The organism is Streptomyces sp. NPDC001822, from assembly GCF_042892135.1.
GTDB lineage: Bacteria > Actinomycetota > Actinomycetes > Streptomycetales > Streptomycetaceae > Streptomyces.
The window spans coordinates 226,511-283,947 of sequence record NZ_JBIATW010000003.1; the positions used below are offsets into that span (position 1 = coordinate 226,511).

Sequence of the window (57,437 nt, forward strand, 5' to 3'; positions counted from 1 at the left end):
CGTGGGTCTCGTCTCCGGTGGCCTCGGTGCTTACTGGCCGCAGTTTCCGGGCCTGTTGGAGCAGCTGCAGGAATCCGCCGCCTTTGTCACCCGACGTCTGGAATCCATGGGGTGCGAGGTCACGGACGCGGGATTCGTCTCCGACCCGGTGGAGGCCGCCGGTGCCGCAGAGGTGCTCCGACGTGCGGACTGCGACATCATCGTCACCTTCCTCACGACCTACCTGACCTCGTCGATGGTCCTGCCGATCGCCCAGCGCAGCGGAGCGCCGGTGCTGGTCATCGATCTGCAGCCCACCGAGGCGATGGACCACTCGACGTTCGACACCGGCAAGTGGCTCGCCTACTGCGGCCAGTGCCCGCTGCCGGAGGTGGCCAACGTCTTCCGCCGCAGCGGCATCCCCTTCCGCTCGGTCTCCGGTCACCTCCACGACGAGAACGCCTGGACCCGCATCGGCCGCTGGATCAGGGCCGCCGGTGTACGCGCCGCGCTGCGCCACGGCCGCCACGGGCTGATGGGCCACCTGTACCCGGGAATGCTCGACGTGTCCACCGACATGACCCTGGTCTCCGCGCAGTTGGGCGGCCACATGGAAGTCATCGAGTTCGACGACCTGCGCGTCCGCGTGGCGGCGGTCACGGATCAGCAGACCGCCGAGCGCGTCGAGCTGGCTCGCGAGGTCTTCCACCTGGACGACTCCGTCGACGCCGAGGACTTCGACTGGGCGGCCCGTGTCTCGGTGGGGCTGGACCGGCTGGTCGAGGACTTCACCCTGAACAGTCTCGCGTACTACCACCGGGGCCTGGACGGCGAGCTGCACGAACGGCTGGGTGCCGGCATGATCCTCGGTGCCTCCCTGCTCACCGCGCGCGGACTGCCGGTAGCGGGAGAGTACGAACTGCGCACCAGTCTCGCGATGCTGGTGGCGGACACGATCGGCGCCGGGGGATCCTTCACCGAGCTCCAGGCCCTCAACTTCCGTGACGGCGTCGTCGAGATGGGGCACGACGGGCCGGCGCACCTCGCCATCAGCTCCACGGACCCGCTGCTCCGCGGGCTGGGTGTCTACCACGGCAAGCGCGGCTGGGGCGTGAGCGTTGAGTTCGACGTCACACACGGTCCGGTCACCACGTTCGGGCTGGGGCAGGAGGCCGACGGCACGTTCGTGTTCATCGCCTCCGAGGGCGAAGTGGTCCCCGGCCCGCTGCTGGCGATCGGCAACACCACCTCCCGCGTCGACTTCGGAGTCGATCCCGGCGAGTGGACCGACGCCTGGTCGGCCTCCGGGATCGGGCACCACTGGGCCCTGTGCACCGGCCATCGTGCCAAGGACCTGAGGGCCGCGGCAGACCTGCTCGGACTGCCCTTCCGTCTCGTCGACGGGACCGAGGTTCTCTGACGACGGGGCCGGCGGTCCGAGCCTCCCTGGCGGCATCCGCCGTGCTGTCACCCACTCGCCGGTCGGTGCCGGGTAGGCACCCGTTCGGCCGAAGTGCGGTTCGGGGGCGGCCGGGCGCGGGGCATGCGTACGGGGCCGGGCCCGTGTCGGCGGGCGCTCCCCGTGGATACGGGCCCGGCCTGATCCGGACGAGAGGCCCCGGCGGGACGGGTGCCGAACGGGCCGGGCGGGTATGTGATCGGTGCGCGGGCCGGGCGCGGCCCGCGCACCCAGGTCCGCGGAGCGGACCGCGGTCCCGGCGTGCGGTCGGAAATCCCGGCGCGCCTCGCTCATGAGGAGTAGCCAGTGGAGTCAGGTGCGGATACCGGTCCCGGGGACCACCAGGCACAGGTGATCGTGGTGGGTGCGGGGCCCGCCGGTTCTGCCACGGCGCTGCACCTCGCCCGGGCCGGGGTGGACGTACTACTGCTGGAGAAGGGGACGTTTCCCCGGGACAAGGTGTGCGGGGACGGCCTCACCCCCCGGGGCGTGCAGCAGCTGATTCGCATGGGGATCGACATCGAGGCTCCGGGCTGGATGCGGAACAAGGGGATGCGATGGGTGTGCGGCGGGCGCCGGGTGCACATCGACTGGCCCCGTTCCGGCAGTCACCCGGACTTCGGCCTCACCCGCACCCGGCACGACTTCGACGACATCCTCGCCCGGCAGGCCGTGGCCGCGGGAGCGCGGCTGCACCTCGACACCAAGGCCACGGGCCCGCTGACCGACCACCGTGGACGGATCGTCGGCGTGAGCACCGTCGCGGGGGGAGGCAAATGCCCCAGGGACTACCGCGCCCCCCTGGTCGTCGCAGCGGACGGGGCTTCGGCCCGTACGGCTCTGGCCATGGGTCTGGAGCGGGACCCGAGCACCCCGATGGCCACGGCAGCGCGTCGCTACTACCGGAGCGAAGCCCGTACGCACGACCCCTACCTCGAACTCTGGGCCGACCTGCTCTGCTCCCGTACCGGCCGTGACCTGCCGGGATACGGGTGGATCTTTCCGCTGGGGGACGGGCGTGTGAACGTCGGCCTGGGTGCGCTCCCGCACCGCGGCCACGGAGCGGTCGACCTCAGGGCCACCATGGACACGTGGCTGGCCCGGATGCCCGCACACTGGGAGCTGCGGGAGGACACCGCCGACTCCCCCCTGCGCAGCGCCGCACTGCCCATGGGCTTCAACCGCAGGCCGCAGTACCGGCGGGGTCTGCTCCTGGTCGGCGACAGCGGCGGCATGGTCAGCCCGTGGAGCGGCGAGGGAATCGTCCAGGCCATGGAAGCCGGTGAGGTCGCCGCGGAGACCGTGGCGCTCGCCCTGCACCGGCCCGACGGTCCGGCGCGGGAACAGGCCCTGCACCACTATCCGCGCGAAGTGAATCGCCGCTGGGGGCGCTACTACCGTCTCGGAAACGCCGCCGCCGACCTGGTGTTCGCCCGCTACGGCTACCGCCCCCTGCTCAACCGCCGTGTGATGGCCTCGCCCGCACTGGTGCGGACACTGGCACGTCTGCTCACACACGGGACGGACGCACCCGCCGACGATCTGGTCGACACCGTCGTCCACGGCCTCGTGCGGATGGTCCCCGCGCCCGGCCGCCGCCGCGTGCTGGGCCTGGACGTACGGCGTCGCTGAGGCGCAGGGGGACTGCATGGCGGCGGACCGTGCCGTCGGGGACACTGGGAACGAGATGCCCGGACGACAGATGGGGCAGAGCGGGTCCGCGGCGACCCAAGGGCGAACAGCCGAAGGACACCACGGAACCGCTCGTCGACCCCGCCCGTGCGGCCGGGCCGCCCCCGGCGGGCGGGACACGCCGGCGGCACGGGCCCGGTGGCGCGGGGAAAGTCCGGAGCAGGAGTCCCTGGGACGGTCGCGCCGATACGCCGAGGAGACGGCCATGGTGCATCACCACAAGTCCAACAAGGAAGTCGAAGGCGACCCGGACACCGGGCACAGTCGCGGGATGCCGAGGCGCCCGAACGAGCAGGAGCTCGACGAACGTCTGGCGGAGGATCGCCAGGAGATGGGTCTGCCCCGTGAGGAACGCGGCCCCGCGTAGGCGGAGTGGCACATCGGGAAGGCCTGGAATTCGGGTGGGGCGCGGCGCGCTTCGCCGCGGTTCCGTGGGCGGAATCGCGAATTGAGTGCTCGGGGCGGGGTATTTGCGCGACGGCCGCTTCCGCGGTTCGCCCGTGGCGGTGTCCGCCGCTGGCGAGCCGGTGTGGTCAGAAGCGTTTCGTGCCGCAACTGCGGGCTAATATCGGGGCGTCGTTGATGCGCTGATCGAGAAGGTGTTTGTACGCGATGGACCACGACGCGCGCTTGTTCCTGCTTCCCGACGACTACCCGCGGGTGGGCGTGGCTCTGGCGTCCGTCGGCGCCCTCGCGTGTGCGGAGACACCGGCCGTGCACGGCTGGCTGCAGGCTCACGGAGTCTCGGCCTCGTCGGAGCGGGTCAGGATTCTCCTCGCCGACGCGGAAGCGCTGGTTCCCGACGGCGCCGAAAGCCTGCCCGTACCGCTGAGCGAGGACGAGGCCCAGCGTATTCACCGTGAATCCGTTCCCCGGTCCGTCGCGGACCTGGAGGCCGAGCTCTCGGGCTTCCGGGAAATGACCGCGGGCGCGGAGGCCCTGGTGCACCGGGCGCTCACCGCCGGCATTCCCGCCCCACGCATCGCACAGCTCACGGGATTGTCGCCGCGGGAGATCAGCGGTCTGATCCAGCCGTAGCTCGGGGCCTCGGTGCGGCACCGCACCGCACCGTGCCGTGCCGTGCGCCTGAGCCCCGAGGCTTACGGGGGCGTGTCAGTACGCGAGGCGGGCGCGGATGGTCTTTCCGGTGCTCGGCCCGTAGGTGACGGTCAGCTCGCTGGCGAGGCGGCGGACCATGTGCCAGCCGAATCCGCCGCTGCCGCCGTTGAGGTCCGGTGTGCGCTCGCGTGGGGGCGAAGGGCTGGGATCGCTGACCTCTGCCGTCAGGGAGTCCGATGTGGCGGACAGTTCGAGGGTGTACCGGCCGCCTCCGTGGCGTACCGCGTTCGTCGCCAGTTCGGAGACGACCAGGACGAGCGAATCGGCTGTGGCGGGGTCCGGGGCCGGCGTGAGGCTGTCGGTGAAGGTGCGCGATGCCTCGCGCGCCTGGTGGATGCTGTCGGAGCCGTCGCCCCGCACCGTGGTCGGAGCGGAGGGTGCCGATGCGTCGTTGGTCTTCTGGCCGTTCATGCGAGTTCACCCGCCTGTTGTCCGTTGTGCCGCATTGCAGTGACAGGAAGTGTGCCCTCCGACTCGGTCCGCACACCTGCGGCATTTTCGTCCGCCCCCTCCACGCACAATGACGCGCCGGATCGTCACCCGGTAAAGGTCGGGCAGAGCAGAGGCCCGTAGGAGAATTCCCTGCATTCGCGCGGACTTTCGCATGGCCCGGGCAGCCGGGCAATCTCCCGGTGCATTTCGGCCCGGAAATTCGCGGCAGTCGCGGCAGGCTTCGTGCCTGAGATGCGTGCGGTGTTTGAGATGCCTGCGGTGCTTGAGATGCCTGCGACACTCGCGGTGTCGTCGCGCGCCGGCTCGGCCTCGCGCGGTGGGCCGCGTGGAGGCGGCCGGCATCGCAGCCAGGGTGTTTCAGCCACCGCACCCGGCGGACCCGCTGCCGCCTCTCCTTGCCAGGGCGACTGCCCGGCCCGGTCCTCCTACAGGCCTTCGAGCAGGGAGATCTGCACGCGGATGCGTTTGCCCACTGGTTCCCGGCGGATCTCGAAGCTCTGGCACACGGCGAGGACGATCTCCAGCCCGTGCTGTCCCGCGCGCGCAGGGTCGGCCTGCCGAGCCATGGGGAGGACGTCACCCGAGTCCCACATCGTGATACCCAGCATGTCGTCGATCACCTCGACGTCCAGAAGGCAGGGGCCGGGCGCGTATTTGCAGACGTTGGTCGCCAGCTCGCTCACGACCAGCTGCGCGACCTCCAGGGCTCGCGTCGGGACGGATACGCCGTGCGCGGATTCGGCATCCAGGAGAAAGTCGCGCACGAACGACCGTGCGCAGCCGATCTCCTCCGGACTCATGTCGTACGCGGTGCCGGCCGCGAGGCTGATCGCGTGGATCGCCCGGCTGCTGAGCACAGTCCTGCCACTGGTCGCAGGCTGTTCCATGTCATGTCCCCCGTCAGACCAGTCGCACCGTGCAACTGAGTCGCCACACGCGTGTACCCGCCTTCGGGCAGTGCACACCTCCGGACGGATCAGGCCCTCTGTGACCCGCCTCGCATCGACCGGTAAGGCGCGACAGACCTGCCTGTCCTAGCTCTCTGACAGTTTTCATTGTCGAAAGAACGCGAGACAGGTAATCTTGTCGCATGGTTGATGTGTCGCGTATTCCGACCCCCGACAAGAACGACGACGACTTCTGGGCGAGCGTCATGAACCTTGTGGAGCCCCCCTGGGTGGAGCCCGCCGCGGATGACGCGTTCGCCATGGACGATCATGTGCTGGACGCCGTCCGTGCGCTCGCCGAGCGGATCTCGACCCGGGCGCTGGCATACCGCGCCGCCGACAAGTCCTTCGATCCCGGGCTCATGGCCGCCCCCGATGTCCAACTGGCGCTCCTGCGGGCCCTGTACGAGGCCAAGCTGTCCGTCGAGCGGTTGGCGGAGAGTGCCGCCACCGTCGCCGGGCGGGGCGGGGCCAGCTACGTCCAGCTGGGGGCGGCCTGGGGTGGCATCAAGCGGCAGTCCGCTCGCCTCAAGTGGCCCCACGCGGTGGTCAAGAGGGCTGCGGGGGAGTCCATCCCGCTTCGCTATGCGGGAGGCGCCGCCGCCATCCACCACGATCCGAACGCCGATGCCTGGTGGTACACCGCCACCGCCTCCGACGGGCAGGAAGAGGAGTCCGCCGCAGTGCACGCCACGTCGACGGAGGCGATCGCCCGGGCCACGGAGTTCCTGCTGGTGCACGCCCAGCCCGCGCCCTGAGGGCCCGGTGGCTCGGGTGTGCGGCTCCTGGTCGTCCGGCGCGTCGGGGCCGGCCGCCGACCCGAGGGGTGACGTGCCGGCCCGAGGGGTGACGTGCGGCCCGTGTCCCGGGTCCGTCCCGGGCGGGCGGAAAGCTGTCCGCGCTGGCCCCGAGGAGCGCCTACCTGCGCCAGAAGAGGTGGTGCTTCACCCCGCTGGGGCTGGGGACGACGTCGAGGTGGAACCGGTTGAGCAGTTCGTCGGGTGACTCCCAGAGCTTCACTCCGGACCCGAGCTTCAACGGCGAGACGGTCACGTGCAGGGTGTCGACGAGGTCGGCGTCGAGGAACTCCCGGATGGTGGTGGCCCCGCCGCCGAGTCGGACGTCCTTGCCCTGCGCGGCCTCCCGTGCCTGTTCGAGGACTGCGGCGGGATCACCGTCGACGAAGTGGAACGTGGTGTCGGAGAGGGTGATCGAAGGCCGCTTGTAGTGGGTCATGACGAACACCGGGGTATGGAACGGGGGCTCGTCACCCCACCAGCCCTGCCACTCGTGGTCCTGCCAGGGCCCGCGCTGGGGGCCGAACTTGTTGCGGCCCATGATCTCGGCGCCGATGTTGCGGGGGTAGTCCCGCGTGAGGTAGTCGTCCAGGCCCCGGCTGCCGCCGGGTTCGGTGCGCATGGGCCAGCTCGCCGTGGCCCCGGCCCAGGAGAACAGCCTCTCCGGATCGACGTGACCGAACGGCCTCTCCAGGGTCTGGTCCTCACCGGCACCGATTCCGTCACTCGAGACGTTGAAGTTCTGGACTCTCAGCAGCTGAGGCACGTGTTCCTCCGGTGGTGTTGGCGACGGTGGTGTTGGCGACGGTGGTGAGACTGGCCGGGACGGGGAAACTCATCGCTGTGTCCGGACCGGTTCGGAACCGGTACCCGGGCCCCCGCCTGCGAGGTAGGGCCGGCTCCTGTGACCGGGGTGTCTGTCCTCATGTCCGCATCACATCCACATCCGCATCTGCGTCCGCGTCCACATGCACGTCCATGCCGTGTCCCCTGGCCGTGTCCGGAGTCCGGCGGGCGCCGGGCGCGAACCGGGTCGCGCCTTGAGGAGTGGCTTCCGAGGAGCATCGCCGACTTTGAACTCACAGATGACAAAGTATGGACTTCTCCAGCGGAAGTCCCCTAGCGTGACGGCGCAACCACAGGCGTTTTGCTATCTCGCGGATTCGTTCAGCCCGACCGGAGTGCCACCCCCTTCTGGAGGACCGATGCATCCACGGCTGTTCCAACGTGCCCGAATACAGCTCACCACCCTGCTCGTAGGAAGCTTTCTCGCGGGAGGCGTCTGGGCCGCCTCGCCGTCCGCCGCCGCGCCCGACGAGATCCCGCCCCAGGAACCGGGCGTCACCCTGCGCGTCTTCGACACCCAGGTCCCGCTCAGCAAGCTGTGCACGCTCAAGCCCGGTCAGACGCCCAACTACGACAAGCTGATGCCCGACGTGAACTGGTCGACGGTGGGCGACTTCGGCGGCTACGCCGACAACTTCGTTGCCGAGGCCTCCGGTTACCTCGTCGTCCCCGCCGACGGCACCTACACCTTCCGCCTCACCAGCGACGACGGATCGCGTCTCACGATCGACGACCAGGAAGTCATCGACCACGACGGTCTCCACGGTGCCGAGCCGAAGGACGGGTCCGTCCAACTCCAGGCGGGCTCGCACCCGTTCCGCGTCGACTACTTCGAGAGGGGCGGCGATCAGCAGCTGACGCTCGCCTGGAAGCCGCCGGGCAGGGACGACTTCGGTGTCATTCCGCGGGAGGCTCTCAGCACGGATGCCGGAGTCGTCCGCGTCACGGCGCCGGGACGCAAGGAATGCGAGTCGGGTGCCGACAGCCCGGGTGACGGCCTGCCGCTCGTGGATGTCCGCCCCGACCTCGACCTCACCGACCTGCGGCCGGACGGTTTCGAGCCGCAGGTCACCGGCATGGACTGGCTGCCGGACGGGCGCCTCGCCCTGTCCACCTGGGGTGGCTCCGAGGCGGTCAAGGGCGAGGTGTACCTCCTCGACCACGTCACGGGTGACACCAGCCGCGACAAGGTGACGGTGACGAAAGTCGCCGAGGGCCTGCGCGAGCCCATGGGCATCAAGTACGTCGACGGTTCGCTCTATGTCTCGCAGAAGCACGAGCTGACGCAACTCGTCGACGAGGACGGTGACTTCGTCACCGACGACTACCGCACGGTGGCCACCTGGCCGTACGGCGGCAACTTCCACGAGTTCGCCTTCGGGCTGCTCTACCGGGACGGCTACTTCTACGTGAACCTGTCCGTCGCGATCAACTACGGCGGCGCGACGACCACCCCGCAGCCGGCGCCGGGCCGGGGCACGACGTACAAGGTGAGCAAGAAGACCGGCAAGATCAAGGCGGTTGCAGGCGGCCTGCGGACTCCGAACGGGATCGGCTGGGGCCCCGGCAACGACATCTTCACCACCGACAACCAGGGAGGCTGGCTGCCGGCCTCGAAGCTTGTGCACATCAAGCAGGACCGCTTCTTCAACCACTACACCGAGCCCTCCGGTCCCTTCGACAACCGTGCCGTCAACCAGCCGGTGCTCTGGCTGCCGCAGAACGAGATCGGCAACTCCCCGAGCACGCCGCTGCACCTGACGAAGGGGCGCTTCGCCGGGCAGATGCTCATCGGGGACGTCACCTACGGCGGGCTGCAGCGCGCTTACCTGGAGAAGGTGAAGGGGGAGTACCAGGGAGCGGTGTTCCGCTACACCCAGGGACTCGAAGCCGGTGTCAACCGCATCACCATGGGGCCCGACGGCGCGATCTACGCGGGCGGTCTCGGGGCCGACGGCAACTGGGGACAGGAAGGGAAGCTGAAGTTCGGCCTGCAGAAGCTCACGCCCAACGGGGGCAACACGTTCGACGTCCAGGAGATGCGCGCCGTGCCCGGTGGCTTCGACCTGGAATACACCCAGCCGCTGTCCGAGGCCACGGCCGCTGAGCTGGCGGGCCGTTATCAGGCCGAACAGTGGCGCTACACGCCGACGGCCGACTACGGCGGCCCGAAGATCGCGGAGGAGCAGCTCGGCATCACCTCGGCAACCCTCGCCGAGGACGGCCGGACCGTGCGCCTGCGGCTCGACGGGCTCAAGCCCGGCCGCGTCGTGCACCTCCGCTCGCCGCGCCCCTTCGCCTCGGCGTCCGGGGAGAAGCTCTGGAGCACGGAGGCCTGGTACACGCTGAACGCCCTGCCGGGCAAGCAGCCGCCGCCGGCCACCCTGTACGAGGCCGAGGAGGCCCGGCTCACCGGTACGGCCGGCATCAACACCGACCACCCCGGCTTCTCGGGCAGCGGGTTCGTCGACCGCTACAACACGGAGAACAAGGGTGCCACCACCTTCGACGTCACCGTGCCCAAGGTCGGCGACTACGACGTGAACCTGCGCTACTCCAACGGTCCCAATCCCTACCAGGGCACCAAGTTGCTCTCCCTCTACGTCAACGGAAAGAAGCTGAAGCAGACGAAACTCGCCTCGACCGGCACCTGGGACGCCTGGTCGACGCAGACCGAGCGGATCCGCCTGCACGCGGGACCCAACACCCTCTCGTACCGCTTCGACACCGGTGACGCGGGCCATGTGAACCTCGACCTGATCACCGTGCGTGCCCACGGAGCGCCCGTCCCCCTCTTCGACGGCACCGCCGCTTCCCAGGAGCAGTGGCAGCACACGGACGGCCGGAAGGTCGAGTGGCCGCTGGCAGCCGAGGGAGCCATGGAGGTGTGCTGCGGGGACATCCGCACCAAGGACGCCTACCAGGACTTCAGGCTGCAACTGGAATTCCGGGTCCCGCTGCTGCCGGACGACGTGACCGGCCAGAACCGCGGCAACAGCGGCATCTACCTCCAGGACCGGTACGAGTTGCAGGTCCTCGACTCGTTCGGTGACACCACCCTCGACAACAACGAGGCCGGGGCCATCTACCAGAAGAAGGCGCCGGACATCAACGCGGCCACCGCACCGGAGACGTGGCAGAAGTACGACGTCACGTTCCGCGCCGCCCGCTTCGACGACAACGGCCGCAAGACCGCCGACGCGAGGGTCACGGTCGTGTGGAACGGCAAGAAGGTCCACGACGACGTCGCGATCGACGGACCGACCGGTGCCGGTATCCCCGAGGGGGCCTCGGCCGGAGCGATCCGGCTCCAGGACCACGGCAACAAGGTGCGCTTCCGTAACATCCGCATCGAACCGCTCGGCTGAGACCCGGCGCGGCAACCGACGCGGGGCACCTGTGGAAGCAGGTGCCCCGCACCGCTCTTCCCGCGCTCACCCCGGCCGGCCGAGTGGGCCGCCGGGGTGAGCGCCGGCGTCAGCCCGGCGGAGCCTCCGTCGCACTCCATGCGGACGACAGACCCGTGAGCCACGCCGGTGGCAGCTCGGCGTGCTCCCACTCCGCGCGCAACGCGGACGGAGTGACGGTGAGGCGCTCCAGTACGGCGATGCTGGTGGGGGAGTGGAGGAGGGAGTAGCGGCCGTGAAGAGTGATGTGGCTGTTCGGCCCGTATCGCGCGTACAACCGGGCCAGCCGCTCCCGCTCGGTGCCGGCGAACTGCTCCAGCTGTCCGGCGTACCCGACACGGCCCACGACGCTCATGGTGCCGAGCACCGCGGTGAGGACTTCGTCCGACACCTCCGGGTCGAGGTCCGAGCTGCCGCTGAAGGTGAGATAGACGGGTGCCACGGCGACCTTGGCGCGTTCCACGTCCACCTTCCCCACGGGGTGGTGGCTTTGCGACGCGTTCTCCTCGGCTCCGGTCGCGGCCGGGCCGATGGCCCGCTCCAGGGCACGCTCGCCGATGCCGACGAGGACGTCGGCGGCCGCACGGGCGCCGGCGTGCCAGCCCCTGCCGTACGGCTCCCCGCTGTCACCCGGGGCGGCGTCGGCCCTGGAGAGTTCGCTGTGCGCGTCCGCGATCGCCCCGGCCTGCACGAGCGCGATGAGCTCCTCGGCCTCGCTCCGGGGGACACCCGCGCGGCCCAGGAGCTCGAAGAGGGTCTCCTTCGCATTCACGACGCTGGCGGAGTCCAGCGGGTACGGGCCCGCATCGGCGGTGTCGATCGTGTCCTCCTCGTCTGCCCGGTCCGCTGCCGGAGCGGGACGTAGCGCCTGTGCCCGCACCGGCCGTGCTCCGGCCGTGCGACGCCTCGCGGGCGACGGACGCCGCCCTTGTCCCCAAGTCTCCACGACGCGCCCGCCGACGCGGCACCCGGACACACACCCGGGCCCCTCGGTCGCAGTGGAACGACGGCGACGGCCGGCCGAGTGGTCAGGGCCGCCGGTCACGCCGAGCAGAAAGAGGTCGGCGAAGACACCTTGTGCGGCCTCGACCGCGGTCGCGCCGCAGGCCACCGCCGAGTGCTTCCCGCCGGGGGAGACACCGTGACGGGAGGGATAGCGACGACGGCGGGCGAGAAGGACGGCGTACGCCGCCTACGGCGGTGTGCCCCCGCGCCCCCGGATCGTTCGCGCGGAGCCGCGCGCGACCGGGGCGGGCGGCGCGAGGGTCGACGCTCACCCCTGGCCGCGCGAATGGGCTGTACCCGGTGCAACGCGCGGGCGGCGCCGCCGAGTCCGCGCGACTGGTCGCGGTCCGCCCGGTGGATGTCAGCCGTTGACAGGTGGAAACGGGATGAAGACATCTATACCAGCAACTTTCGTTCACGGGCATCACGCACGGGGCTCTCTCCCGGCGCCTGCCCGCGCAGCCGCTGTTCAAGGGCTCCCGTCGGCCACGGCCCTCCCGTGCCCGATGTCCGATGCGGGGATACGCCCGCCACTCCGAGTCAGAGCAGGCCGGGCCCGGCTTCCGGATCGCGGTCCGACTTCGGCCACACGTACGGCAAGTCGTCCTCCACGTCCGGGAAGCGCCTGCGGTAGTAGGCCGGATCCTTGCGGAGCAGTGCCGACTGGTGGCTGCGGTGGAAGTCCAGCCGCCCGAGCCAGTCGGGGAGGTCTCCGTCCGCCCCGAGCGTGGCCTGGGGGCGGACCGTCGCGCCCGGCTTCCAGGCCGTGAAGTCGTGGAGCAGGGTGACCGCACAGGTGTCGGCGTGCCCGTCCTGTGTCCACACCTCGCAGATGTCCAACCCGTACCGGACCAGGGCCTCCTCGTGGCCCGCCCACATGCGGACCGCGGGGTGTCTGCGCCATCCGTAACCCGGCACGGTCAGGCCTCGGAGCACCTGCATGGCCTCGACGCGCTGCTTGCCCAGCCTCTTGGGGTCCAGGGCGACGGCGGATGCCGTGAAGTCCGGGAACGGAAGAAAGGTCTGCATGCGCCGTGTGTACCCGTGCGGGCGCGCGTCGCGCCCCGGATGCGGTGGGCGCATGACATTTCACCGATCCGTGTGCCGGGCATCCGGCCGGAGCGTGCGATTCGGCCCCCATGGGCAGGCGTGCTGCGCCGGGGGACTGGGAACGGTGGCCGGCAGAGGCTCTCCGCCGGGCGGCGCCCGCGTCCGCGCTCCCCGATCCGGGCCCGGTCCGAAGGTGTGGGCCGGGCGAATAGGGTGACCCGCATGTCTGACACGTTGAGCTCGACCAAGACCCGCGCGGCTCTCCGCGTCTCGGCGCGGGTCTCCGGAGAGATGCTGGTGGTCCTTGTCATGGCCGCGGCGGCAGTGTGGCTGCTGGGCCGCATGTGGTCGGTCGTCTGGCCGCTGATAGTCGCTCTGTTGCTCACCACGCTGACGTGGCCCGTCACGCGCCACCTGCGTCGGCGCGGGTGGCCACCGGCCCTCGCGGCCTCCATGGTGACGGTGGTGTTCCTCCTGGTGGCCGCGGGGGTCGCGGCGCTCATCGCGGTGCCGGTGGCCTCGCAGTCCGGTGAACTCGCCGACGGCGTGGTCGAAGGCATCCAACGGCTGAGGGAGTGGGCCTCCGGGCCTCCGCTGAACATCGGCGACGATCAGATCACCGGCGCGTTCGATTCGGCGACGAGTCGCATCCAGGACAGCATCGGAAGCATGGTCACCACCGTCGTCACCGGGGTGAGTACCGTGGTCAACGGTGTGGTGACCGCCGTCCTGGCGGTCTTCCTGATGTTCTTCATGCTCAAGGACGGCCCCCGCTTCCTCCCCTGGCTCGCCCGTCAGCTGCCCGGGCGGCTCGCCGCGGACGTGCCGGCCGTCGCGGCACGCGGCTGGGCGACCCTGGGTGAATTCGTCCGCTCCCAGGCATACGTCGGTCTGCTCGACGCGGTTCTCATCGGCCTCGGCCTGTGGATCGTCGGGGTGCCGCTCGTGCTCCCCCTGGCGGTGCTCACCTTCGTCTCCGCGTTCGTGCCGATCGTGGGTGCGCTGTTCGCGGGCTTCGTCGCGGTGCTCATCGCCCTGGTGTCGAACGGACTGACCGACGCCCTGATCGTGCTGGCGGTCATCGTGGTGGTGCAGCAGCTGGAGGGCAACGTGTTCCAGCCCATGATCCAGAGCCGGGGACTCGGCCTGCACGCCGCGGTGGTCCTGCTGGCGGTGACGTTGGGCGGAAGCCTGGCCGGCATCGTGGGCAGCCTGCTCGCCGTGCCCGTCGCCGCACTGATCGCCGTCGTCTGGAACTACCTGCGCGAGCAGCTCGCCGAGCCGGCGCAGGACCCGGAGGTCCAGGCCTCACCGGCCGGCTCTTCGGCGTAGGGTGCGCGGCCACTGAGCACGCGCGCGTTCCCGGTCCCTGCGGCGGCCGGGAACGCGCGCGGTCGTCCTCGGGGAGCGGCCGGTGAGGGCGATGTCGCGGCGTGAATCGACACGGGGTCATATCGGGGCCGTACACGGGCACTAGCAGAAGCACCAGGTCCGACGGTGCGACGTGACGAGCCGTCGTGTCCGACCCGACACGAAGAGGGGAAACCACGCCGTGACTCTGCCCCATCTGACAGCCGAGGCCCGCAGGAGTGCGCTGAAGAGGGCCATCGCCGTACGCCAGGAGCGTGCCGAGCTCCTGGCCGAGCTCAAGGCAGGCAGGATCTCCCTCCAGGACGTGTTCAGACGCGACGACCCGGTCGTGGCCAGGACATCCGTCCGACGCCTCCTGGAATCACTTCCCCGCATCGGCAAGATCCGGGCAGGACAGATCCTCCGGGAGTACGGAATCTCCGAGACGCGTCGCGTCCGGGGTCTCGGCGAGCACCAGAAGAACCGTCTCCTGACGCTTTTTCCCGCTCAGGGCTGACCGGTACGCCGACGGGGGCAGCGCGCAACCGTCTGCGCACCGCGCGAATACCACGGGTGACCCTCGATCACCGTTCATCCGCTTGCGCGCTCGACGATTCGCCCGGAACGGACTGCGGGGGAGGCGGGTGAGAATCCGCTGACGGCACAGGCGGACCGGACTCCAGGAGCGCAGTACTTGGGGCGGGCCGCGACGCACATGGTCGCGGCCCGCTCCCGTGTGTCCGCCGCTCGGGGACTTCGTCGGCCCCGAGGCAAGGAAAACGCGCGATGAAAGCGCTGGCGGTCGTATTTCGGGGCACCCGGAACATGAGACCGGCCGCCGTCTCCGGAAATGCGCGCCCTCGCTATTTCCGCATCGGGCGGCATTTATTCAGTGTGCGATGTGTGAGGCTCCGAACCGAGGGCACGCGGATTCCTGAGAGTGAATCGCCGGTTTCCTTCGCGGTCGCTCGATCCGATTCCACCGATGAAGCGATGGGCAATCGAGAAATCGGTGGACATTCGAATTCCCATAGGGAGCACCTTATGACCGACAACATCTGGGGTTACCAGCCGACCGCCGGTCACACCGCCGGCGACGACCTGATCGGCTACAAGGTCGAAGCCACCGACGGCACCATCGGCAAGGTCGACAAGCACTCCGACGAGGTGAACTCCGCCTACCTCGTGGTCGACACCGGAGTCTGGATCTTCGGGAAGCACGTGCTGCTCCCCGCGGGCACCGTGCGTACCGTGGACCAGGCCGAGCGGAAGGTCTTCGTCGACCTCACCAAGGACCAGATCAAGGACTCACCCGAGTTCGACAAGGACAAGCACGTCGGCGACGCCGGGTACCACGACCGGGTCGGCGGCTACTACACGGGCCACCGCCGCGTCTGACCGCACAGTGCTGCCCGGAAAGGGGCCGGCCGAAGTCTCTTCGGCCGGCCCCTTTCCGGTTTCCGGCCTCATTTTGAGGTAACCCGCCCTCGTGGCCCTCGGCAGGGCCGGCCGGCTACCCAGGGAGGGGTTCCTCGATGAATGCGAAGACTGCGACCGTCATGGCCGCGGCACTGTGCGCGGGCGCGGCGGCCATCACGGGATGCGGCGACGAGGGGGGTGCTGAGCGGGCGTTCGACGGGAAGAGCGCGGACCGGATCGCCGCGGACGCCGTGCGGGCCACCCAGGGAGCGCAGTCCTTGCGGGTGAAGGGCATCAGCCGCCAGTCGGGCGGGGACGAGGTCGCAGTGGACTTCCGGGTCGACCTGCAGGACCACTGCAGAGGGTCCTTGGAGGGTCGGCACGCGCAGGCGGACATCGTCCGGGCCGGGCGCGACCTCTACGTGAAGGGTGACCGTGCCTTCTGGGAGAACTCCCTGCGAGGCCGCCCGGGCACGGACAGAGTCATGCGCGAGCTGCAGGGGAAATGGATGAAGTCACCGGCGGGGCGTGCCGGTGCCCAGGGCATGTGCGACAAGCAGTCGTTCCTCGCCGCCCTGGACAGTGACACATCCGAACGCACAGGCATGACCAGGGGCGCCGTGACCACTGTCGGAGGCAAGCGGGCCCTGACGCTGGAGAAGAGGCAGCGAGACGGCGAGAAGGTCACCATGTACGTGGCCACGGACGGCGAGCCGTACATCCTCAAGACGGTCACCGAGGGTGGGGAGGAGCCGGGGGAAGCCGTGTTCAGCGACTACAACCAGAAGGTCGACGCCCAGGAGCCGCCCGTCGACGACATCGTCGACCCGGCGGTCCTGGAGAAGGGGTGACGTCCGGCCGGGTCGGCCCACCACCGAGTTTCGGTCGGCGGGACCCGGGCACGCGGCCCTCATGGACAAAAGCGAAGAGCTTGTGGAGACACGCGGCAATGAGCACCACATGGTTCTGGCGGCCGACGCCAACGGCGACGGCAAGCCCGACGTCTGGATGACGGACACCACCGGCGACGGCAAGCCCGACCTGTATCAGTTCGACACCACCGGCGACGGCGAGGTCGACGTCACGATGGTCGAGCGTTCCGCCGAGGCGGGCGAGGACCGCGTCGTCGTCGAGGGCGACGGCGGCCACCCCGTGGAGGGCTGAGCGCGCACCCGTCGGAGCGCCTTCGTCATCGGTGTCCGGGACTCTCCGGGAGTCCCGGACACTTCTGCGACCGCCCGGCGACGACAATCCTCCGGGCTCCGCAACTCCGTGTCTGGCGAGTCCCGTTCAGGGTAGACGGCGCACATGGCATCGATGAAGCGTCTGGCCCTCGCCCCCCGTGCACTGCGACAGTTGCGGCGCGTGCGCTCCGTCTACCTGGTGGGTGCTTCGCTCTCCCTGCTGGGTCTGCTCACCCAGGGGCGGGCCGGAGCGGCGAGCGGCGGACAACTGGAGATCGCGGGGCTCCTCCTGGTGGTGTTCACCCTGCTGCTCGTGGTGACACTGGTGCAACTCCGGCGACACCGGCGCAGGGTGCACTGCAGCACCGCGCAGAAGCTCACGCCGTCCGCTCTGCGGAACTGACGCACGCCCTTCCGGGAGCGTCAGTACGCCGGGAACGCCGCATCGCGGCGCGGCATCGGTCAACGCCGTACGCCGGCAGTCGTCAGCAGTCGTTTCACGGTGTGCCGCGATTGGTCCACGGGCCACCGGAGCCGAAGATCACCTTGCACGGTCTTCGGCAACACCGTTGCATTTGGCCCCTGAGCTGTACGTCAAGCCCTTCTGAACAGCGCAACGGGACCACCTGATAGATCAACGATCGGCGAAGAAAGTCGATCAAGGTCAGGGGTCCCGTTGCAGCAGAAGTCTGTCATCACGTCGACGATCGAGACAGCCCGGGGTGTGTTCGCGCCGGGTCATCTGGGGGGAGTCGACCCAGATCGTGGACTTCGCGCTGGTGGACGCGATGCTGGAGGAGACCGGTCGGCGCGAGAAGCGTCTGCGGTTGCTGCCTTCGCGGGTGGTGGTGTACTTCGTGCTCGCTCTCGCGCTGTTCGAGCAGTGTTCGTACCGCACTGTGTGGTCCAAGCTGACCGCAGCCCTGACGCCTGGGTGTGGACACAGGGGCTCATGCCGCGATTGAGAGTTTAGCTGCTCGCAGATGCTGCTGTTCGAACTCCACCGGTGAGAGGTAGTTGAGGGCACTGTGGCGTCTGCGGGCGTTGTCGTAGGTCAACCACTGGAAGATTTCCAGCCTCGCCTGACGCATCGTCGAGAACAGCCTCTGGTGAATCGTCTCCCTCTTGAGTCCCTGCCAGACGACTCGGCGAGGGCGTTGTGGCAACTCGACCCCACGCGGCCCATGCTCCTGCGGATCCCGAAGCCGTCGCAGACCTGTGCGAACGCGGCAGCGGTGTAATGCGAGCCCCTGTCGGCATGAAAGATCACGCCGTCCACGTGGCCGCCGCGGGCCGCCACCGCCATCTTGAGGGCTTCGATGACCAGCTCGGCCCGCATGTGCGTGGCCGTCGAGTAGCCGAGCACCCGGCGTGAGCAGATGTCCAGGACGCAGGCGAGATACAGCCACGACCCGCCGACCTGAAACATACGTGATGTCACCGCACCACTTCTCGTCCAGCTGCCCGGCGGAGAAGTCACGTTGGACGAGGTCCGGGGCAGGGGGTGCGAAGCGGTCCGGAACCGTGGTGCGTCTACGGCCCGCAGATGGAGGCCCTCCAGCCCGTGCTCGCGCATGAGCCGCTCGACGCGCTTACGGTTCCCGCGGCCCGCCTGCTCATCGGCCTCGCGTACCCAACTGCGCAGCGTCTCGCCGGTTACCCCAACATCCGCCGCCACCGCCGCATACGTGCGCTTCCCACCCGCCGCGCGATACAGCGCGACGGCATCGTTCCTGAACTCCGCCGGATACGGAGACTTCCGTCCCACCAGGACACTCTTCCTCGGATCTGCAAGATCCATTGTCAGAGTGTCCACACCACCGGGGTCGCCTCACGGCCTCGCCGCCACCCTCTGCTGCTACAAACGGCTCGTCCGCGTCACCACATAGGACACGGTCTTAGGGCGGCGGCGGTATGGCCCGCGTTGCGGGTACTTGGGGAGGAGACCCACGGCGGGCTCATGCCGGCCACTGGTCTCGGCCACTGGGTGCAGTAGTGGTGCAGGCGGGGGCACGGGCTGTGGGGAGAGGCCGGTTGGACCGGCGCTGAGGTGGGACGGGCCCCGTGTGCTTGAGGGCCGTCCCGATGGAGCGTGACTACCGGGTGCGGGTGATCGACTTGTGCTCGACGTAGCCGGTCAGGCCGACCTTGCCGTACTCACGGCCGAGACCGCTCGCCTTGTATCCGCCGAAAGGTCCGTCGAAGCTGATTGGTGATCCGTTCAGCGTGACCGTGCCGGTGCGCAGGCGTCGGGCGATGTCCAGGGCGCGGTCGGGATCAGAAGTCCAGATGCCGCCGGACAGTCCGTACTCGGAGTCGTTGGCGATGCGGACAGCGTCGTCCTCGTCGTCGTAGGCGATGACGACCAGAACCGGGCCGAAGATCTCCTCCTGCGCGATGCGCATGCTGTTGTCGACGTCGGCGAAGACGGTCGGGGTGACGTAGTTGCCCTTTTCGAGCCCCTTGGGGACCTGCGGTCCGCCGGTCACCAGCCGCGCGCCATCCTCGATGCCGATGTTGATGTAGTCGATGACACGCTGCTGCTGGTCGCGGCGGATCATCGGGCCGATGAAGGTGTCGGGTGCGGCGGGGTCGCCGACCTTCAGTGACTCGACCATGTCCTTGACGGCTGCCACGACCTCTTCGTAGCGGCTGCGGGGGGCCAGGATGCGGGTCTGCAAGATGCATGCCTCACCGTTGTTACCGAGCGAGCCGAATCGTAGACCTTGCATCGCGGCGGTGAGGTCCGCGTCGTCCAGGATCAGGGCAGCGGACTTGCCGCCCAGTTCCAGGCCTACGCGCTTGAGCTGCTCACCTGCGATGGACGCGATTCGCCGGCCGGCTCGCGTCGAGCCGGTGAAGGAGATCTTGTCCACCCCGGCGTGCGAGACGAGGTACTCACTGGTCTCACGGTCCGCCGGAAGGACACTGAGCACGCCCTGGGGCAGGCCGGCTTCGTGCCAGAGGTCCGCCAGCAAGGCCATACTCAGCGAGTTCTCCGGGGAGACCTTCAACACGACGGTGTTGCCGGCCAGGAGAGCCGGGATCAGCTTGGCAGTGGCCGCGGAGAAAGGCGAGTTCCAGGGGATCACTGCGGCAACCACGCCGATCGCCTCGCGGCGCACGATGGTGTCAAAGGCCACCGACGGGTCGGAGGGTGCGACGAGCTCTTCCCAGCCGAACTCCTCAGCTGCCTTGAGGTAGGCATTGACCTGGCGGGTCAGGAAGGGCTGCCCGACCTTGGTGAACCAGCCGGCGGAACCGTTTTCCGCGGAGATGGCCGCAGAAATTTCGTCTGCGCGGGCGGTACGCAGGGCGTCGTAGCGGCGGACGACCTCCTGGCGTTCCTCCGGCGTGGTGTGGGGCCACGGGCCGTGGTCGAAGGCGGCGCGGGCCGCGACGACAGCCTTGTCAACGTCGGCCGGTGCGGCCTGCGCCACACGGCCGAGGACCGATTGGTCGTGGGGGGAGAGGATCTCGAGGGTCAAGCCTGGGTCACTGGGAGCGATCCAGGAACCACCGATGTACAGCTTGTTACGCACAGTCATGTCTGTCGTTCCTTCGCGTGCATAAGGGGGGAGGAGATGGGGAGATCAGGGCATACGCGCGCTGATGGGTCTCGATCGGGTCTTGTGCGACGTGCTGCGGAGGCAAGCCGGACCGGCTCTGGGGCCTGCTGTAACGGCGCGTCGAAGGTCGCAGTGGTGGTGGTGCCAGCCGTTCTGCGGGAGCGAATGCCGTTGGGCGGCACGCCTGGCTGGCAGTCCAGCTGTGGTCAGTTCCTCGTGGGCGGGCGGACCATTCGGGCGACTGCTGAGTCGGCGAAGTCTCCGAGTCCGTCGCGGTCGGTGGAGGCGCTGACCTCGCGCCAGGCGGCGTCCTCGGCGGCGCGTGCCTCGGCGATCTGCGGGGCGAGCCAGGCAGCGTCGGAGCCCAGCAGCAGCCGCGTCGGAGGCGCCGGCTCCTCGGTAAGGCGCAGGATCACGGCGGCCATCTTGACCGGGTCACCACGCTGCACGTCAGGGTTGTTGTTGTAGGTGCGGGCGAAGACGCCGACTGTTTCCTCGTACTCCTCGTGGATGTCCGGCACGGGCATGGGGGCTGCTGCCCAGGGGGTTCGGATGCCGCCCGGTTCCAGGAGTGTGACGCGGATCCCGACGGGGGCGACCTCACGCGCGAGGATCTCGGTAAATCCGCCCAGTGCCCACTTCGACGACTGGTAGGCGCCTAGACCGGGCTGGTTGCGGCGGCCGCCGATGGTGGAGAGGTTGATGATGCTGCCCGAACGACGCGGGCGCATCACCGGAAGTACGGCGCGCACCGTGTTGACGGCGCCGAAGAAGTTGACGTTCACATCGCTGTGAAACTCATCCTCGGACATGTCCTCGATGGAGCCGACGCTTCGGGCGCCGGCGCTGTTCACGAGGACGTCGATGGCGCCGAACTCGGCAACCGCGTGGGCGACGGCGCCACGGGCGGAGGCCGGATCGGTAACGTCCATGGCGCGTATACGCAGTCGCTCGCGGTGCTCGTCGGGGACGGGCACGGCGTCGGGTGACAGGTCAGTTGCCATCACGTTGTGGCCGGCGGCGAGCGCCGCCTCGACAATGCGGCCGCCTAGGCCCCCCGCGGCACCGGCTATCAGAAAGGTCTTGCTCACTGCTTCTCACCTCTGCAGGAATCGGTGGTCTGCTCGAGGGGCGGACCGTTGCTGGGGTCGATGCGGCGGGCACGGCGCGGGTTTCGACCGGCGCGCGCCCTTTGCCCGCGGCGCTCTCAGGCAGAGGGGTAGTCCGTGGAACGGCTGACCTCGGCCCACTTGTTGGCCTCGGCGAGGCGGCCTTCTTCCGAGGCGATGGCGATGCCAAGGGCGTCGCTGCCGAGTAGCAGGCGGCGCGGGGGCTCCTCGGCGTCCACGGCTCCGATGATCGCGCGGGCCATGCGGTCAGGGTCACCGGGCTCGTTGCCGGCGTACTCCGCGAACCGGGCCAGCCACTGACCCACGGTCTCCTCGTAGTCAGGGGTGATGGGGCCCGAAGGCTCCGCAGCACCCGCGGCCCAGCCGGTACGGATGCCACCCGGCTCGACAATGGTGACCTCGATCCCGAACGGTGCCACCTCGTTCGCCAGGGCTTCGGAGAATCCCTCGACGGCAAACTTGGCGGTCTGGTAGGCGCTCAGCCCCGGCGTTCCGCCCACGCGTCCGCCGATGGAAGAGATCTGCACGATGTGTCCGGACCGCTGGCGGCGCATGACCGGCAGGACAGCCCTGGTCACGTTGACCACGCCGTACAGGTTGACGTCGATCTGCGCGCGGAACTCGTCCTCGGGGAAGTCCTCGATCGAGCCGCTGGTTGCGTAGCCGGCGTTGTTCACCACGACGTCCACGGAACCGAACCGGTCTACCGCAGTGGCCACAACGTCCCGGGACTGGGACGCGGAGGTGACGTCCAGCACCACCGTCTGAAGGTGTTCGGGGTTCTCGGCCTTCAGAGAAGCCGGCGTCTCAGGCTTGCGGGAGGTCACCACGACGTTGTCGCCGGCCTCCAGGGCCGCGAGCACGAGAGACTTGCCCAGGCCCTGCGAACCCCCAGTGATCAGCCAAGTCCGTGCCATTGAATGTTCCTCGTTTCGTCTCGTTCAGCACCTCGAGTAGGTCAGCAACTTAACCGTAGATGAAACGGACACAAATGCAACAGCAGAGATGCAGAACAGTAGCGTGTTGCATCTCACGGTGGGACGATATCGATTTAAGTGACCCGAAGGGATAGGATCGCCGGACCATGAGAGCTGACGCCGCACGCAATCTGACCGCGGTCCTCCATGCCGGAGCTCGGCTCCTGGCCGAGGACCCGGGCACCTCCATGTCGGCCATCGCCGCCGCCGCCGGAGTCGACCGAACCACCGTCCACCGGCGCTTCGCGAACCGTGAAGCCCTGCTCAGCGCCGTCTTCCAGGCCAAGCTCGATTCCTCCGAGCGTGTCCTGGATGAGGCCCGCCTAGTGGAGGCACCCCTGCCGGTCGCCCTCCACCGCTACCTGGAGGGGATCATCCCCGTCAGTCGCGAATGGCCTCTCGACACTCGCCGCTTGATGCAGAACGATCCCTCTGCCCGTACCCGTCGGCTGGAGCAGAGCGCACGCCTCGACTCCTTCATCCGCCGCGCGCTGGACGAGGGATACCTGCGCGCCGACGTCGAGGCGGTCTGGGCGCGGAGCCTTCTCGACCAGCTCGTCGACACTGTCGCCCACCGGTTCCCCGACCTGGACCCTCCGCAGGCGGCGGACCTCGTCGCCTCCACACTCCTGAACGGCCTCGGCACGGCCTGACCCCCCTGAGCGGAACGAAGACGCCTCGCCACACCAGGCCGAGACGTACCCGATGCCCCGAATGCCGAAGAACGCCGTCACCAGACGCTCCTTGCACGCCCCCGCTCCTCGCAGCAGCGCGAGCCAGGCGGTCAGCGGCCGGATCAGCAGGTGGAGCAGCAGACCGGTAGCGGCACCCTGCCACGTGAGGTGGGTCAGCGCGCCCGTCGCGATGAAGGCCCCCGTCGCGAACAGGAGCACCGTCATCAGCAGCCTCTCTATCTGCTCGATGAACTCGTGCAGGACCTGGTGGTAGTCGTGACCCCGCTCGCACCTGCGCAGGGTGCACGCGGCGGCAAAGACGGCGAGGAAGCCGTAACCGTGGAGCGATTCGGCGAGGCCGTACGAGGTGAGGGTCGCCGCGAGAGCCACGAATCCCTCACCGTGCTCGGCGAGCCGAAGCGGTGCCGCGCCGGCGTGGAAGAGGACGCGTCCGAGAAGCAGTCCCGTGCCGACCCCCACGGCCACGCCCATCACGAGTCGTACGAGCACGTCGCTCCAGGCCCACTGCACGATCCAGTCCGCCGACCAGGTCCGGCCCGAGGCTCCCACCGCGAGGGCGGCGAGGACGAACGGGAAAGCGAGCCCGTCGTTGAGCCCCGCCTCGCTCGTGAGGGCGAAGCGCACCTCGTCCTCGTCATCGGTCGGCTCACCCACGCGTACCTCGGAGGCGAGCACGGGGTCGGTCGGTGCCAGCACCGCCGCGACGAGGAGGGCGACATACGGCGGCCAACCAGCAGCCACCAGGCGGCGAGAGCGGTGACGGCGATGGTGAGCGGCATCGCGATGCCGAGCAGACGCCAGGCGGTGACCCAGGGCCGACGGCCGAAGGGCCTGTTGATCGCGAGTCCCGCGCCCATCAGCGAGGCGATGACGCAGAGTTCGGTCGGGTGCTCCACCCAGGTCCCGTGCCTCGTCGCCCGGACGACTCCCCCCGGGGTGGTGTCCGGCACTCCGGTCAGCCGGCCACGTTGTCGATGCGAAGCCGCACCTGCTCCTCCAGCCGTTCGAGACTGCCGTCGAGCGCGGCGTGGACGGCCTGCTCCCCGGGGTCGTGACTCCCGTCGGTGAACGACAGGTGGACGGTCACCTCGCTGACTCCGGAGCCGGTATCGGTGACCTGGAGCCAACCCGTGTAGCCCCCCTCGTCACGTGAGCCCCATTCGAGCCTCATCCGCTCGGAGTGGACGTGCAGGATGGCGGGGACGTCCCGGTGCGTCGCGCCTTCCTGCACGGTGACGGACGGCAGTTCGCCCGTCTCCAGGTTCAGACCCTGTGGCAGCCAGGCGTTCAGCTCGTCCACGTCGGCAGCCTGGTCGAAGGTGTGCTCGGGCAGGGCGGGCATCGTCCGCGCCCGTTCGTACTCGGTCATCGCGTCAGTGTCCACCGGCTGGACGCACACGGCCCACACCATGCCCGGTGCCCGCCGAAACCAGGGCTTCGGCAGGCCGGATTCCACCCGTTCGCCCGAGCACAACCTCCTGGGGTCCCGGCGCACGGCGATCCGCCGGCGCGTCACGGTGCACCCCTGGTCATACGCCAGTCCTCGGCCGACTGGGCGTCGCACTTTCCGAGACATCGCGTGCGACCGTACGCCACCCGGTTCCGGACGGTGTCCGGGGCGGCGGTCCGGCGACCGACCTTGTGCTCCAGCACTCCGGGGTGCAGGCGCCGCCCCCGCAACTGCGCTTGCGGGGGCGGTACATGGGGGCGCCTCACGGTGCGGGCGGCGGCTGCGCTTAACTGTGACCTTCCGTTCACACCCGAAAACCCTGGAGGTGATCCCGCGGTGAAGTCATGGTTCTCGCGTGCCGCGTTGGCAGGCGGCGCGGCGTTCGCGTTGGTGATGGGAACATCCGGTTCCGCCAGTGCGGCCGACATCACGCTGTTCCTGTCCGACATCGACGGCCATTCACTCGGCACGATGACGCACCTGGATCCGGACCCCGACACGTTCAGGGTCTGCGACACGCGCGCCGACGGGCACGGCGTGACGGGAAAGCTGTACGTCTACATCGGCGGCTGGCAGCTCAAGGAGACGAAGGCGGACGGCGGTGACGCCGGTTGCGGGTACTTCGACTACAACGTCGTCCCCTACGCGGCCAAGTACCTGATGAAGATCTGCTGGAACGGTCCCGGCGAGATCTGCGCCAAGAGGGAATTCACCGAGGACTGACCGCCCCGGCGTCGCGTTCGTCCCGGGCGCGCGGAGCTCGAATGGGCTGCCGGGTGCCCGGGGCCGGCTGCCGTGGGGGACGGGCACGCGGTGTGCGGCGGCCGCGTCGTACGGCCTCGGACGGCCCGGGGCCGGGAACTACCGCACGGCTGCGGAACGACCCGCTGCTCGGGCCCACAGGTACAGGGGGATCTGCAGGGGGAGCCGCCCGAAGGCCAGTGCTCGCGCCGGTGCCGGACGGTCGCGCCAGTCGTACGCCATCTGCACGTTGGCGGGGAAGACGCCGACGAAGAAGAGTGCGGTCGCCCGGGCGCTGAGACTCCGGGTGCGGGGCACGGCGAGCCCCGCCGCCAGCGTCAGCTCCACGACGCCGCTGACCCTGGTCCAGACCCTGGGGCTGCCGGGGAGGGCGCGCGGCACGATCGAGTCGAACGGCCGCGGGACGGCGAAGTGCGCGACCCCGGCCGCGGCCAGGACGCCTGCGAGCGCGAGGGGTGAACCGGTGGTGCGGCGGACGACGCGTGCCATGGGGGACTCCTGGGGCTGGGTCGGCGGTCCGGGTCCCAAAGGCTACCCCGCGGTAAGGAGTGCTCTGGGCGGCATCCGTGCCCCGTCTCCGCGCCCTTCCGTCAGGACGGTCCCGGTCTCCGGCCGCGGGTGGTGGCGCGTACGGCGCATCACGACCCCGAGGCGGAGGCGGAGGCGGCGCAGCGGCGAAGGGTGTGCCATCAGGCGTCGTACGGGCGCCTCGTCGACGTATGACCGCACCGCCGTCCTTGCCCGAGGCTGACCGGTGAATCATCCCGAAACGCCCGGAATATTCTCACCGAATGCTGAGTTGTCCGTGGGATGAGTGATTCGTCGAGCCTCGGATCCCCCTCACCGATGGGTCCCGAGCACGTGCGTGCCCGTCTGGCGGCCGAGCGTGCTGACACGCTTGGGCGCATCGCCTCCCTGAGCCGCGAGTACGACGGGATCGTGGAGGCGAACGCCCTGGTGGCCATCGATGACGAGCATGACCCGGAGGGGGCGAACACGGCCTTCGAGCGTTCCCACATCGCGTCGCTGCGGACACAGGCCCTCAGTCACCTGGACGATCTGGACCGGGCGGCGCAGCGGCTGGACGAGGGCGTGTACGGGCTGTGCGAGGACTGCTGCGGGCCGATCCCCGAAGAACGCCTGCTGGTACGCCCGGCGGCGAGCACCTGCGTACGCTGCGCCGCGTCCGGTCGCCGCTGACCGGGCGGCTCGCGCGTCGCACCTGACTTCGGACCGGGCGGGTTTCCGGGGCCGATGGCCGACCGTTCGTGGCCGAGGCGACACACATCGCCCCCGGACCTGCCCGGCGGGCGACACCGCCGGGTCCCGCGAGGGCGCCGGCCCGGCGTCTACGCGGCGGCCCATTCGTGCGGCCTGCCGCCGCGCCACCTGACCCACGCGGGGTCGTCGAGCAACAGGTCGGGGTCCTCGATCCCCGCACGGCGCAGGAACTCGACGACATCGCGGTCGCTGTACGCGATGCCGAGGATGTGGGTGTCGGCGGAACTCCGCACGGAAACGCGGCGGCCGCCGTCCGGGCTCAGGTGGTGAACGGTGACGGGCGGGTTCATCCATCCACGGTGCCTCCGGGAGCGGGCCGTGCGCCACCGCTGGGCCGGGGCACCTCGGGCGACCCACCCGCGATCCGCCGGGCCGGGTGTGATCAGACGACGAAAACGATGCGCGCCCGCCGCGTCGCCCCGGATATCCTTCGGCGTCCTGTACAGGCCAGGAAGGGTCCCCAGCATGAGCAGCATCACGTCGTCCCTGCCCGAACGGCTCGAACTCCAGGGTGAGGGTCTCCTTCTCCGCGACTGGTCGGAGGGGGACCTGACGGCGATGCCCGCGCTATTCGACGACCCGGACACCGCGTACTGGACCCCGATCGTCTCCCCCTTCGACGACACCGCGGCCCGCAATCGCCTTGGGCGGGCGCGGCAGCTGCGCGAGGAGGGCACGACGATCCTCCTCGCCATCACCGTCGACGGCGGGGCCCCGCTCGGCGAGGTGATGCTGCGTCGCGCCCCCGAGGGAACGGAGATCGGGTACACGGTCGGTCCCGCACACCGCGGTCAAGGGCTCGCGGCACGGGCGGTGCGCGTGATGGCCGCCTACGCCTTCGAGCAGCTGGGCGTGGATCAGGTCATCCTGGAACTGGAGGCCGACAACACCGCCAGCGTCGCCGTCGCCCGCAAGGCGGGCTTCGCACTGCTCGACCTGCCGCTGATCGAGGGCTCGGAGAAGGAACGGGCGTTCGTGCTGCAGACCTGGGGTCTGGACCGTCCCCGGCCCTGATCGGCGGGGAGTGCGCGGTGCGGTCAGTGGCTGCCGACTACGCGGGGGCGGGACCGGGTTCGGTTCCGCCCGACCGGCCTTCGGGGGCGCACGCCTCAGCCAGCGACGCGCGGACCCGCCGCAGGAGCTGCTCCTGCGCGCTGCGCAGGAAGAAGTGGTCGCCCGGCAACTCGTGGTGGCTGAAGGCGGCCGATGTGTGTTCTCCCCAGAGGCGCACCCGGGCGGCCGGCACATCCCGGTCCTCCGTTCCGGAGAAGGCGACCACCGGGCATGCGAGCGGGAGACCCGGACGGTAGGCGTACGTGTCGATGAGCTCGAAGTCCGCCCGGATCGTCGGCAGCAGGAGTTCCATGAGTTCCCTCTCCGCGAGGATCTCCTCGGAGATCCCGCCCAGTGAACGCATCCTGTCGATCACGACCGCGTCCTCCCGGTCGTGGACCCGGGGCCGTGCCTGTCGCGACTGCGGGGCGGGGCCGCCGGACACGAAGAGGACCTGTGGCCCGGTGATACCCCGACGGCGCAGCTCACGTGCCAGCTCGAACGCCACCAGCGATCCCATGCTGTGTCCGAAGAGGGCGTAGGGCAGACCGAGTTCGGGTTCGATCGCCGAGGCCAGGGCGTCGACCAGCGTCCCCATCCGGGTATAGGGCTGTTCGCCGAAACGTGACTGACGCCCGGGGAGTTCTATGCCGCAGACCTCCACCTCGCCGCCGAAGGAGGCGGGCCACCGGGCGTAGGCGGAGGCGGCGCCCCCGGCGTAAGGGAGACAGAAGAGCCGCACGGCCGGTGCGGTCCCGCGCTGCGGAGCGGTGATCCAGCCGTCGGCCCGTCGCGGTGGTGGCGTCGCGCTTCGATTCACGTGTGCGTCTTCCTCATCTGTCGGTACGCCTGGGCCGAAGCGTACGGCGCTGCTTCGTCGGACATACCCTGCACCCCGGCCGGTCAGTGGTCTCCGACCACACGGCCGCAGGTGCGTGCGAGCCGCAGGACGGGGACGGACGACATCTGGAGGGGAGACGGGCTTCACCCTGCGGTCACGGGCACGTCAGTGGGCCGCACCAAGATCGGCAGCGCTAGTGAATCCGAGCCAGGAGGCCCCCATGTTCCGCCGGACCCTGTCCGTTCTCGCCGCTGCCGTAGCTCTCGCCACCACCGGAGCGGTCGGCCAGGCCTCGGCCGCCGACGACGCCTCGGTCACCCGCGTCCCCGGGCCGCGCGTGCTGGACGTCATGTCCTTCAACATCCACCATGCCCAGGGCTCCGACGACGCGCTCGACCTCGAGAGGATCGCCTCCGTCGTCCGGCGGAGCGGCGCCGACGTGGTGGGTCTGCAGGAAGTCGACAACCACTACTCGGCACGCAGCGAGTGGGCCGACCAGCCCGCCGAACTCGCCGCGATGCTGGGCTACCACGTCGTGTTCGGTGCCAACATCGACAACGCCCCGCCGGCCACCGGCGGACATCGCGTCCAGTACGGAACCGCGATCCTGTCCCGGTACCCCATCACCGCGTCGGACAACACCTGGCTCTACAAGACGCCCGGCCAGGAGCAGCGCGGTCTGCTGCACGCCACCGTCGACGTCCGGGGCAAGAAGGTGGAGTTCTACAACACCCACCTGTCCGCCAGTTCGCAGACCGACCGCCTGCAGCAGACCGCGCAGGTCGTCGACCTGATCGGGACGAAGAAGCCCGGGATCCTCGTCGGCGACTTCAACGCCCTGCCGACCGCGCCGGAGTCGCAGCCGCTGCAGAAGGCCTACACCGACGCCTGGGCCACGTCCCTGCACGGGCGCGGCGACGGCGCCACGTACCCGGCCGAGGCCCCGACCGAGCGGATCGACGTCATCTACACGACCCGTGGCGTCACGCCCCTCGTCACACGTGTCGTGGGTGCCGAGCCGGCCGCCTCCGACCACCTGCCGCTGCTCAGCAAGGTGCTCGTCACGTCCTGACCGCTGACGGGGCTGTCCGTGAGTCCGCCGTCCGCCCACCGCACGCCTTCGTCCACCGCGTGTCGGGCGGGCGGGAGCGGCGGTGCCTCGGCCCCGCGTGGCGTCCGTCGTGGGCGCGGCGCAGACTGACTGGGTGAACGGAAGTCCGGAGAAGCCGCAGGCGCTGGGCGACTACGTGGACCTGCCCGGTGTCAGGACGTGGTACGAGACCGAGGGAGCCGGTGATCCGCTCCTCCTGCTGCACGGAGGGTTCTGCACCAACGAGACCTGGGGAGCGCAGCGCGCCGACCTTGCGGCCGCGTACCGGCTCTACCTTCCCGAGCGGCGCGCGCACGGCCACACCCCTGATGTCGCGGGGCCGCTCTCCTACCAGGCGATGGCCGACGACACGGTGGCCTTCCTGGAGACGGTCGTGGAGGGCCCGGCGCACCTGGTGGGCTGGAGCGACGGCGGTGTCGTCGCGCTGCTCGTGGCCATCGCGCGGCCCGACCTGGTCCGCAAGGTCGTGGCGATCGGGGCCAACGTCCGACCGGCCGCGGAGAGCTTCGCCGAACCGGCCATGCTCGACGCGATGACTCCCGATGGAGACGACCTCGGGTTCTTCCGGGAGATGTACGCGCCCGTCACGCCTGACGGCCCGGACCACTGGCCGGTGGTGGCGGCGAAGATGATCGACATGTGGCGCACCCAGCCGACGCTCACCGCCGACGACCTCGCCCGGATCGAGGCATCCGTCCTGGTCATGGTCGGCGACGACGACATGATGACTCTGGAGCACACGATCGCCCTCTACCGGGCGATCGCGGAGTCACAGCTGGCAGTGGTGCCCGGCGCCTCTCATCTGGTGCCGCTGGAGAAGCCGGCCCTGGTCAACCGGCTGATCCTGGACCATCTCGCCCAGGGCGGGGTGGAGACGATGCTGCCCATCAGGCGTGCGGTGCGACCGGGTGAGGCCGGAGGCCCGCGGGCTGACCGTGCGGACGCTTGTCGACGGCGCCCGAGCAGGCGTGCCGCCCTCTGCCGGGTTGCACGCCCGCGCGGGCCTGCAACCCGGCAGAGGGCGCGACTGCGTCGCGCCGGACGCAGCGGGTACGCGAGGGGCGACACCGGCCCGCGGAGGAGCGGCCGCGCATCGACAGGAGGCACGACATGACCGACCGCAGGCCCGCCGGAATCGCGTACACGGGGGCCGAGGCCAGCCCGCCGCCGGTCCCCGCCGACATGCCCGACCAGCAGGCCCAGGAGGGCGAGGACGCCCTCGACGTCATCCTCCCGCCGGGCATCGAGCGCCCCCGTGCGGAGACGGGTTCCGGGTCCGAGGCCGACGGCGGCGCTCCGGACACGGGCGACCCCGACGAGGCCGGCGCGGGCCGTGACACCGCCCGCAATGCCGGAGTGCACCCGGAGCAGCCGACTCCGGACGAGTCGACGGGCTGAATCCCCGCCACCGTCCGCTCCGGATGCCTGTCGGGCCGGAGTGGTCCGGGTCACTGTCCGGAGGGCGAAGAGGCTGGAACAACGCCGCGTGGTTGATGGTTCATCCGTATGTGGGTACGGAGGGGACAGTGTCCCCGGGCCTCACCTATAGCCCATGGAGACGATCGTTCGGCTGAAGCCCCATGGAGCCCTCCGCCGAGAGGCGACCACCCTCCGGACCCGCACCCCTCGTCCGCCCCGGCCGATCCGCCGGGGCTACGCCGTACGTTCGCACCGCAGGCGTTCGGGTGAGTGCGCACCCGGAACACATGCTTTCCCTCGTCCGGAATTCTCGTGGTTTATCCCGAGAGCCTCAGGTCAGACGGTGGGCGACGATGTTCTCGAGTACGACGGGATGTGTGTTTCGTGGCTGCCGACGAAAAGACCCGGGCAAAGGGTGAGCAGGCCGAGGGAAAGGTCAAGAAGACTGTCGGCGGGGCCGTGGGCAACGAGTCCCTGACGGCCGAAGGCCGTGCGGAAGAGGCCAAGGGTGATCTCCGCGAGGCCAAGGAGAAGGCGAAGGACGCATTCAAGTCCAAGTGAATCCGTCTTCACCGATCCCGGCGGCCGAACCTTTCCTCGGCCGCCGGGATCAGCTCTGTCCCGCTCGAACGGCAGATATTCCTCCCAGCCCGAGCCGCACGCGGAGCCCGTCGAGCGGAGCCACATGCAGCGGGTCCACGCGGAGGGGCGGTGCGGCCTATCCCTCGCCGTCGCCGGGGACGTCGGCCTCGACGGTGCTCCCGCCGTCCACGGAGGTGCCGGACTCCGGTGAGCCGGACGCATCCCGCGTCGGATCGGCGGCCGCGGGTTCCCCATCGGTGACCCCCGGCGCCACGCGCTCCTCCTGGGTGGTGAGCGGAAGCGACGGCGCTGTCGAATCGCCGCCGAAGAGGGAGAGCACTATGGAGGCCGCGAAGGCCGTGCAGACGACGGCGATGAGCCATCCCACCTTGCGCAGCGTCTTCCCCCGGCGACCGCTCTCGTCGACGAACACCGGGTTGTCCTGCCCGTCCGCGGAGCGCGCGTGACCGGCCAGACCGGAGAGCTGACGCAGAACGCCATGCAGCTGCATGGTCACCTCATGGCGTTCATGGCTGTGTCCGGTCCGGGTGTCTTCCTGCCTGTTCTCCACGGCTGTACGCACATCCCCCAACGGACTGGAACCGGAGCGCACGCACGGACGGCCCCAGCGGAATCGGTGATCCGAGAGCCGAACTACGTCCCCACCCGTGGTCTTCGCTCCGGAGAATGAATGTAGCGCACGAAGTTGACGGCAGGATCCGCCGTCCCCTGAGTTCCGCAGGTCACGTGTCCCTCGACGCCCAGCGGCTGTGCGGCCGCCCCGGCGCGGCCCGGCGTACCGGCGTCCGTATGGGCCGGACAAAGGCTGGAATTCGTGACAGTCGCACATCGGCGAAACCTGACGCGTGACAAGAGGAGGCGCGCGACAAGAGGAAGCGCGACAAGAGGAAGCGCGACGATAAGACGCGCGACAAGAGGAGGCGCGAACCTCGGAATACCGCCGAGCCCAGACCTGAACGACTGCGTCACGCGCGTCAGCGGGACATGGAGCTCGAACTCGAACTCATCGTGAACCCCGTCGACCGCGGGACCGACGTGGGGTGCGCGAGAGGCGTCTCGGGTCCGGTGCCGCCCCACCGCCCGGGCGACGACCCGCCCCTGGCGCACGTGCTGTTGCCGTCCGGCGCCGGTTGTCGTCAGGAGGGGCGATGACCGGGTGGAACGCGTGAAGCAACCGTGAATACCCTGTGGACGCGTTGTCGGTGGTGACGCTTATGCTGCACCCCGATGATCACGCTGGACCAGGGGAGGGCGCGGCATGTTCGGCAAGCTGTTCGACAGGACCGGGGAGAGACCCCCGACGGATCCGCACGCCCTTCCCGTCCCTCGCAGGCAGAAGAACGGGATGTACACGCTGCGCGCACTCGGCGACGCGCGGGTGCTCGCCCTGCTGGAGGCGGCCGACGAGCGTGACTGGGAGGCGGTCAAGGCCGCACTGGCCCCGTTCGACATCGGGCATGACCAGCCGGTCCTGGGCGAACTCGCCAACTGGGACGGGCTGCAGGAGTGGATCGTGCGTGCCGCCGACGAGGACAAGGAACACCGCGCGGTGGCCCTCCTCATATCCGGGGCACGCCATGTCGCCTGGGGATGGGAGGCGCGCACGGCCGCCCGCGCCGTGAATGTCACGCGGGAACAGTGGCGTGTCTTCCACGAGCGTCTCCACATCGCCGAACAGCATCTGTTCGAGGCCGCGGAACTGCGCCCGGACTGGGTGACACCGTGGCGCCATCTGCTCACCTCCGGCCGTGGCATGTCGCTGGGCCTCGCGGTCAACGAGACCCGGCTCGACGCCGCGATGCGCCGCGACCCGCTGAACCTGGACATCCACGTGGAATGGCTGCAGCAGTTGCAGCCGCGCTGGGGCGGCGAGCCGGGCCAGGGCATGGAGTTCGCCCGAGACGCGCTCGCCCGGACTCCGCAGGGCCACCGGCTGGGCTGCGTGATCGCCATGGCGCACATCGAGGACTGGGTGGAGTCGGACACCCAGGAGTGCCTGGAGACCTCCGGAATCCAGGCGGAGCTGCGGGAAGCGGCCGAGCACAGCATCCTCCACCCCGACTACGAGCGGCGCCCCGGCTGGCAGCAGGACTTCAACATGTTCGCCATGGCCCTGTCGCTCGCCGACGAACGCCACGCGGCCAAGCGGGTCTTCCGGGCGCTCGACGGCGCGTACACCCGATGGCCCTGGACGTACATGGCGGAGGCCGAGCAGCAGTTCGCACGGCACTCCCGCCGCCGCGGCTGAGCGGACTCCGCTCGCATCCCGCCCCGCCCACCGGCCCCCTGCCACCTCTCCCACTCCGGACTGCCCGATGACTCTGCCCCACACCGCCACGAACCCGGCCGGCGCCGACCACACCTTCCAGGTGGACCTGCGCGGCCTCGTCGATCTCCTCTCCCACCACCTCTACTCCAGCCCGCGGGTCTATCTCCGCGAACTCCTGCAGAACGCGGTCGACGCACTGACCGCACGGCACGGCATCGAACCCGACGCCCCCGCGGACGCATTCGGAATCCGTATGTACGCCGACGGATCGGTGGTCCGTGTCGAGGACGACGGCGTCGGTCTCACCGAAGCCGACGTGCACACCTTCCTCGCCACGATCGGCCGCAGCAGCAAGCGGGCCGAACGGATCGCGGAACAGCGTGGCGACTTCATCGGCCAGTTCGGGATCGGTCTGCTCTCGTGCTTCCTGGTCGCGGACGAGATCCACGTCGTGAGCCGCTCCGCCCGCACCCCCGGCGCACCCGCCGTGGAGTGGCGGGGACGGGGCGACGGAAGCTACACCATCCGGACCCTGCCCGCGTCCGCCCGCCCCCGGCCCGGCACCACGGTCACGCTGACGCCGCGCGCCGACGCGGCCGAGTGGACCCGGCCCGCGAAGGTGCACGCACTGGCCCGGCACTTCGGGGCCCTGCTGCGCCACCCCGTGACCTTCGACGACGGCACGGGTGGCCCCGGCGCCTCGGTCAACCCCGAGCCCGCCCCCTGGGCACGTACGTACCCGACGCCGGGGACCCGTTCGCGCGCGCTCGCCGCCTACGGCGAGGAGGTCTTCGGCTTCACGCCGCTGGACACCATCGATCTGGATCTGCCCGCGGTCGGCCTCAAGGGCATCGCCTGCGTTCTGCCCGAGGCGGTGCCGGCGGGGCGGCGGCACGGTCACCGCGTGCACGTCAAAGGCATGCTGCTCTCCGAACAGGCCGAGGAGATCCTGCCCGAGTGGGCGTTCTTCGTCCGGTGTGTCGTCGATGCCGAGAGCCTGCGCCCGACGGCGTCCCGCGAGTCCCTGTACGAGGACGACACACTCGCCGCCGTGCGCGACGCGCTGGCCGAGCGGCTCCGTGCCTGGATCGCCCGGGCTGCCGCCAGTGACCCGGATCTGCTCACCCGTTTCCTCCAGGCCCACCATCTGGCCGTCAAGTCGCTCGCGGTCCACGACAACGAGATCATGCGGATGCTGCTGCCGTGGCTGCCGTTCGAGACCACGGACGGACACACCACGCTCGACGCGTTCGCACGGGCCCACCGCACCGTACTCGTGACGTCGAGCGTCGAGGAGTTCCGGCAGGTCGCGGCGATCGCCTCGGCCGCCGGTCTCGGCGTCGTCAACGGCGGCTACACGTACGACCGCGAACTGGTCCACCGCCTCCCCGAGATCAGGCCGGAGGTCAGTGTCGCGGACCTCGATCCGGCGACCCTCACGGCCCACCTCGACCCGGTGGACCGGGAGACGGAGCTGGCTGCCGCGGCCTACCTCGCCCTGGCCCGCGAGGCGCTCGCCGTGTTCGACTGCGACGTCGCGTTGCGCACCTTCCAGCCCGCGTCCGCCCCCGCCCTCCTCATGGACAGCAGGGAAGCCCGGCACGAGCGGACACGCTCGCAGCTCGCCCGTGAGCAGGACGGCGGCCTGTGGGGCGACATCCTCGGTGCCCTGCGCCAGGAGGCCCCGAGAGCCCAGCTGATCCTCAACCAGCTCAACCCCCTGGTCCGCACGGCCGTGGCCATCGACGCGCCCGAGCTGGCACGTACCAGCGCGGAAGCGCTCTACGGGCAGGCCGCGCTGCTGTCCCGGCGCCCGCTGAGACCCTCCGAATCGAGCCTCATCAACCGCTCCTTCCTCGACCTTCTCGCCCACGCCCTCCGCAAGGACAGCTGACGATGCCGACCGCACCCCAGACCACCGACGAGCTGTACCGGGCCCTCCAGGACAACGACCGGCTCCCCTACGGCCGCACGCGCACCGTCACCGCCGAGGAACTCGTCGACGCCGCAGAGCAGTTCGGCGAGCCGGTGCCGCTCGTACAGGCGCTGTTCGAGCTCCAGGAGGCGTACACCTATGGCTCCGAGCCCCGGAAGTCGCCCGTCGTCTTCGCCCGTCTGCTCACCCTGTTCGACGAGCAGCCCGACGTCTTCGACGAACGCCTGCGCCACACGCTGTTCTGGCGGTTCAAGTGGGTGGCGAACGCCCTGCGCCAGCTCCCCGAGGTTCCGCTGGTCAGTCTGCGCCAGTGGCTGACGGAGATGGGCGAGCGGTACGAGAAGCAGGGCTTCGGCCTCCAGCCCTACTACGGGCAGGCCTACCAGCTCGCCGCCCACGCGGGTCAGGACACCACCCTCGCCTACGAGCTGTGGGCGGGCCGGGCCCGCACCCCGCTCAGCGACTGCGAGGCGTGCGAGATCTGCGAGCGGGCCCGCTTCCACCTCGCCGCCGGTGACGACGAGCGGGCCCTGCGGACCTGGGAACCCGTCCTGGCGGGCAAGGAATCCTGCCAGGAGGAGCCCGCCCGCTCCGTCTCGTACGCACTGCTTCCCCTGCTGCGCACCGGCGGGACCGACCGGGCCCGTGAACTGCACCTCGCCGGCTACCGCCGCTGCCGCCGCAACCCCTCGATGGCCGGCGAGGTCGGCCGTCACCTGGAGTTCTGCGCGCTGACGGGCAACGAGGCGCGCGGTCTGGAACTGCTGGCCGAGAACCGGAACCTCCTCGACGACGTCGACTCACCGCTCGACCTGTGCGACTTCCTCACCGGTGTGGAAGTCCTCCTCCAGCGCGTCGAGCACCTCGGCCACGGCGGCCTGCCCGCCGCCGGGTTCGCGGGCCGCACCTGGACCGTGGCCGGCCTGCGCGCCGAAGTGGGCGGCCGTGCCGACGCCCTCGCCGCCCGGTTCGACGCCCGCAACGAGACGTCGGCGCACGCCGACCGGCGGAGGGTCCGCCTCGACCGCGCCCCGCTCACGGACGCACTGGAACTCACCCTGCGCACCCGCGGCCTCGACGAGGCCGCGGCCGAGGCGCCCGCTGCCGAGCCCGCCGCACGGACGGCCGCCGTCCTTCCCGAGGCGCTGCCCGAACTGATCGCCCGGGCGAGGGCGCTGGACGAGCAGGGCCACCCGGAGGCGCAGGCGTGCTGGGCGCGACTGCGCACGCTCACCGCCTCCCGGGACTACACCCACCCCGACGATCCGGCCGTCGGCCCCCTCGTACGTCTGCGCGCCGACCTGCTGGCCGACGAGGCGACCCGGGCGGGGGAGAGGGACGAGTACGCCGAATCCGCGGACCTGCACGCCGAGGCCGCGGGCCTCTACGAGGATGCCGGGATGCCCGGTGAGGCAGCCGTCGCCCACGCCTGCTCGCTGCTCTCCGCGGCAGAGGTCCCCTCGGAGGGAGCCGACGGCGCAGAGGCCAAGGTCGCCGCGCTGACCGCCGTCCACGAAGGCGTCGTCCGTCTGCAGGAGGAGACGCAGGGCCTCGCGCCCCACCAGGAGGCACGCCTGCTGCGGCTGCGGGCGACGGCGCTCGGCCTGCGCCTCCAGACGTCGGGGAGCGACGAGCACGTCGCGCCCGTGTTCGCGGAAGCGGACCTGCTCCACGCGTTCGCCACCCGGCACGACCTCATCACGCAGATCTCCGGCGCCCTGATGCTGCGGGCCAGCGCACACGCCATATCCGGCGCGCTGCCTGCCGCGGTGGCCGAGATCGACGCCCTGCAGAACCGGCTGAAGACGCACGGGCCCGCGTGGCACCTGCCCCGCACGCTCGGACTGCGCGGCCGTCTGCAGCTCGGTCTCCGCGACGCCCGCGCGGCGCAGGCGGACCTTTCCGAGGGGTTGCGACTGGCCGCCGACTGGCCGGCCGACGTCATCGACACCGCCCGTCTCCACGCCGATCTCGCGGAGACCTGCATGCACCTCGGGCGCCCCGAGGAGGCGCTGCGCCACCTCACACGGTCGGCGGAGGCGGAACTGCGCCGCGGCAGCCGTACCGACGCGTACTGCGCGTACAGCAACGCAGCGCAGCTCAGTCTCGACCTGGGGCGTGTCGAGGACTGCATCGCCCTGCTCGACTCCCTCCTGACCGAGCCGGACGTCGTCGCCGGCGAGTTGGACGACCGGCTCGTCGCCCAGCTGCGCCTGACCCGCGCCCGTGCGCTGCACTCGGGAGAGGACCTCAAGGCGGCCGTCGTGGAATTCGTCGCCCTGGCCGCCGAGTCGGCAGGCTGGGACGACGACCCGGGGAGCCACGCCATGATCGCGGCGGAGACGGCCGTGCTCCTCGCCGAGTCCGGCGAGTTCGACCGCGCCGCGGAGGCCGCGGCGCAGGCCCTCGCCGCCCACGCCCGGGCACCGCGCTACGAACAGGTCAGCAACAGCCTGCGGGAACTCGCGAGGCTCCAGGCCCAGCAGCAGGGCCCCGACGGCCTGGAACAGGCTCTCGAACGTCTCGCCGACGCCGGCATGATCGCCGACGAGGCCCGCGCCGCCGAGTACGAGGCGCACGGCCGCTCCCTGGACACCGCCCTGGCCTACGAACACGGGCGGGTCTACGCCTACGTGGGCGAGTACGAGAACGCCCTGGTCGCGCTGGAGAAGGCGCTGGGGCTGATCGGCGATCCCGGTGCGGAAGGGGACCGTGCGGGCGAGTGGGCCGAGTGCGTCCGTCTCGCGGGCGCCGTGGAGGGCATCTACCTGAAACGGACCGCCCCCGCGCTCACCCGCCTCGACGCGGCCGTCTCCCGGCTGAACGCCCTGGGGCACACCGGGGAAACCGAGCCCCTGACCGCCTTGGCGGCCCGCCTGCGCGACGAGCAGTGACGGGGTGCGCGGTGCCGGACCGGGCCCTCGCCCGCCCCGGCACCGCGCGGCGCTTTCCGGCCGTCCGGGCCACCGTCCCCGGCCGCCCCCGAGGCGCCACACTAGGTTGGACGGATGACGACGACCACCGCATCGCAGGAAGCCTTCCTGCGGGCCTTTCACTCCGAGCAACCGGCCGTCACCGCCGAGGCGTTCGCCCGTGGCCGCGCCCCGAACGGGAAGTCCAGCTACGAGATCCTGCGTGATCGGGTCGCCGGCAGCAGGCGCGTGCTGGACCTCGGCTGCGGGGACGGGCTTCTGCTGGAGTACCTGGCCGCGAGCGAGGGGCGGCAGCTCGCGGGGGTGGACCTGTCTCCGGAGTCGGTGGCGCTGGCACGACGCAGGCCCGCCCTCACCGGAGCGAGGCTGGAAGAGGGGCGGGCTCAGGAACTGCCCTTCCCCGACGACGGTTTCGACGCCTGTGTCTCGCACATGGCGCTGATGCTCATGGCCGACATCGAGCAGGTGGCCGCGGATGTCGCCCGAGTGCTGGCGCCCGGCGGAGTGCTGGCCTGTGTGCTGGGCGGCGGCGCCGCCGGGGGCGAGGCTCACGAGCGGTTCGGCGGGATGCTGCGCTCCGCGCTCGACGAGGCGCCCGCGGCCCGACGCGTCCCGGCACTGGGCGACAGAAGGACACGCACCCGTGAAGGACTCGACGAGATCCTCGGGACCGCGGGCTTCGGAGCGGCGGACTGGGAGACCGTGACCATCGACCTGAGCGGTTCCGCCGAGGAGGTGTGGGGCTCCCTGTCAGGCATGTACGACCTCGCTCCGCTGGATCACGCCACCGTGACGGCCCTGCGGGAGAGCTTCCTCGCCGGCACGGCGGAATCGGCCGGCCGGGACGGGCACGTCGCCTGTGCCTTCAGAATCCACGTGGCGACGGCCCGCCTGCGCTGACGCGGCGCGGCAGCTGCGGCCGGGGACGGGACCGGGCCGCCCCGGCAGGTCCGCGCCGGACCACGGGACCGCTGGGGACGGCCCCGGCCGCCGTCAGTGACCCGGCCACGACCGCCCCCGCCGCGCCCCCGTCAGCCGCGCTCGCACTCCAGGGACGCCGGAGCCACCGAGTCGGCCATGGCCTGCATGCCCTTGTCGTTGGGATGCAGGTGGTCGCCGCCGTCGAACGTCGGCAGGATCCGCTGCGCGTCGTACGGGCTGCGCAGCACCTTGTCGAAGTCGGCCACGGCGTCCGCCTCTCCGCTCGTGCGGATCCACTCGTTCACCTGGGTGCGCACCGCCTCACCCTGCGGATCCCACTCCGACCAGCCCTTGAACGGCAGGACGGTGGCACCGACGACGCACAGGCCCGCCGCGTGGGACCGGTCGATGACCTCGCGGTACCCCTCGATGAGCGCGGCCGCCGTGACCCCGCTGTGCGACTTGAGGTCGTTGACGCCCTCGAACAGCACGACGGTCCGCACACCCGGCAGCGACAGCACGTCACGGTCGAGCCGCTTGAGCGCGCTCTGCGCGGCACCGTCGGCCAGCACCTTGTTGCCCGAGATGCCCGCGTTCGCCACACCCTTCACCGTGCCGTCCGCGGAGGCGTGCAGCCGTCGGGCCAGATAGTCGGGCCAGCGCAGGTTCCTGTCGCTGCTCGACTGCCAGCCGTCCGTGATGGAGTCCCCGAGCGTCACCACGCCGCCGGTGTCCCGGTCCGCGTCCACGGTGACCGCGTCGAGGTAGAACCACGACCCCAGCCGTTCCGTGTACGCCCCGCCGTCCTCCTCCGCCGTGTGCTCGCCACTCGTCGCGTACGACGTCTGCATGGCCATCCCGTGCCCGCTCGCCGGGCCGCCCGTGTCGCGCACGTACAGGCTCACGGCCAGATCGCTCATCGCCGCGACCTTGCCGGGCACCGGATCGCTGTAGCGGATCTCGCCGGGAGCCAGGGTCACCGAGGTCTCACCGCCGAAGGTGAGTCTCTTGTTGCTGCCGCGCCGCAGCAGGGCGCCGCTGTCGCGGAGCCCCGCGTACGCGCTGCCGATGACGAGAGGGCGGTCGCCGAAGGCGTTGGACACCCGGATCCGCAGCCCCTTGCCGCCGACGCTCGTCCGCAGGACGAGACGGTAGCTCCGGTCGCCGGGAGCGTCCCCGAGCCGGTCGGCGCTCGCCGCCCAGGTGACCACGGACTTCGCGGGAGGGGAAGGCACGGCGGCGGGCGCTGCCGCGTCGGCCGACGGGAGGTGGGCCGGTCCCAGGAGTGTCGCCGCGAGGGTGAGTGCGCTGATCAGCCCGAGGCGCACGGCGCGGCGTGCGGGCGCGCTCACGCGAAGTCCCGCAGCGTGACGGCCGCGCCGGGCCGGAGGTCCACGTCGCGAGCACGGCCGCCGCCCGCCGAGACCTTCGTCGTGCGTCCGCCGACACTGCGGATCCTCGCCTCACGCACCTTTCCGTCCCGCCAGCTCAGGTCCACGACGAACCCGCCGCGTGCGCCGATGCCGGTGACCGAGCCGGACCGGGCCCACGCGTCCGGCAGCGCGGGAAGCAGCTCGATGTGGCCGGGCCGTGAGTACAGCAGCATCTCGATCATCGCGGCCGGGGTGCCGAAGTTCGACTCGATCTGGAAGATCCCCCGGCCCTTCTCCACCTCGTAGATGTCGAAGAGGTTCATCGAGCTGCCGTTGGTGCCGTCGACGGAGGGCCGCAGGTTGTTGACGACCAGCGCGTACGCGTTGTCCGCGTGCTTCAGGCGCGCCCAGCACAGGGCGCGCCAGGCGTTCGCCCAGCCGAAGCTCTCCATGCCACGGGCGGTGAGCAGTTCGGTGGCACCCTTGACCAGCGCCGCGGGTGAGGCGCCGGGGCGGATGCGGTCACCGGGGAACAACCCGATCAGCGGCGAGAGGTGGCGGTGAGTGGTCTCGCCGAGGTTGTCGGGGGACATCCATTCCTGGAGCCAGCCGGTCTTCGGGCTGACCTCCGGCATGTACAGCCGTTCCTGGAGCCCCGCCACGGTCCCGGCGAACGCGGCGTCCCTGCCGAGGAGCCGGCTGGCCTCGCGGTAGTTGGCGAACAGCTGGCGGACCACCTCCTGCGCGTACGTGATGCCCTTCGCGTCCTGGGGGCCGTGCTCGGGCGACCAGTCCTTGTCGGCGACGAGGACCTCGCGCGTCCCGCCGGTCTCCGCGTCCGTGACCGTCATGGTCACCAGCCGGGTCTCCCAGAACTCGCACGCGCCCTTGAGCAGGGGGTAGATCTTCCTCACGTGTGCGAGATCCCGCGTGTACTCGTAGTGCTCCCAGAGCGAGTTGCAGAGCCACGCGTTGCCCGGCGGGTGCCACCACCAGCCGAGCCCGCCGTGGATGTTGGTGGAGTACGCCACCGTCCAGCCGGCGACCTTCCCCGAGGAGTTGCGGAACCGGTTGCGCGGGTCGTTGAAGTTCTTCCGGGTGAGCTCCGACCACACCGGAAGCTGCGCGAGACAGTAGTCGGTGAAGGCGTCGAAGTTGCGCGAGAGGCCCGTCCGGTCGGCCATCCAGTAGTTCATCTGGATGTTGACGTCGGTGTGGTAGTCACCCATCCAGTCCGGATCGTTGCCGTCCAGCCACGGACCCTGGAGGGCCACCGGAAGACCGTCCCGTGAACTGGCGACCATCAGGTAGCGCCCGAACTGAAGGTACAGAGCTTCCAGTTCGGGGTCGGGTACGTCCTGCTGTGTACGGAACTTGAGCCGTTCCCAGGTGTCGAGCGCACGCTGATCCGCGGTCGAGGTGCCCAGCGAGACGCTCATCCCTCCGAACTGGTCCCGGTGGTCCGCGACATGCGTGTGCAGGAGGGTGGTGGGGGAGTGGCCCACGGCGTCCAGCACCTTCGTCACGGCGAGCGCCGCCGGATCGAGGCCCGGGTCGCGGAAGCCGGCGGTGGAGTCGGGGGCGTAGTTCGATCCACCGCTGATGACCACGGTCAGGTCGGCGCACCGGGTGAACTCGATGTGTGAGCCGCTCGTGGTGACCGAGCCGCTCCTGCTGCGGGCGGTGACGGCGGCGCCGTAGCGCAGCCCGTTCGCGAACTGCGAGCCGAAGAAGAGGCTGTCCTTCTTCGCGTCCACCGACGTCTTCTCGCCGTGCGTGCCGTCGAGCGAGATCGTTCCAGTGTAGTGGCCGCCGCCGCGCTGCGAGAAGTGGACGACGATCACGTCGTCGGGGTGGCTGGCGAAGACACGGCGCTCGTAGGTGACGCCCGCCCGGGTGTATCCGGAGAGGACCAGGCCCTGCTCGACGTCCAGCTCGCGACGGAAGCCGTTGACCGACCCGAGATCATGGTCAGGGATCTCCACCGTCACATGGGCCAGCTGGGTGAGGCTGCCGAAGTCCGCCCGGCCGTATGGGAACTGACCGTCCGACTCCAGCTCGTCGTTGATCCCGCCGGTCCACAGCGTGGCGTCCGAGACGAAGAGGAGCTCATGGCCGGGGTCGTTGCCGACGAGCGCGCCGAGCCGGCCGTTGCCGACGGGCAGGGCCCGTTCGAGCATCGTCGTCGCACCCGCGGGGGCGCGGTACCACATGCGGGTCGTGGAGCCCTCCCCGTCGGCGAGCATGGGGGAGACCGCCGGACGCTGCGGGGGAGCGGTCGCCGCGAACGCGGGCAGGCCGCCGAGCGCGGTGAGCGCGCCGACACCGGCCGCGAGGGAGAGCACACGGCGCCGGGAGGGGTCCGGGCTGTCGCCGGGACCGTTCTGCGCTGGTCTGTTCTGCTGCTGGTCGTACACGGGGAACTCCATTCCTGCGGACATGCGGGTACGCGGACGGGAGGGCACGGGAGGGGGGAGCGGGTCGTGAACGGCACGGAGCGTTGTCCCCGGTGCCGGGCGGGGGAAAGGGGCCGGGGGCGCGCCGCGATCGGTGCGCCCCCGGGACGTGCTCCTGTGCTGCGGGGTCAGACGCGCGGCACGTCGATCTTGTCGATGTCCGGCGCGTACCCGTCACCGCTGTCGAAGACGACGGTGTTGCTGCCGGCCTTCAGCGTGACCGGCACGCTGATCGAGTCGACCGCGGACCAGCCGCCCGTGGCGGGGAAGGCGGTGGCGACGGGTGCCGTGCCGTTGGCGGAGACACCGACCGACCGCGGATCGCCCGAGGTGTAGGCGACCTTGACCATGTAGCGGCCGGCCTTGGCGACGACGACATCGGTGAACTGGACCTTGCCGCCGACGTAGAGGTTGCCGACCTTCTTGCCGCCCGAGCACTCGTCACAGCCGGCGAGCGACGCGTTGCCGGACAGCACGTTGGCAGGGGACTCGGCCTCGTACGCCGTGGTCTGCAGCTTCGGACCCTGCGGGGTCACGGTGAACAGCCGCGAGCCGTGCGCGGGAACGGCCTGGGTGATGCCGTCCTTGTACCGGCCGAGGGACTCGCGGTTCCACACGTCGCGCACGGAGGCCTGGCCGGTGAAGCCGAGCGCCTGCCAGTCCGCCGTCACGGGCGAGGGCGAGCCGCCCTGGTTGAACAGGGCGACGGTGTAGCTGCCGTCGGGGTTCTGGGAGGCCCAGACCTGCTCGTCGCCGACCGAGGTCACCGGCTTCGCGGGCCGGCCCGGCTGCTGGTTGATCGCCAGCACGTCGCGGTTGGTCATCAGCGACAGGCCGTAGTCGTCCAGCTTGGTCAGGTCGTCGCCGCTGTACAGAGGGGACTTGGCGATCGCCCAGAGCGTCATGTAGCTCTGCCGCTCGGCCTTGGTCAGACCGCTCATCGCGGCGTTGCCGACGTTGATGGAGTCCAGGTCGTTCCAGCCGCCGGGACCGGCGTACCGGGTCCACCCGGGCGTGTCACGCCAGCGGTCCTCGACCGAGTTCTCCCACGAGACCAGCGTGTTGCAGTAGCACTCGACGTCCGTGTCGACACGCCACCCGTTGGACGTGGCCTGCCAGTCCTTGGCGTGGCCGATGTCCAGCGACCACGAGATCTCCAGGTGGACCGGTCGCCCGGCGCTCTTGATCGCCTTCTGCCAGGCGGCGACGTCGGCGCGGTTGTCGTAGTTGTCACCGCTCTTGAACGAGCCGGGGCCCACACCGTCGAGCTTGAGGAAGTCGTAGCCCCAGTCCGCGATGAGCTGCGCCTGCGAGTCGACGTACTTCTGAGCGCACGGCTTCGAGAAGTCGATCTTGTACGAGCTGTCCCAGCCGTTGGTCGTCCGCAGGTCGCTGTAGACGATGTCCCCGGTGGTGCAGTCGTCGGTGTTCCAGATCCGCAGCTTGCCCTCGCCGTAGCCCTCCTTCTCCAGGCCGACGGGGAGGTAGATGCCGGCCTTGAGGCCCTTGCCGTGGATCCGGTCCGCGACGGCCTTCATCCCGCTCGGGAACCGCTCCGCGTCCGCCTTCTGGCGTCCGAACTTGTCGAACTCCGGAGTCCAGTCCCAGCCGCGCCACCAGCCGGCGTCGATGTTGACGTACTCGTAGCCGAACTTCTTCAGCTTGGACGCCAGGGCGTCCGTCTGCTTGTTCACGTTCTCTTCGGTGAGATAGCTGTAGTCGCCCTTGCTGTTCACCCCCGGGTACTTGGTGGTCTGGAGGCTCCAGCTGCTCCAGCCCATGTACGGCTTCTCGGCGACGGCCGTCGTGCCGGTGGCGGCTTCCTTGACCGCGGGCACCTGGCTGTCGGTGTCTCCTCGGCCCTGGGCCGACGCAGGCGCGGCGACGGCCAGGCCTGCGGTGACGGCGAGGACGAGCGCTGCGCGCACGGTTCTCGCGGCGGTGCGGGTGGATGGGCGCATGGGGAAATGGCCTCCTGCTGTCCGGTGAAGAGGGGAGGTGCGGGTGGGGAACGCGGCTACTTGCCCGAACCGATCGTCAGGCCGCTGATGAACTGGCGCTGCAGTGCGAAGTACACGATCAGCGTGGGGATGGCGGTCATCAGCGCGCCGGCCGCGATGAGGTTGGGATTGGTGAAGTACTCGCCCTGCAGGCTCGCGAGTGCCGAGGTGACGGGACGCTTGTCGCCGGTCTCGATCAGTACGAGCGGCCAGAAGAAGTCGTTGTAGATCCAGATCGACTCCAGCGTCGCAAGGGCTGCGAACGCCGGCCGGCACAGGGGCAGCACGATCTGGAAGAACTGACGCCATACGGGGGCGCCGTCCACCAGTGCGGCCTCGGTGATCTCCTTGGGGATCGTCTTCATGTAGTTGCTCAGCACGAAGGTGCAGAAGCCGCACTGATAGGCGATGTGGATCGCGATGATGCCCCAGTAGGAGTTGTAGAGCAGATACGAGTCGCTCAGGAACCAGGGCAGGTTCCACTGGAGGTACAGCCGGTACAGCGGGGTGATGAGCACCTGGGCGGGGAGCAGGTTGCCCGCGGTGAACAGCATCAGCAGCGCGATGTTCCAGCGGAAGTCGAAGCGCGAGACGTAGAAGGCCACCGCGGCGGAGAAGAACAGCGTGCCGAGGACGGCCGGCACGGTGACCAGCACCGAGTTCCAGAAGAAGTGCACGAGGCCCGACTGCGCCCAGGCGTCGGTGAAGTTCTGCAGGCTGAGGCTGCGGGGCCAGGACAGATAGCCGTTCGCGGCGGTGTCCTCGTACGGTCGCAGCGAGGTGTACATCGCCCACAGCAGCGGGATCAGCCAGAGCAGGGAGACACCGGCGAGGAAGAGATGCCTGCCGGTCTGCCGGCGGGGGCGTGACCGCTTCGCGTCGGGTGTGCCGTGCGGTGCCCGGGGCGGGGCGGCCGGAGGTGTGGCGGTCGCGGTCACTCCTCCTCCTTGTCCTTGCGGAAGTTCTGTACGAGGAAGGTGCAGATGGCGGTCAGCGAGACCAGGAGCATGATCACCGCGATGGCCGAGCCGTAGCCGATGTGGCTGGTCTCGCCGACGATGTTGTCGGTGATCAGGAGCGAGAGCAGCTCCATGCCGGGCTTGCTGCCGATGCCGCCGCCCAGGACGTACACGATGTCGAAGGCGCGCAGCGACTCCATGGCCGTGACGACGAGGATGACGATGTTGACCGGCTTCAGTGCGGGGAAGACCACGCGCAGGAACGTCTGACGGCCGTTGGCGCCGTCCAGAGCGGCGGCTTCCTTGAGCGCGGGGTCGAAGCCCTTGAGCCCGGCCAGGTAGAGGATCATGATGTAGCCGGTGTGACGCCAGGCGGACGCGACGAGCACCGCCCACAGGTTGAGGTCGGGATCGGACAGCCAGTCGATGTGGGTGCCCGGGGAGACGGCGCCGATGATCCCGTTCAGCAGACCGTTGTCCGGGTTGTAGATGATCTCCCAGATGAGTCCGACCACCGCCAGCGACAGCACCATGGGCAGGAAGATCGCGGTCTGGTAGATCCGGGTGAACCTGATCTTCCGGTCCAGCTGGTACGCGAGGAATATGCCGAACGGTGTCGGCAGCAGCGCGGTGAACAGCAGCCAGATCACGTTGTGCTGGACGGCCGGCCAGAACGGCGGGTAGTTGGTGAAGATCTCACCGTAGTTCTCCCAGCCGATCCAGTCGATGTCGGACAGCGCGATGCCGTCCCAGCTGGTGAAGGAGAGTGCGAAGGAGGCGAGCGCGGGCAGCCAGACGAAGATCAGCAGGGCCAGCAGCGGCACACCGACGATGACGCCGAGGAACAGCCTGTCGCGCAGACTCAGCCTGCGCGGCCTGCCCGGTCGGGCCGGCACCCGGTGAGCGGCCGGCGTGACCGGCTCCTCCGGTGCTTCGAGTGTGGAAGTCATGGGGTTTGGGCGTCCCTCGGCGGGTCGACGGGGTGGCGGTTCGGGTATCGGGAGCGGATCAGCCGGAGAAGAAGCGGGCGCGCTGGGACTCGATCTTCTTCAGCGTCGCCGTCCCGTCGTCGGGGTGGCTGAGCCACTGCGTCAGCCCCGGCAGCACGACGGTGGAGATGAACCCCGGGTCGCTGTCGCGGTCGCTGAACTGGGTGATGTGCTTGGCCGCGCCGATCAGTTCGGCCGACTTCTTCTGCAGCGCGTTGTACTTGCTGGTGTCGGCCTTGCTGTGGACGGCGACGTTGCTCGGGTCCACACCCATGTAGATGTTCTCCGCCTCGGGGCTGCCGAGGAACTCGAGGAACTTGCGCGCCCCTTCGGGGTTCTTCGGGTCGCGGCTGAGCATGAAGCCGTCGGTGGGGGCCTCGACGCTGTCCATGCCGTGTGCCGGGTCGATCTCCGGGAACGGGAAGAAGTCGATGTCGTCGCGCAGCGCCGGGTCCGTGACCTGCTGGCCCAGGAAGAGGCCGATGACGGCCATGCCGGACTTCTTCTCCAGGAGCGACTGCGCCGCGTCCTGCCACGAGCGCCCACCGGCGCCCGGCTGGTAGTACGGGGCGATCTCACGCCACAGGTCCAGGACCCTGCTCATGCGCTTGTCGCTCCAGGCGACACTGCCGTGCATCAGGTCCATGTGGAAGTCGTAGCCGTTGGCGCGCAGGTTCAGGTAGTCGAAGGCGCCGAGGATGGACCAGCTGTCGCCGCCGCCGTAGCCGGACGCGATGGGCGAGAGCCCGTCCTTCTTCATCTGCTTAGCCAGCGCGACGAACTGCGACCAGGTGGCCGGCGCCGTGTAACCGCGCTCCTTGAAGACGCTCTTGCGGTAGAAGACGGCCCACGGGTAGTTGTACAGCGGGACGAAGTAGTACTTGCCGTCGGTGCCCTTGGAGAGCTGCTTGGCCGCCTCGCTGTACCCGGACCCGATGGTCTCCCACACGTCGTCGACGGGGCCGGCCAGCTTCTTCTCCGCGAAGTACTGCATGCGGTAGCCGGCGAACCAGGTGAACGTGTCGTCCGGGGTGCCCTGCAGGTAACTCGAGATGCTCTTCTGGAAGGTGTCGTGATCGACCGTGTTGGTCTTGACCTTCAGCTCGGTCTTCCCGGTGAAGGCCTTGGTCACCGCGGCGTAGGCCTTCTTGGGTGTGGCGTCGGCACCGTTGGACCCGAACGTCACGCTCTTCGTGTCACCGGCGGGAGGACCGCCGCAGGCCGCGAGGGCGGGCCCGGCGAGGGCGGCTGCTCCCACTCCCATCATCCCGTTGACGACGCTGCGTCGTCTCGGACCGCCGGCGGCGGGTATGCGGCTCTGCTGCGTCATCGCTTCTCCTGGATGGTGTCTGACCCTGTGAAGGTCTGGATCGCGGTGGCCGCGGCCCCGCGCGCCCACTCCTCGAACGGCAGCGGACGTGTGACCACGTCGCACTGATCGGCTGTACTGAAAGCGGTCGCGGAGAACGCTTCCTTGATCTGGGCGGCGAACAGGTCGTACGCCGCGAGTCCTTCGCCCGAGATGATCACGCGCTCCGGGCCCAGCAGGTTGACCACCGTGCCGATCGCCCGGCCGATCGCCGCGCCGGCGTCCGCGTACGCCGCACGGGCCTCGGGATTGCCGCCGTGCGCCAGTTCGAGCGCCTGCGCCGGACCGGTGACCGGCTCGCCCGTGTCGTTTCTGATGCGCTGCACGATGGCCCGGTCGGAGGCGATCGCCTCGACGCAGCCCTGGTTGCCGCAGTGGCACAGCGGCCCCCGGGGATCGATGGGCAGATGCCCGATCTCCCCGGCGATGCCGTGCGCCCCCGAGACGACCCGGCCGTTGACCACCAGGCCGCAGCCGATGCCGGCGCCGACGGTGACCAGGGCGAAGTCGGACAGCCCCACTCCGGCGCCGAACCACTGCTCGGCGACCGTCAGCGCGCGTACGTCGTTGTCGACCGTGGTGGGCAGCCCGGTGGCCGCCGCCGCGAGGTCGGCGAGCGCGATGTCACGCCAGTCCAGGAAGGGCGAGTAGCGGACGACTCCCGCAGACCGGTCCACATCCCCGGACATGGCGATCGCGAGCCCCTGGACGGACACGCCGAAACCCTCGGCCTCCGTCCGCAGCTCCGCCGTCAGTTCCGTGATCACGGCGATCACCGACTCGGGCTCCCGGCCGGTGAGCGGCACATGGCGTGCCAGCCGGATACGGCAGCACAGGTCCGCCAGGACCGCGATCACCTCGTCGGCCGTCACCTTCACACCGATGAACAGCGCCCTGCCGCCGTCCACACGGACCGGATTGGCCGGCCGTCCGACCGCCGGCGGAGCGCTGTCGTCGACGGCCTCGACGAAGTAGCCCGCTGCCATGAGCGGGCGTACGGCCTTGGTGACCGCGGCCGAGGAGAGGCCGGTGCGCCGGGAGAGCTCCACACGGGAGAGCGGACCCTGCGAGAGCACGGTGGTGAAGATCAGGGACGCGGCGGGAGTAGCCGCCGGAAACGCCTCCACCTGGTCGGTCGTTGACATGGCCGGAAACGTAGGTGACTTAATTTCCTCTGTCAATAAAGAAAGCAGGAGTCCTGCGAAACAGGAGTTGATCAGCCCTGTTTCGAGCAAAAGTTGCTCGTGAGCTGACACTTGACAACGGATCGAAGGCCGGATTGGCTACCAGCCGTCACAGTGCTGCCCCCGAACGTGAGGACGTCCATGCCCCAGATCTCCTACGCCCCGGACGTCCGCCTGTGGTTGCTCAACACCCCGCACACCTCGTACGCGGTGCGGATCGACGGCACGGGCGCACCCTGCCACGTGGCCTGGGGCGGCAGGCTGACCCTGGACGAGGCGCGGGAGATCGCCGCCCGGCCGCAGGCGCTCGACCGCGAGGTCAGCAGCTTCGAGGGCCGCCCGCCGGTCGGCGAGGAACTGCCCGTCGCCGGCGGAGCGCGCTACGGAGTGCCGTCACTGCAGGTCCGGTTCGCCGACGGCACACGCGCGGTCGAGTGGATGCCCGTCCGCCACGACATCCGCGAAAATCCTGACGGGTCAGCGGAGTTGGACCTCGTCTTCCGCGACCGCCATTACCGGTTCGGCATCGTGCTGCACTACCGGGTGCACGGGGACAGCGACGTGATCGAGCGCTGGACCTCCCTGCTCAACACCGGCACGGACGACATCGTCCTGCTGCGCGCCGACTCGGCCGCATGGACCCTGCCGCCGCGCGACGACCACCGCATCAGCCACGTCACGGGCGCGTGGGCCGCGGAGACCCAACTCCGGCGCGAGAACCTGCCGTTCGGCGAGACCGTCCTGACCAGCCGACGCGGGATCACCAGCCACCACACGAACCCGTGGGTCATGCTGGACGGCGGCGACGCGAGTGAGGACCACGGCGAGGTGTGGAGCGCCGCCCTCGCCTGGAGCGGCAGCTGGCGCATCACGGCCCAGCGCACCTCCGACGGCCGGGCAGGCTTCACCGGAGGCGCGGGACACGACTCGACGGCCCTGCGTCTGGCACCCGGCGAGACCCACACCACTCCCCGCTTCGCGGGGCTCCGCACCGAGGGCGGCTTCGGTGCCGCGAGCCGCGCGTGGCACGCCTACACCCGTGCACACGTCGTGCCGCACCCGGACGAGACGCGTCCCGTGCTCTACAACTCCTGGGAAGCCACCGGCTTCGACATCGACGAGAAGCGCCAGATGGCCCTCGCGGCACGGGCTGCCGAACTGGGCGCCGAACTCTACGTCATGGACGACGGCTGGTTCGGCGCCCGGCGCAGCGACCGGGCCGGCCTCGGCGACTGGACCCCGTCCCCCGAGCGCTTTCCGAACGGCCTCGGCCCGCTGGTCGACGAGGTGCACCGCCTCGGCATGCTCTTCGGCCTCTGGGTCGAACCGGAGATGGTCAACGCCGACAGCGACCTCTACCGTGCCCACCCCGACTGGGTCCTGCACTTCCCGCACCGCACCCGGACCGAGCTGCGCAACCAGCTCGTGCTCAACTTCGCCCGGGACGACGTCGCCGACTGGGCGTACACGTGGCTCACGGCGCTGGTCGCCGACCACGGCATCGACTTCCTCAAGTGGGACATGAACCGGGCGTTCAGCGAGGCGGGCCCGTCCGGCCCCGACGGCGACGACCGCCTGTGGAGCGCATACGTCCACAACCTCTACGGCGTCATCGACCGGCTGCGCGCCGACCACCCGCGGCTCCGCATCGAGGCGTGTAGCGGCGGTGGCGGCCGGGTGGACCTCGGGATCCTCTCCCGCACCGATCAGGTGTGGCCCTCGGACAACACCGACGCGGCCGACCGCATCGGGATCCAGCACGGCTACAGCCAGCTCTATCCCGCGTCGACCATGGCCGCGTGGGTCACCGACGTACCCAACGAGCTCACGGCGCGCACGGTGCCACTGGCGTTCCGGTTCCACGTGGCGACCGCCGGGCTCCTCGCCGTCGGCGGTGACCTCACCCGGTGGTCGGACGAGGAGATCGCCGAAGGCGCCGGATTCGTCCGCGCCTACAAGCAGGTCCGTCATCTGGTGCAGCACGGCGTCCAGCACAGGCTGCGGACCCCCCTGGACGACGGGTCCACGGTGGTGCAGTACTCCTCGCCCGACCGTGCGGAGGCCCTGGTGCTCGCGTGGCAGCGGACGCCGCGCCGGGGCCGGCCCGAATTCCCCGTGCATCTCGCCGGTCTCGACCCGGCGGCGGTCTACCGGGACGTGGCCACCGGAGTGACGCACCACGCGACGGTGCTGATGGAGCACGGGCTGCCGCTCGAACTGCCGGCGGGGGACTGGACGAGCACGGCGATCCACCTGATGCGCGTGTCCCCCTGACGGGCGTCCGCCCGGGGCGCATCCCTGCCCCGGGCGGACGGACCCGGAGAGGCCCGCCCGTCGGCCGCGGGAGGCCCGTCCCGTCAGCCGCGGATGTCCCGACGCGGTGCGAGCGCCGCACGGCCCCGGCGGACCGCCTCCCCGGCCGTCAGCCGGGTGCCGCGGTCGAACGCCTCGGTGTACGGGGCGGCGCCGAGCGCGGCCCGTGCCGAAGCGGTGATCCGGTCGACGTCGGCGCGTTCGGCGGGCGGCAGAGGGGCACCGGCCCGCCGTCGGGCGGTCGCCGCCGCGCCCAGGAGGAGGGCGGCGCAGCCGGGGGCGGACCCGGGGCCGGGCAGGGCCGCCGCACCGGCGAGACCCTCCAGGGAGAGCGCCAGGGCGCGGGGTTCGGCCAGGACACGGGCGATCTCCAGCCCCGCCAGATGGTGATTGGCCGCGCCGCGCGCGTCGCCCCGCAGCTCGGCGAGGAATCCGAGCTCGGCCAGGAGCAGATGGTCGCCCGCCCGGGACGACACCTCGGCGTAGCCGTCGCGGATGTCCGAGAGGTGGGCCTCGGCCGCGTCGAGATCGCCGGAGCGGCGCGCGCCGAGCGCGAGGCCCATTCCGGAGTGGATCTCGCCGTACTTGTAGCCCTGTTCCGCCGCGATCCGCCGCGCCTGTTCGTGCAGGTCACGTGCGCGGTCCCAGTCGCGGGCGAGCAGTGCGAGCCGGCCGAGACCGGAGAGCCGCGCGGACACCTCCGCTTCCAGGCCGAGCTCCCGTGCCATCCGCAGCCCTTCGTGCTGGCGGCGCTCCGCGTCCTCGTACGCACCCTTGATCTCGGCGAGCGCTGCGAGCGGGGAGACTGTCTGCAACTCGCCCCATCGGTCGCCCAGTTCGCGGAAGAGCCGGGCGCTGCGCAGCCCGTCGTGGCCGAGCCCGTCGAGGTCGCCGCAGACCAGCGCGAGGGTCGCGCGCAGGCCGAGGGCGGCGGCGGTGCCCCACTGATCATGTGCGGTGGCGAACAGCGAGAGGGCGTGGGCGTTCAGCTCGTCGCCCTCGGCCGTGTCACCCGCGCTGAACAGGCCGTACGCGCAGAGCCACACCGCACGGGCACGGCGCACCGGATCGGGGACGCCGTCCCCGACGGCCCTGACGCGACTTCCCGCGGTGCGGCCCTCCGCCCCGGCGCACACGCCCGCGGCCGCGTGATCTCCCGTGAGCAGCGCGAAAGCGGTGTGCAGAAGGACGAGTTCGGCGGGGGCGTCCACGCCGGAGACCGCGGTACGCACCGAATCAAGGCTGCGGCGGGCCTCGGTGAGACGGCCCCGCAGCAGCCACCACCACGCCAGCGCGGTGACCAGCCGTACCGCCTCCTCCGGGTCGCCCGCCCCCGCGCGCCGCACCGCCTCGTCGAGCGCCGTACGCAGGTTGCCGGCCTCGGCGTCCAGCCGGGCCAGCCACGGTCGTTGCCCGGCTCCGCGCAACCGCGGTTCGGCGTGTTCGGCCAGTGCCCGGTAGTGGCGCAGATGCCTGTCCCGGACGGCGGTGAAGTCCTCCATCTCGTGGAGCTGCTCCGTCGCGTACGCGGCGACGGACTCCAGGAGTCGGTAGCGCGGACCGGCGGGACCGTCCACGACGACCACCAGGGACCGGTCGACCAGCCGGGTGACGAGGTCGAGCACCTCCTCCCGGGTGACGCCGTCGCCCGCGCAGACCGCCTCGGCAGCGTCCAGGTCGCAGCCGTCGCTGTGCGCGGCCAGCCGGCGCAGGACGATGCGTTCGGGTGCGGTGAGCAGCTCCCAGCTCCAGTCGATCACCGCCCGCAGCGTCTGCTGACGCACCGGTGCGCCGCGCTGCCCGAAGGTCAGCACCCGGAAGCGGTCGTTGAGCCGTGCGGCGAGCCCTCGCACCCCCAGCGCCCGCACCCGGGTGGCGGCGAGTTCCAGGGCGAGCGGGATGCCGTCGAGGCGGCGGCAGATCTCGGCGACGGCGGTGCGCTCCGACTCGTCCGGTGCCTCCGGGTCGCGCGGGAAACCGGGGGCCGCCGCGGCCGCGCGCTCCATGAACATCCGGACGGCGTCCGCGGGCGGCAGCGGCTCGACGAGGAACACCGCCTCACCCGCCAGACCGAGCGGCTGCTGCCCGGTGGCCAGGACGCGCAGGCCTGGGGCGGTCCGCAGGAGCAGATCGGTGAGTCCGGCGGCGGCGTCGACGACGTGCTCGCAGTTGTCCAGGACGAGGAGGGTGCGTCGGTCTCGCAGGGCTGCGGCGAGGCGATGCGGCAGGGAGGGCACGGGGGTCCCGGTGCCCGGCAGCGAGCGCGGGGTGTCGTCCCGGATGCCCAGCGCGGCGGCGACGACCTGAGCCAGGTCGGCGGGGGTGCCGGAGCGGACGCCGGAGAACTCCACGAGCCATGTCCCGTCCGCCAGTTCACCGTCACGGGCGCCGTCCCGTCCGTCGGTGGCCGCCGCCACGGCCAGCCGGGTCTTGCCGACGCCGCCGGGGCCCGTGAGGGTCACCAGCCGTCTCTCCGCGAGCAGCCGCGAGAGCTGGTCGAGGGCCTGCCGGCGGCCGATGAGGGGGGTGAGCGGAACCGGCAGGTTCGACCGGGAGCCGGGCCCGGGCCCGTGGTCCGGGCCACCCGTCGCCGGGGTGTCGGATCCCGTCGGGTCACCGGGGGCGCCCGGGATGCCGGAGGCGGTCGCGGCGCCGATGCCCGCCGTGGTGCGGAGGGCACCGTCGCCCACGGTGCTGACGACGTCCACCGCCGGTGCACGGCCCGGTGACACCGTCCCGGAGACCGAGCTCAGCTCCGGGTCCTGCCGGAGTACCGCCGCGTGCAGAGCCGCCAGTTCGGGGCTGGGATCGATCCCCAGCTCCTCGACGAGCCGGGACCGCAGATCGTCGTACGACGCGAGCGCCTCGTTCTGGCGGCCCGTCGCGTACAGGGCCTTCATCTGGACGGCGCGCAGGCGTTCCCGCAACGGGTGGCGCGCCACGAGGTCGGCGAGTTCCCCGGCGAGCAGCGTGTGGTCCCGCGCCTCCAGGCGCGCCTCCGCCTGGTCCTCCCGCACGGAAACCCGCTGTTCGGCGAGGCGCTGCGCGGCGCCCCGCACGAGTCCGCCGTCCGCGAAGTCCGCGTACGCCGGCCCGCGCCACAGCTCCAGTGCCTCGGTGAGCAGCACGGCCCTGGTCCGGGGGTCCCGCACGACGCGCGCCTCGGTCGCCAGGGCGCGGAACCGTACGGCGTCCACCTCGTCGTCGCCGTCGAGCCGCAGCCGGTAGCCGGGCGGCTGCCGCACCACCCGGTCCCTGCCGATGACGCGGCGCAACTGGGAGACCTTGGCCTGCAACGCGGCCCTGGGGTTCCCGGGAGACGCGTCGTCCCACAGGTCCTGGATCAGACGGTCGGCGGAGACCGGCCCCTCGTCGTTCGCGAGGAGGTCCGCCAACAGGGCCCGGACCTTGGCCTCGGGGACTCTGACTTCCCGCCCGTCGCCGTCCCACACCATCAGTGGCCCGAGCACCCCAAACCGCATGGGGCCACCGTACATGTCCGGGGATGCGCCGCCCGGCCGCTCCTTCGCAGGTCTTCGGCGCGGGAGACAGCGCAGTCGCCCGGCCGGCCGGGGACCCGAAGTTTTCCGGAAGGTTCCCCGAAGCGCGCGGGCGCAGAGTCGTCGTGTGGGGGGCACCGCCCACCTGCGAGAACGGGCACCCCGGAGGGAGCGGCATCCATGACCAAGTACGCGCGCAGGAACGCCGTCGTCGTCGAGGGCGCGACCGGCATCGGCCTGGCCATCGCCAAGCGTCTCGTGGAGGGCGGGGCCGCGGTCGTGCTCACGGCCCGTACCGCGCACGGGCGCGCCCACGCGGTGGCCGAACTGGGCCCGTCCGCCCGGGTCGTGGCTCCGTCCGAGGTCGAATCCGCCCTCGCCGCACAGGCGCGCACCGGCCCCGGAGACACGGTGGAGGGCGGCGTCGACCTCCTCTTCTCCGACGCCGTTCCCACGGCCCGGCGTCTGCTGCCGCACCTCAGGGACGGCAGCGCGATCGTGCTGACCGCCCCCACCCCGTGCCCGGACGCGGTGAAGGCGTTCGCCGCCGAACTCGTCTCCCGGGGCATCCGTGTCAACGCGGTGGCCCCGGGCTGTATCGAGGCACCGGGCGCCGGCGCCGCACCCCTGCCTCCGCTGGGCCGCCTCGGCGCCGCGGAGGAGGTGGCCCGTGCCGCGCTCTTCCTGGCCACGGAGGCGACCTTCACCACGGGGGTCCGTCTCCCGGTCGACGGGGGCCTCGGCTCCCCGTGAACCGGCCGGCGCGGACGCCTCGCCGACGAGCCGCCGCACGCCTCCCGCACCGTCCCCACACCCTCGACGCCCCACCCGTCCCTTCCGGAAGACCTGGAGCACACGCCATGAGCACCGCACCCGACACGGCGCCCGCCGCCGCGACGGCACCGGACCCGACGAGCGGAGGCGAGGCACGGCAGAGGCTGCCGCTGTTCGCCCTGCTGGCCTTGGCCACCGCCGTTTTCATCACCAGCCTCACCGAGACCCTTCCCGCCGGTCTGCTCCCCGCGATGAGCCAGGACCTGCGGGTGAGCGAGTCCGCGACCGGACAGACCGTCACGGTCTACGCGATCGGCACCGCCCTGACCGCGATCCCGCTGACCGCGGCCACCGCGGGCTGGCGGCGCAAGAAGCTGCTGCTCACCGCGATGGGCGGCTTCGCCGTCGCCAACACCGTGACGGCCGTGTCGACCGTGTACGAGCTCACGATGGCGGCGCGCTTCGTCGCGGGTGTCGCGGCCGGCCTCGCGTGGGCCCTGCTCGCCGGCTACGCGCGGCGCATGGCGCCCGCCCACCTCCAGGGCAAGGCGATGGCCATCGCCATGGCGGGCATCCCCGTCGCGCTCTCCCTCGGCGTGCCCGCCGGCACCTTCCTCGGCGACTGGCTCGGCTGGAGCGTGGCCTTCCTGGCGATGACGGCCCTCACCGTGCTGCTCCTCGTGTGGATCGCCGCGGCCGTACCGGACTTCCCCGGACAGGGGCGCGGCGAACGGCCGAAGATGCTGCCCACCCTGCGGGTGCCGGGAGTGACCCCGGTCCTCTTCGTCACGCTCGTGTTCGTCCTGGCGCACACCATCCTGTACGCGTACATCGCCACGTATCTCGACGACATCGGCCTCGGC

At 70.5% G+C, this 57,437-nt stretch carries 47 protein-coding genes and 4 pseudogenes (2 of these 51 running past the window's edge); 28 read left to right on the plus strand and 23 right to left on the minus strand.

Annotation, left to right across the window (positions count from 1 at the left end; all coding sequences use genetic code 11):
- The 4 genes from ACFYY2_RS09045 to ACFYY2_RS09060 form a co-directional block, all read left to right on the plus strand.
- On the plus strand, nt 1-1,399 hold the 3' portion of the coding sequence (locus tag ACFYY2_RS09045) for an arabinose isomerase (RefSeq protein ID WP_388739138.1). Its footprint begins 65 nt before the window's first position; the window shows 1,399 of its 1,464 coding nt (coding positions 66-1,464); its start codon lies beyond the left edge, outside the window; it ends in the stop codon at nt 1,397-1,399.
- Nucleotides 1,400-1,744: 345 nt separating this feature from the next.
- Nucleotides 1,745-3,070, plus strand: coding sequence for a geranylgeranyl reductase family protein (locus ACFYY2_RS09050; protein WP_388739140.1), 1,326 nt, complete (start codon nt 1,745-1,747; stop codon nt 3,068-3,070).
- Between the two features lie 265 nt (nt 3,071-3,335).
- Nucleotides 3,336-3,497 (plus strand): hypothetical protein, encoded by a 162-nt coding sequence (locus ACFYY2_RS09055; protein WP_388739143.1) that lies wholly within the window; start codon nt 3,336-3,338, stop codon nt 3,495-3,497.
- 245 nt (nt 3,498-3,742) lie between these two features.
- Complete coding sequence (locus ACFYY2_RS09060; RefSeq protein ID WP_388739146.1) at nt 3,743-4,168, plus strand: DUF6003 family protein; 426 nt, start codon at nt 3,743-3,745, stop codon at nt 4,166-4,168.
- 75 nt (nt 4,169-4,243) lie between these two features.
- Here ACFYY2_RS09060 and ACFYY2_RS09065 read toward each other — a convergent pair whose 3' ends face one another.
- Nucleotides 4,244-4,660 (minus strand): ATP-binding protein, encoded by a 417-nt coding sequence (locus tag ACFYY2_RS09065; RefSeq protein ID WP_388739148.1) that lies wholly within the window; start codon nt 4,658-4,660, stop codon nt 4,244-4,246.
- Between the two features lie 467 nt (nt 4,661-5,127).
- The gene (locus ACFYY2_RS09070; protein WP_388739150.1) at nt 5,128-5,589 is read right to left on the minus strand and encodes an ATP-binding protein; all 462 of its coding nucleotides are present in this window, start codon (nt 5,587-5,589) and stop codon (nt 5,128-5,130) included.
- Between the two features lie 203 nt (nt 5,590-5,792).
- On the opposite strand from ACFYY2_RS09070, the gene ACFYY2_RS09075 reads away from it, so the two are divergent.
- On the plus strand, nt 5,793-6,407 hold the full coding sequence (locus ACFYY2_RS09075) for a hypothetical protein (protein ID WP_388739153.1): 615 nt from the start codon (nt 5,793-5,795) through the stop codon (nt 6,405-6,407).
- Between the two features lie 160 nt (nt 6,408-6,567).
- Here the strand turns inward: ACFYY2_RS09075 and ACFYY2_RS09080 are convergent, their stop codons facing one another.
- A complete protein-coding gene (locus ACFYY2_RS09080) occupies nt 6,568-7,212 on the minus strand; it encodes a dihydrofolate reductase family protein (protein WP_388739156.1) in 645 nt (214 codons plus the stop codon).
- Nucleotides 7,213-7,651: 439 nt separating this feature from the next.
- Here ACFYY2_RS09080 and ACFYY2_RS09085 point away from each other — a divergent pair, with 439 nt between their 5' ends.
- Nucleotides 7,652-10,660, plus strand: coding sequence for a family 16 glycoside hydrolase (locus ACFYY2_RS09085; protein WP_388739159.1), 3,009 nt, complete (start codon nt 7,652-7,654; stop codon nt 10,658-10,660).
- Between the two features lie 109 nt (nt 10,661-10,769).
- Here the strand turns inward: ACFYY2_RS09085 and ACFYY2_RS09090 are convergent, their stop codons facing one another.
- Complete coding sequence (locus ACFYY2_RS09090) at nt 10,770-11,579, minus strand: hypothetical protein (RefSeq protein ID WP_388739162.1); 810 nt, start codon at nt 11,577-11,579, stop codon at nt 10,770-10,772.
- Nucleotides 11,580-12,244: 665 nt separating this feature from the next.
- Nucleotides 12,245-12,733: an MSMEG_6728 family protein gene (locus ACFYY2_RS09095; RefSeq protein ID WP_388739164.1), complete on the minus strand. Its 489-nt coding sequence runs from the start codon at nt 12,731-12,733 to the stop codon at nt 12,245-12,247.
- Nucleotides 12,734-12,976: 243 nt separating this feature from the next.
- Here ACFYY2_RS09095 and ACFYY2_RS09100 point away from each other — a divergent pair, with 243 nt between their 5' ends.
- From ACFYY2_RS09100 to ACFYY2_RS09130, 7 genes and pseudogenes are all read left to right on the plus strand, one after another.
- Nucleotides 12,977-14,086: an AI-2E family transporter gene (locus ACFYY2_RS09100; protein ID WP_388739167.1), complete on the plus strand. Its 1,110-nt coding sequence runs from the start codon at nt 12,977-12,979 to the stop codon at nt 14,084-14,086.
- Between the two features lie 220 nt (nt 14,087-14,306).
- Nucleotides 14,307-14,621, plus strand: a complete 315-nt coding sequence (gene mihF / locus ACFYY2_RS09105; RefSeq protein ID WP_388739170.1) for an integration host factor, actinobacterial type — start codon at nt 14,307-14,309, stop codon at nt 14,619-14,621.
- A 527-nt stretch (nt 14,622-15,148) separates the two neighbouring features.
- Complete coding sequence (locus tag ACFYY2_RS09110; RefSeq protein ID WP_388739173.1) at nt 15,149-15,502, plus strand: PRC-barrel domain-containing protein; 354 nt, start codon at nt 15,149-15,151, stop codon at nt 15,500-15,502.
- A 137-nt stretch (nt 15,503-15,639) separates the two neighbouring features.
- Nucleotides 15,640-16,374 carry a hypothetical protein gene (locus ACFYY2_RS09115; protein WP_388739176.1) on the plus strand — a complete coding sequence of 245 codons (735 nt, stop codon included), beginning with the start codon at nt 15,640-15,642 and terminating at the stop codon, nt 16,372-16,374.
- 61 nt (nt 16,375-16,435) lie between these two features.
- A complete protein-coding gene (locus ACFYY2_RS09120; RefSeq protein WP_388739178.1) occupies nt 16,436-16,687 on the plus strand; it encodes a hypothetical protein in 252 nt (83 codons plus the stop codon).
- Between the two features lie 144 nt (nt 16,688-16,831).
- Nucleotides 16,832-17,110 carry a hypothetical protein gene (locus tag ACFYY2_RS09125; protein ID WP_388739180.1) on the plus strand — a complete coding sequence of 93 codons (279 nt, stop codon included), beginning with the start codon at nt 16,832-16,834 and terminating at the stop codon, nt 17,108-17,110.
- A gap of 237 nt (nt 17,111-17,347) precedes the next feature.
- Nucleotides 17,348-17,654, plus strand: a pseudogene (locus tag ACFYY2_RS09130) (transposase domain-containing protein); the annotation flags it as partial.
- Between the two features lie 3 nt (nt 17,655-17,657).
- On the opposite strand, the pseudogene ACFYY2_RS09135 reads toward ACFYY2_RS09130, so the two are convergent.
- The 4 genes and pseudogenes from ACFYY2_RS09135 to ACFYY2_RS09150 form a co-directional block, all read right to left on the minus strand.
- Nucleotides 17,658-18,475, minus strand: a pseudogene (locus tag ACFYY2_RS09135) (IS3 family transposase).
- A 328-nt stretch (nt 18,476-18,803) separates the two neighbouring features.
- Complete coding sequence (locus ACFYY2_RS09140; RefSeq protein WP_388739183.1) at nt 18,804-20,255, minus strand: aldehyde dehydrogenase; 1,452 nt, start codon at nt 20,253-20,255, stop codon at nt 18,804-18,806.
- A 227-nt stretch (nt 20,256-20,482) separates the two neighbouring features.
- Entirely contained in the window at nt 20,483-21,367 is an 885-nt protein-coding gene (locus ACFYY2_RS09145) for an SDR family NAD(P)-dependent oxidoreductase (RefSeq protein WP_388739186.1), read from the minus strand.
- A 116-nt stretch (nt 21,368-21,483) separates the two neighbouring features.
- Nucleotides 21,484-22,323: an oxidoreductase gene (locus ACFYY2_RS09150; RefSeq protein ID WP_388739189.1), complete on the minus strand. Its 840-nt coding sequence runs from the start codon at nt 22,321-22,323 to the stop codon at nt 21,484-21,486.
- A 167-nt stretch (nt 22,324-22,490) separates the two neighbouring features.
- Between ACFYY2_RS09150 and ACFYY2_RS09155 the strand changes: the two genes are divergently transcribed.
- Nucleotides 22,491-23,036, plus strand: a complete 546-nt coding sequence (locus tag ACFYY2_RS09155) for a TetR/AcrR family transcriptional regulator (protein ID WP_388739191.1) — start codon at nt 22,491-22,493, stop codon at nt 23,034-23,036.
- A 48-nt stretch (nt 23,037-23,084) separates the two neighbouring features.
- Here ACFYY2_RS09155 and ACFYY2_RS09160 read toward each other — a convergent pair.
- Both ACFYY2_RS09160 and ACFYY2_RS09165 read right to left on the minus strand, forming a co-directional pair.
- Nucleotides 23,085-23,977: pseudogene (locus ACFYY2_RS09160) on the minus strand (cation:proton antiporter); the annotation flags it as partial.
- Nucleotides 23,978-24,033: 56 nt separating this feature from the next.
- On the minus strand, nt 24,034-24,447 hold the full coding sequence (locus ACFYY2_RS09165) for an SRPBCC family protein (protein WP_388739193.1): 414 nt from the start codon (nt 24,445-24,447) through the stop codon (nt 24,034-24,036).
- Between the two features lie 417 nt (nt 24,448-24,864).
- On the opposite strand from ACFYY2_RS09165, the gene ACFYY2_RS09170 reads away from it, so the two are divergent.
- Nucleotides 24,865-25,251, plus strand: a complete 387-nt coding sequence (locus ACFYY2_RS09170; protein ID WP_388739196.1) for a hypothetical protein — start codon at nt 24,865-24,867, stop codon at nt 25,249-25,251.
- A gap of 138 nt (nt 25,252-25,389) precedes the next feature.
- Here ACFYY2_RS09170 and ACFYY2_RS09175 read toward each other — a convergent pair whose 3' ends face one another.
- Nucleotides 25,390-25,779, minus strand: coding sequence for a hypothetical protein (locus tag ACFYY2_RS09175; protein WP_388739199.1), 390 nt, complete (start codon nt 25,777-25,779; stop codon nt 25,390-25,392).
- Between the two features lie 357 nt (nt 25,780-26,136).
- Between ACFYY2_RS09175 and ACFYY2_RS09180 the strand changes: the two genes are divergently transcribed.
- Entirely contained in the window at nt 26,137-26,490 is a 354-nt protein-coding gene (locus ACFYY2_RS09180) for a TraR/DksA family transcriptional regulator (protein ID WP_388739202.1), read from the plus strand.
- A 149-nt stretch (nt 26,491-26,639) separates the two neighbouring features.
- Here ACFYY2_RS09180 and ACFYY2_RS09185 read toward each other — a convergent pair whose 3' ends face one another.
- Nucleotides 26,640-26,861, minus strand: a complete 222-nt coding sequence (locus ACFYY2_RS09185) for a hypothetical protein (RefSeq protein WP_388739205.1) — start codon at nt 26,859-26,861, stop codon at nt 26,640-26,642.
- A gap of 175 nt (nt 26,862-27,036) precedes the next feature.
- Between ACFYY2_RS09185 and ACFYY2_RS09190 the strand changes: the two genes are divergently transcribed.
- Complete coding sequence (locus ACFYY2_RS09190; RefSeq protein ID WP_388739208.1) at nt 27,037-27,585, plus strand: GNAT family N-acetyltransferase; 549 nt, start codon at nt 27,037-27,039, stop codon at nt 27,583-27,585.
- Nucleotides 27,586-27,622: 37 nt separating this feature from the next.
- On the opposite strand, the gene ACFYY2_RS09195 is transcribed toward ACFYY2_RS09190, so the two are convergent.
- Complete coding sequence (locus ACFYY2_RS09195; RefSeq protein ID WP_388739211.1) at nt 27,623-28,444, minus strand: thioesterase II family protein; 822 nt, start codon at nt 28,442-28,444, stop codon at nt 27,623-27,625.
- 241 nt (nt 28,445-28,685) lie between these two features.
- Here ACFYY2_RS09195 and ACFYY2_RS09200 point away from each other — a divergent pair, with 241 nt between their 5' ends.
- The 4 genes and pseudogenes from ACFYY2_RS09200 to ACFYY2_RS09215 all read left to right on the plus strand — a co-directional run bounded on the left by ACFYY2_RS09200 (nt 28,686) and on the right by ACFYY2_RS09215 (nt 31,556).
- Nucleotides 28,686-29,537 (plus strand): endonuclease/exonuclease/phosphatase family protein, encoded by an 852-nt coding sequence (locus ACFYY2_RS09200; RefSeq protein WP_388739214.1) that lies wholly within the window; start codon nt 28,686-28,688, stop codon nt 29,535-29,537.
- Nucleotides 29,538-29,700: 163 nt separating this feature from the next.
- Nucleotides 29,701-30,498 (plus strand): annotated as a pseudogene (locus ACFYY2_RS09205) (alpha/beta fold hydrolase); the annotation flags it as partial.
- A gap of 188 nt (nt 30,499-30,686) precedes the next feature.
- Complete coding sequence (locus ACFYY2_RS09210; RefSeq protein WP_388739215.1) at nt 30,687-30,974, plus strand: hypothetical protein; 288 nt, start codon at nt 30,687-30,689, stop codon at nt 30,972-30,974.
- Nucleotides 30,975-31,379: 405 nt separating this feature from the next.
- Nucleotides 31,380-31,556, plus strand: a complete 177-nt coding sequence (locus ACFYY2_RS09215) for a CsbD family protein (protein ID WP_388739218.1) — start codon at nt 31,380-31,382, stop codon at nt 31,554-31,556.
- A gap of 157 nt (nt 31,557-31,713) precedes the next feature.
- On the opposite strand, the gene ACFYY2_RS09220 is transcribed toward ACFYY2_RS09215, so the two are convergent.
- A complete protein-coding gene (locus ACFYY2_RS09220; RefSeq protein ID WP_388739221.1) occupies nt 31,714-32,088 on the minus strand; it encodes a hypothetical protein in 375 nt (124 codons plus the stop codon).
- 768 nt (nt 32,089-32,856) lie between these two features.
- Between ACFYY2_RS09220 and ACFYY2_RS09225 the strand changes: the two genes are divergently transcribed.
- From ACFYY2_RS09225 to ACFYY2_RS09240, 4 genes are all read left to right on the plus strand, one after another.
- Nucleotides 32,857-33,846, plus strand: coding sequence for a hypothetical protein (locus tag ACFYY2_RS09225; protein WP_388739222.1), 990 nt, complete (start codon nt 32,857-32,859; stop codon nt 33,844-33,846).
- A gap of 67 nt (nt 33,847-33,913) precedes the next feature.
- Entirely contained in the window at nt 33,914-35,761 is a 1,848-nt protein-coding gene (locus ACFYY2_RS09230) for an HSP90 family protein (protein ID WP_388739225.1), read from the plus strand.
- 2 nt (nt 35,762-35,763) lie between these two features.
- A complete protein-coding gene (locus tag ACFYY2_RS09235; protein WP_388739228.1) occupies nt 35,764-38,697 on the plus strand; it encodes a hypothetical protein in 2,934 nt (977 codons plus the stop codon).
- Between the two features lie 114 nt (nt 38,698-38,811).
- Nucleotides 38,812-39,636 carry a class I SAM-dependent methyltransferase gene (locus tag ACFYY2_RS09240; protein ID WP_388739231.1) on the plus strand — a complete coding sequence of 275 codons (825 nt, stop codon included), beginning with the start codon at nt 38,812-38,814 and terminating at the stop codon, nt 39,634-39,636.
- A 131-nt stretch (nt 39,637-39,767) separates the two neighbouring features.
- Here ACFYY2_RS09240 and ACFYY2_RS09245 read toward each other — a convergent pair whose 3' ends face one another.
- From ACFYY2_RS09245 to ACFYY2_RS09275, 7 genes are all read right to left on the minus strand, one after another.
- A complete protein-coding gene (locus ACFYY2_RS09245; protein WP_388739233.1) occupies nt 39,768-41,009 on the minus strand; it encodes an SGNH/GDSL hydrolase family protein in 1,242 nt (413 codons plus the stop codon).
- Complete coding sequence (locus ACFYY2_RS09250) at nt 41,006-43,459, minus strand: glycoside hydrolase N-terminal domain-containing protein (protein WP_388740032.1); 2,454 nt, start codon at nt 43,457-43,459, stop codon at nt 41,006-41,008. The genes ACFYY2_RS09245 and ACFYY2_RS09250 overlap by 4 nt, the downstream gene beginning before the upstream one ends.
- A gap of 155 nt (nt 43,460-43,614) precedes the next feature.
- Nucleotides 43,615-45,447: an alpha-galactosidase D gene (locus tag ACFYY2_RS09255; protein WP_388739236.1), complete on the minus strand. Its 1,833-nt coding sequence runs from the start codon at nt 45,445-45,447 to the stop codon at nt 43,615-43,617.
- 56 nt (nt 45,448-45,503) lie between these two features.
- Nucleotides 45,504-46,424, minus strand: a complete 921-nt coding sequence (locus ACFYY2_RS09260) for a carbohydrate ABC transporter permease (RefSeq protein ID WP_388739239.1) — start codon at nt 46,422-46,424, stop codon at nt 45,504-45,506.
- Nucleotides 46,421-47,395, minus strand: a complete 975-nt coding sequence (locus ACFYY2_RS09265) for a carbohydrate ABC transporter permease (protein ID WP_388739241.1) — start codon at nt 47,393-47,395, stop codon at nt 46,421-46,423. The genes ACFYY2_RS09260 and ACFYY2_RS09265 overlap by 4 nt, the downstream gene beginning before the upstream one ends.
- 58 nt (nt 47,396-47,453) lie before the next feature.
- Entirely contained in the window at nt 47,454-48,764 is a 1,311-nt protein-coding gene (locus ACFYY2_RS09270) for an ABC transporter substrate-binding protein (protein WP_388739245.1), read from the minus strand.
- The gene (locus ACFYY2_RS09275) at nt 48,761-49,948 is read right to left on the minus strand and encodes an ROK family protein (RefSeq protein WP_388739248.1); all 1,188 of its coding nucleotides are present in this window, start codon (nt 49,946-49,948) and stop codon (nt 48,761-48,763) included. Before ACFYY2_RS09275 ends, ACFYY2_RS09270 begins: the two co-directional genes overlap by 4 nt.
- 180 nt (nt 49,949-50,128) lie before the next feature.
- Between ACFYY2_RS09275 and ACFYY2_RS09280 the strand changes: the two genes are divergently transcribed.
- Nucleotides 50,129-52,261, plus strand: coding sequence for an alpha-galactosidase (locus tag ACFYY2_RS09280; RefSeq protein WP_388739250.1), 2,133 nt, complete (start codon nt 50,129-50,131; stop codon nt 52,259-52,261).
- 83 nt (nt 52,262-52,344) lie between these two features.
- Here ACFYY2_RS09280 and ACFYY2_RS09285 read toward each other — a convergent pair whose 3' ends face one another.
- Nucleotides 52,345-55,782 carry a BTAD domain-containing putative transcriptional regulator gene (locus ACFYY2_RS09285; RefSeq protein ID WP_388739254.1) on the minus strand — a complete coding sequence of 1,146 codons (3,438 nt, stop codon included), beginning with the start codon at nt 55,780-55,782 and terminating at the stop codon, nt 52,345-52,347.
- A 198-nt stretch (nt 55,783-55,980) separates the two neighbouring features.
- On the opposite strand from ACFYY2_RS09285, the gene ACFYY2_RS09290 reads away from it, so the two are divergent.
- Both ACFYY2_RS09290 and ACFYY2_RS09295 read left to right on the plus strand, forming a co-directional pair.
- On the plus strand, nt 55,981-56,553 hold the full coding sequence (locus tag ACFYY2_RS09290) for an SDR family NAD(P)-dependent oxidoreductase (RefSeq protein ID WP_388739258.1): 573 nt from the start codon (nt 55,981-55,983) through the stop codon (nt 56,551-56,553).
- Nucleotides 56,554-56,660: 107 nt separating this feature from the next.
- Nucleotides 56,661-57,437 carry the 5' portion of an MFS transporter gene (locus tag ACFYY2_RS09295; RefSeq protein ID WP_388739263.1) on the plus strand. Its footprint extends 483 nt past the window's final position, so 777 of the gene's 1,260 nt are visible here — the first part of the coding sequence; the start codon lies at nt 56,661-56,663; the stop codon falls past the right edge of the window.

Coding starts and splice junctions, on each gene's coding strand:
- ACFYY2_RS09155 (WP_388739191.1), top strand. CDS start 22,491: ATGAGAGCTGACGCCGCACGCAATCTGACCGCGGTCCTCCATGCCGGA.
- ACFYY2_RS09125 (WP_388739180.1), top strand. CDS start 16,832: ATGGCATCGATGAAGCGTCTGGCCCTCGCCCCCCGTGCACTGCGACAG.
- ACFYY2_RS09235 (WP_388739228.1), top strand. CDS start 35,764: ATGCCGACCGCACCCCAGACCACCGACGAGCTGTACCGGGCCCTCCAG.
- ACFYY2_RS09140 (WP_388739183.1), bottom strand. CDS start 20,255: ATGACTGTGCGTAACAAGCTGTACATCGGTGGTTCCTGGATCGCTCCC.
- ACFYY2_RS09200 (WP_388739214.1), top strand. CDS start 28,686: ATGTTCCGCCGGACCCTGTCCGTTCTCGCCGCTGCCGTAGCTCTCGCC.
- ACFYY2_RS09085 (WP_388739159.1), top strand. CDS start 7,652: ATGCATCCACGGCTGTTCCAACGTGCCCGAATACAGCTCACCACCCTG.
- ACFYY2_RS09270 (WP_388739245.1), bottom strand. CDS start 48,764: ATGACGCAGCAGAGCCGCATACCCGCCGCCGGCGGTCCGAGACGACGC.
- ACFYY2_RS09120 (WP_388739178.1), top strand. CDS start 16,436: ATGGACAAAAGCGAAGAGCTTGTGGAGACACGCGGCAATGAGCACCAC.
- ACFYY2_RS09100 (WP_388739167.1), top strand. CDS start 12,977: ATGTCTGACACGTTGAGCTCGACCAAGACCCGCGCGGCTCTCCGCGTC.
- ACFYY2_RS09095 (WP_388739164.1), bottom strand. CDS start 12,733: ATGCAGACCTTTCTTCCGTTCCCGGACTTCACGGCATCCGCCGTCGCC.
- ACFYY2_RS09210 (WP_388739215.1), top strand. CDS start 30,687: ATGACCGACCGCAGGCCCGCCGGAATCGCGTACACGGGGGCCGAGGCC.
- ACFYY2_RS09275 (WP_388739248.1), bottom strand. CDS start 49,948: ATGTCAACGACCGACCAGGTGGAGGCGTTTCCGGCGGCTACTCCCGCC.
- ACFYY2_RS09185 (WP_388739205.1), bottom strand. CDS start 26,861: ATGAACCCGCCCGTCACCGTTCACCACCTGAGCCCGGACGGCGGCCGC.
- ACFYY2_RS09285 (WP_388739254.1), bottom strand. CDS start 55,782: ATGCGGTTTGGGGTGCTCGGGCCACTGATGGTGTGGGACGGCGACGGG.
- ACFYY2_RS09220 (WP_388739221.1), bottom strand. CDS start 32,088: ATGCAGCTGCATGGCGTTCTGCGTCAGCTCTCCGGTCTGGCCGGTCAC.
- ACFYY2_RS09290 (WP_388739258.1), top strand. CDS start 55,981: ATGACCAAGTACGCGCGCAGGAACGCCGTCGTCGTCGAGGGCGCGACC.
- ACFYY2_RS09190 (WP_388739208.1), top strand. CDS start 27,037: ATGAGCAGCATCACGTCGTCCCTGCCCGAACGGCTCGAACTCCAGGGT.
- ACFYY2_RS09230 (WP_388739225.1), top strand. CDS start 33,914: ATGACTCTGCCCCACACCGCCACGAACCCGGCCGGCGCCGACCACACC.
- ACFYY2_RS09055 (WP_388739143.1), top strand. CDS start 3,336: ATGGTGCATCACCACAAGTCCAACAAGGAAGTCGAAGGCGACCCGGAC.
- ACFYY2_RS09280 (WP_388739250.1), top strand. CDS start 50,129: ATGCCCCAGATCTCCTACGCCCCGGACGTCCGCCTGTGGTTGCTCAAC.
- ACFYY2_RS09180 (WP_388739202.1), top strand. CDS start 26,137: ATGGGTCCCGAGCACGTGCGTGCCCGTCTGGCGGCCGAGCGTGCTGAC.
- ACFYY2_RS09240 (WP_388739231.1), top strand. CDS start 38,812: ATGACGACGACCACCGCATCGCAGGAAGCCTTCCTGCGGGCCTTTCAC.
- ACFYY2_RS09150 (WP_388739189.1), bottom strand. CDS start 22,323: ATGGCACGGACTTGGCTGATCACTGGGGGTTCGCAGGGCCTGGGCAAG.
- ACFYY2_RS09060 (WP_388739146.1), top strand. CDS start 3,743: ATGGACCACGACGCGCGCTTGTTCCTGCTTCCCGACGACTACCCGCGG.
- ACFYY2_RS09255 (WP_388739236.1), bottom strand. CDS start 45,447: ATGCGCCCATCCACCCGCACCGCCGCGAGAACCGTGCGCGCAGCGCTC.
- ACFYY2_RS09065 (WP_388739148.1), bottom strand. CDS start 4,660: ATGAACGGCCAGAAGACCAACGACGCATCGGCACCCTCCGCTCCGACC.
- ACFYY2_RS09265 (WP_388739241.1), bottom strand. CDS start 47,395: ATGACTTCCACACTCGAAGCACCGGAGGAGCCGGTCACGCCGGCCGCT.
- ACFYY2_RS09250 (WP_388740032.1), bottom strand. CDS start 43,459: ATGGAGTTCCCCGTGTACGACCAGCAGCAGAACAGACCAGCGCAGAAC.
- ACFYY2_RS09110 (WP_388739173.1), top strand. CDS start 15,149: ATGACCGACAACATCTGGGGTTACCAGCCGACCGCCGGTCACACCGCC.
- ACFYY2_RS09175 (WP_388739199.1), bottom strand. CDS start 25,779: ATGGCACGCGTCGTCCGCCGCACCACCGGTTCACCCCTCGCGCTCGCA.
- ACFYY2_RS09165 (WP_388739193.1), bottom strand. CDS start 24,447: ATGACCGAGTACGAACGGGCGCGGACGATGCCCGCCCTGCCCGAGCAC.
- ACFYY2_RS09070 (WP_388739150.1), bottom strand. CDS start 5,589: ATGGAACAGCCTGCGACCAGTGGCAGGACTGTGCTCAGCAGCCGGGCG.
- ACFYY2_RS09115 (WP_388739176.1), top strand. CDS start 15,640: ATGAATGCGAAGACTGCGACCGTCATGGCCGCGGCACTGTGCGCGGGC.
- ACFYY2_RS09075 (WP_388739153.1), top strand. CDS start 5,793: ATGGTTGATGTGTCGCGTATTCCGACCCCCGACAAGAACGACGACGAC.
- ACFYY2_RS09225 (WP_388739222.1), top strand. CDS start 32,857: ATGTTCGGCAAGCTGTTCGACAGGACCGGGGAGAGACCCCCGACGGAT.